Source organism: Stenotrophomonas sp. INTA L402-1, from assembly GCF_059295135.1.
Window position 1 is genome coordinate 1 of record NZ_JCAFWP010000012.1, and the last position, 56,476, is coordinate 56,476.

At 67.5% G+C, this 56,476-nt stretch carries 51 protein-coding genes and 1 pseudogene; 17 read left to right on the forward strand and 35 right to left on the reverse strand.

The features are described 5' to 3' along the window. Positions 1-172: 172 nt before the first annotated feature. The gene (locus tag AC5O77_RS08930) at positions 173-469 is read right to left on the reverse strand and encodes a hypothetical protein (protein ID WP_049399868.1); all 297 of its coding nucleotides are present in this window, start codon (positions 467-469) and stop codon (positions 173-175) included. A gap of 67 nt (positions 470-536) precedes the next feature. Further along, positions 537-1,871 carry an MFS transporter gene (locus tag AC5O77_RS08935; RefSeq protein ID WP_494506677.1) on the reverse strand — a complete coding sequence of 445 codons (1,335 nt, stop codon included), beginning with the start codon at positions 1,869-1,871 and terminating at the stop codon, positions 537-539. 312 nt (positions 1,872-2,183) lie between these two features. Here AC5O77_RS08935 and yedA point away from each other — a divergent pair, with 312 nt between their 5' ends. Both yedA and rarD read left to right on the forward strand, forming a co-directional pair. Continuing rightward, complete coding sequence (yedA, locus tag AC5O77_RS08940; RefSeq protein WP_317218209.1) at positions 2,184-3,089, forward strand: drug/metabolite exporter YedA; 906 nt, start codon at positions 2,184-2,186, stop codon at positions 3,087-3,089. Beyond that, complete coding sequence (rarD, locus tag AC5O77_RS08945) at positions 3,086-3,982, forward strand: EamA family transporter RarD (protein WP_032128173.1); 897 nt, start codon at positions 3,086-3,088, stop codon at positions 3,980-3,982. The genes yedA and rarD overlap by 4 nt, the downstream gene beginning before the upstream one ends. A gap of 118 nt (positions 3,983-4,100) precedes the next feature. Here the strand turns inward: rarD and AC5O77_RS08950 are convergent, their stop codons facing one another. The 5 genes from AC5O77_RS08950 to AC5O77_RS08970 all read right to left on the reverse strand — a co-directional run bounded on the left by AC5O77_RS08950 (position 4,101) and on the right by AC5O77_RS08970 (position 11,943). After that, entirely contained in the window at positions 4,101-6,959 is a 2,859-nt protein-coding gene (locus AC5O77_RS08950; protein WP_494506678.1) for a TonB-dependent receptor plug domain-containing protein, read from the reverse strand. Between the two features lie 428 nt (positions 6,960-7,387). Then, positions 7,388-8,710, reverse strand: coding sequence for an ABC transporter permease (locus tag AC5O77_RS08955; protein WP_494506679.1), 1,323 nt, complete (start codon positions 8,708-8,710; stop codon positions 7,388-7,390). A gap of 13 nt (positions 8,711-8,723) precedes the next feature. Next, the gene (locus AC5O77_RS08960) at positions 8,724-9,881 is read right to left on the reverse strand and encodes an ABC transporter permease (protein ID WP_121505141.1); all 1,158 of its coding nucleotides are present in this window, start codon (positions 9,879-9,881) and stop codon (positions 8,724-8,726) included. A 14-nt stretch (positions 9,882-9,895) separates the two neighbouring features. Further along, positions 9,896-10,585: an ABC transporter ATP-binding protein gene (locus AC5O77_RS08965; protein ID WP_049399872.1), complete on the reverse strand. Its 690-nt coding sequence runs from the start codon at positions 10,583-10,585 to the stop codon at positions 9,896-9,898. A 104-nt stretch (positions 10,586-10,689) separates the two neighbouring features. After that, the gene (locus AC5O77_RS08970; protein ID WP_494506680.1) at positions 10,690-11,943 is read right to left on the reverse strand and encodes an efflux RND transporter periplasmic adaptor subunit; all 1,254 of its coding nucleotides are present in this window, start codon (positions 11,941-11,943) and stop codon (positions 10,690-10,692) included. A 202-nt stretch (positions 11,944-12,145) separates the two neighbouring features. Between AC5O77_RS08970 and AC5O77_RS08975 the strand changes: the two genes are divergently transcribed. From AC5O77_RS08975 to AC5O77_RS08990, 4 genes are read left to right on the forward strand one after another with little or no spacing between them, the layout of a single operon-like run. Then, entirely contained in the window at positions 12,146-13,042 is an 897-nt protein-coding gene (locus AC5O77_RS08975) for an ABC transporter ATP-binding protein (protein WP_494506681.1), read from the forward strand. Continuing rightward, complete coding sequence (locus AC5O77_RS08980; RefSeq protein ID WP_494506682.1) at positions 13,039-13,815, forward strand: ABC transporter permease; 777 nt, start codon at positions 13,039-13,041, stop codon at positions 13,813-13,815. The genes AC5O77_RS08975 and AC5O77_RS08980 overlap by 4 nt, the downstream gene beginning before the upstream one ends. A gap of 6 nt (positions 13,816-13,821) precedes the next feature. Beyond that, positions 13,822-15,036 (forward strand): sensor histidine kinase, encoded by a 1,215-nt coding sequence (locus AC5O77_RS08985; protein ID WP_494506683.1) that lies wholly within the window; start codon positions 13,822-13,824, stop codon positions 15,034-15,036. Continuing rightward, positions 15,033-15,635, forward strand: a complete 603-nt coding sequence (locus tag AC5O77_RS08990; RefSeq protein WP_014645643.1) for a response regulator transcription factor — start codon at positions 15,033-15,035, stop codon at positions 15,633-15,635. Before AC5O77_RS08985 ends, AC5O77_RS08990 begins: the two co-directional genes overlap by 4 nt. Positions 15,636-16,208: 573 nt before the next feature. Here the strand turns inward: AC5O77_RS08990 and AC5O77_RS08995 are convergent. From AC5O77_RS08995 to AC5O77_RS09035, 9 genes are all read right to left on the reverse strand, one after another. Further along, the gene (locus tag AC5O77_RS08995; protein WP_049470007.1) at positions 16,209-16,745 is read right to left on the reverse strand and encodes a cytochrome b; all 537 of its coding nucleotides are present in this window, start codon (positions 16,743-16,745) and stop codon (positions 16,209-16,211) included. Continuing rightward, the gene (locus AC5O77_RS09000; protein WP_478058364.1) at positions 16,742-17,845 is read right to left on the reverse strand and encodes a catalase family peroxidase; all 1,104 of its coding nucleotides are present in this window, start codon (positions 17,843-17,845) and stop codon (positions 16,742-16,744) included. The genes AC5O77_RS08995 and AC5O77_RS09000 overlap by 4 nt, the downstream gene beginning before the upstream one ends. Positions 17,846-17,980: 135 nt before the next feature. Beyond that, complete coding sequence (locus AC5O77_RS09005; protein WP_134951737.1) at positions 17,981-19,348, reverse strand: leucyl aminopeptidase family protein; 1,368 nt, start codon at positions 19,346-19,348, stop codon at positions 17,981-17,983. A 3-nt stretch (positions 19,349-19,351) separates the two neighbouring features. Next, entirely contained in the window at positions 19,352-20,071 is a 720-nt protein-coding gene (locus AC5O77_RS09010) for an HAD family hydrolase (protein ID WP_494506684.1), read from the reverse strand. A 31-nt stretch (positions 20,072-20,102) separates the two neighbouring features. Continuing rightward, on the reverse strand, positions 20,103-21,212 hold the full coding sequence (locus AC5O77_RS09015; RefSeq protein WP_494506685.1) for an AI-2E family transporter: 1,110 nt from the start codon (positions 21,210-21,212) through the stop codon (positions 20,103-20,105). A gap of 67 nt (positions 21,213-21,279) precedes the next feature. After that, positions 21,280-21,741 carry a protein sip-5 gene (locus AC5O77_RS09020; RefSeq protein ID WP_329892502.1) on the reverse strand — a complete coding sequence of 154 codons (462 nt, stop codon included), beginning with the start codon at positions 21,739-21,741 and terminating at the stop codon, positions 21,280-21,282. Beyond that, positions 21,738-22,208 (reverse strand): phage holin family protein, encoded by a 471-nt coding sequence (locus tag AC5O77_RS09025; RefSeq protein ID WP_049398102.1) that lies wholly within the window; start codon positions 22,206-22,208, stop codon positions 21,738-21,740. Before AC5O77_RS09025 ends, AC5O77_RS09020 begins: the two co-directional genes overlap by 4 nt. Positions 22,209-22,216: 8 nt before the next feature. Then, positions 22,217-22,582, reverse strand: coding sequence for a hypothetical protein (locus tag AC5O77_RS09030; RefSeq protein WP_032128158.1), 366 nt, complete (start codon positions 22,580-22,582; stop codon positions 22,217-22,219). Between the two features lie 101 nt (positions 22,583-22,683). Further along, positions 22,684-24,117: a Do family serine endopeptidase gene (locus tag AC5O77_RS09035; protein WP_478058367.1), complete on the reverse strand. Its 1,434-nt coding sequence runs from the start codon at positions 24,115-24,117 to the stop codon at positions 22,684-22,686. A 491-nt stretch (positions 24,118-24,608) separates the two neighbouring features. Here AC5O77_RS09035 and AC5O77_RS09040 point away from each other — a divergent pair, with 491 nt between their 5' ends. Both AC5O77_RS09040 and AC5O77_RS09045 read left to right on the forward strand, forming a co-directional pair. After that, complete coding sequence (locus tag AC5O77_RS09040; RefSeq protein ID WP_494506686.1) at positions 24,609-25,517, forward strand: histone; 909 nt, start codon at positions 24,609-24,611, stop codon at positions 25,515-25,517. A 107-nt stretch (positions 25,518-25,624) separates the two neighbouring features. Further along, complete coding sequence (locus AC5O77_RS09045) at positions 25,625-26,317, forward strand: hypothetical protein (RefSeq protein WP_478058369.1); 693 nt, start codon at positions 25,625-25,627, stop codon at positions 26,315-26,317. 15 nt (positions 26,318-26,332) lie between these two features. On the opposite strand, the gene AC5O77_RS09050 is transcribed toward AC5O77_RS09045, so the two are convergent. Further along, on the reverse strand, positions 26,333-26,692 hold the full coding sequence (locus AC5O77_RS09050; RefSeq protein WP_182267092.1) for a DUF1428 domain-containing protein: 360 nt from the start codon (positions 26,690-26,692) through the stop codon (positions 26,333-26,335). A 91-nt stretch (positions 26,693-26,783) separates the two neighbouring features. Further along, positions 26,784-29,186, reverse strand: a pseudogene (locus AC5O77_RS09055) (S9 family peptidase). A gap of 210 nt (positions 29,187-29,396) precedes the next feature. Between AC5O77_RS09055 and AC5O77_RS09060 the strand changes: the two are divergent. Continuing rightward, positions 29,397-29,969 carry an OmpO family porin gene (locus AC5O77_RS09060; protein ID WP_032130335.1) on the forward strand — a complete coding sequence of 191 codons (573 nt, stop codon included), beginning with the start codon at positions 29,397-29,399 and terminating at the stop codon, positions 29,967-29,969. 190 nt (positions 29,970-30,159) lie between these two features. Next, a complete protein-coding gene (locus tag AC5O77_RS09065) occupies positions 30,160-30,831 on the forward strand; it encodes a response regulator (protein WP_494506687.1) in 672 nt (223 codons plus the stop codon). 7 nt (positions 30,832-30,838) lie between these two features. On the opposite strand, the gene AC5O77_RS09070 is transcribed toward AC5O77_RS09065, so the two are convergent. Next, the gene (locus tag AC5O77_RS09070) at positions 30,839-31,228 is read right to left on the reverse strand and encodes a DUF6165 family protein (RefSeq protein ID WP_032130333.1); all 390 of its coding nucleotides are present in this window, start codon (positions 31,226-31,228) and stop codon (positions 30,839-30,841) included. Positions 31,229-31,406: 178 nt separating this feature from the next. On the opposite strand from AC5O77_RS09070, the gene AC5O77_RS09075 reads away from it, so the two are divergent. After that, the gene (locus AC5O77_RS09075) at positions 31,407-32,099 is read left to right on the forward strand and encodes a TorF family putative porin (protein WP_494506730.1); all 693 of its coding nucleotides are present in this window, start codon (positions 31,407-31,409) and stop codon (positions 32,097-32,099) included. On the opposite strand, the gene AC5O77_RS09080 is transcribed toward AC5O77_RS09075, so the two are convergent. Next, complete coding sequence (locus tag AC5O77_RS09080; protein ID WP_494506731.1) at positions 32,096-33,244, reverse strand: MFS transporter; 1,149 nt, start codon at positions 33,242-33,244, stop codon at positions 32,096-32,098. The genes AC5O77_RS09075 and AC5O77_RS09080 overlap by 4 nt on opposite strands. Before the next feature lie 144 nt (positions 33,245-33,388). On the opposite strand from AC5O77_RS09080, the gene AC5O77_RS09085 reads away from it, so the two are divergent. Then, a complete protein-coding gene (locus AC5O77_RS09085; RefSeq protein WP_049398095.1) occupies positions 33,389-34,276 on the forward strand; it encodes a LysR family transcriptional regulator in 888 nt (295 codons plus the stop codon). On the opposite strand, the gene AC5O77_RS09090 is transcribed toward AC5O77_RS09085, so the two are convergent. Continuing rightward, complete coding sequence (locus tag AC5O77_RS09090; RefSeq protein ID WP_005411992.1) at positions 34,245-34,712, reverse strand: YehS family protein; 468 nt, start codon at positions 34,710-34,712, stop codon at positions 34,245-34,247. The genes AC5O77_RS09085 and AC5O77_RS09090 overlap by 32 nt on opposite strands. 116 nt (positions 34,713-34,828) lie before the next feature. Here AC5O77_RS09090 and AC5O77_RS09095 point away from each other — a divergent pair, with 116 nt between their 5' ends. Continuing rightward, entirely contained in the window at positions 34,829-35,581 is a 753-nt protein-coding gene (locus AC5O77_RS09095) for an SDR family NAD(P)-dependent oxidoreductase (RefSeq protein ID WP_032130330.1), read from the forward strand. Between the two features lie 157 nt (positions 35,582-35,738). Here AC5O77_RS09095 and AC5O77_RS09100 read toward each other — a convergent pair whose 3' ends face one another. From AC5O77_RS09100 to AC5O77_RS09115, 4 genes are all read right to left on the reverse strand, one after another. Continuing rightward, positions 35,739-36,644, reverse strand: a complete 906-nt coding sequence (locus AC5O77_RS09100) for an SPOR domain-containing protein (protein WP_478058370.1) — start codon at positions 36,642-36,644, stop codon at positions 35,739-35,741. Between the two features lie 21 nt (positions 36,645-36,665). Then, positions 36,666-38,354, reverse strand: coding sequence for an arginine--tRNA ligase (argS, locus tag AC5O77_RS09105; protein WP_012478915.1), 1,689 nt, complete (start codon positions 38,352-38,354; stop codon positions 36,666-36,668). Positions 38,355-38,468: 114 nt separating this feature from the next. Next, complete coding sequence (radC, locus tag AC5O77_RS09110; protein ID WP_049421495.1) at positions 38,469-39,173, reverse strand: RadC family protein; 705 nt, start codon at positions 39,171-39,173, stop codon at positions 38,469-38,471. Between the two features lie 70 nt (positions 39,174-39,243). After that, positions 39,244-39,870 carry a response regulator gene (locus AC5O77_RS09115; RefSeq protein ID WP_032130328.1) on the reverse strand — a complete coding sequence of 209 codons (627 nt, stop codon included), beginning with the start codon at positions 39,868-39,870 and terminating at the stop codon, positions 39,244-39,246. 228 nt (positions 39,871-40,098) lie between these two features. On the opposite strand from AC5O77_RS09115, the gene coaBC reads away from it, so the two are divergent. The 3 genes from coaBC to AC5O77_RS09130 are packed head-to-tail and all read left to right on the forward strand — an operon-like array spanning position 40,099 to position 44,189. After that, positions 40,099-41,361, forward strand: coding sequence for a bifunctional phosphopantothenoylcysteine decarboxylase/phosphopantothenate--cysteine ligase CoaBC (coaBC, locus tag AC5O77_RS09120; protein WP_346485864.1), 1,263 nt, complete (start codon positions 40,099-40,101; stop codon positions 41,359-41,361). Continuing rightward, entirely contained in the window at positions 41,358-41,831 is a 474-nt protein-coding gene (gene dut / locus AC5O77_RS09125; protein ID WP_180838585.1) for a dUTP diphosphatase, read from the forward strand. The genes coaBC and dut overlap by 4 nt, the downstream gene beginning before the upstream one ends. A gap of 12 nt (positions 41,832-41,843) precedes the next feature. Next, positions 41,844-44,189 (forward strand): phosphomannomutase/phosphoglucomutase, encoded by a 2,346-nt coding sequence (locus tag AC5O77_RS09130; RefSeq protein ID WP_478058371.1) that lies wholly within the window; start codon positions 41,844-41,846, stop codon positions 44,187-44,189. A 415-nt stretch (positions 44,190-44,604) separates the two neighbouring features. Here the strand turns inward: AC5O77_RS09130 and AC5O77_RS09135 are convergent, their stop codons facing one another. The 8 genes from AC5O77_RS09135 to pyrE form a co-directional block, all read right to left on the reverse strand. After that, entirely contained in the window at positions 44,605-45,318 is a 714-nt protein-coding gene (locus AC5O77_RS09135; protein WP_004153862.1) for a response regulator transcription factor, read from the reverse strand. Next, positions 45,299-47,959: an ATP-binding protein gene (locus AC5O77_RS09140; RefSeq protein ID WP_478058372.1), complete on the reverse strand. Its 2,661-nt coding sequence runs from the start codon at positions 47,957-47,959 to the stop codon at positions 45,299-45,301. Before AC5O77_RS09140 ends, AC5O77_RS09135 begins: the two co-directional genes overlap by 20 nt. 36 nt (positions 47,960-47,995) lie before the next feature. Beyond that, the gene (kdpC, locus tag AC5O77_RS09145; protein ID WP_478058373.1) at positions 47,996-48,646 is read right to left on the reverse strand and encodes a potassium-transporting ATPase subunit KdpC; all 651 of its coding nucleotides are present in this window, start codon (positions 48,644-48,646) and stop codon (positions 47,996-47,998) included. After that, positions 48,643-50,700 carry a potassium-transporting ATPase subunit KdpB gene (gene kdpB / locus AC5O77_RS09150; protein WP_478445330.1) on the reverse strand — a complete coding sequence of 686 codons (2,058 nt, stop codon included), beginning with the start codon at positions 50,698-50,700 and terminating at the stop codon, positions 48,643-48,645. Before kdpB ends, kdpC begins: the two co-directional genes overlap by 4 nt. A gap of 10 nt (positions 50,701-50,710) precedes the next feature. Next, positions 50,711-52,417 (reverse strand): potassium-transporting ATPase subunit KdpA, encoded by a 1,707-nt coding sequence (gene kdpA, locus AC5O77_RS09155; RefSeq protein ID WP_494506688.1) that lies wholly within the window; start codon positions 52,415-52,417, stop codon positions 50,711-50,713. Between the two features lie 12 nt (positions 52,418-52,429). Then, positions 52,430-52,522 carry a potassium-transporting ATPase subunit F gene (locus AC5O77_RS09160; protein ID WP_005407770.1) on the reverse strand — a complete coding sequence of 31 codons (93 nt, stop codon included), beginning with the start codon at positions 52,520-52,522 and terminating at the stop codon, positions 52,430-52,432. Between the two features lie 174 nt (positions 52,523-52,696). Beyond that, positions 52,697-53,365 carry a hypothetical protein gene (locus tag AC5O77_RS09165; protein WP_125894852.1) on the reverse strand — a complete coding sequence of 223 codons (669 nt, stop codon included), beginning with the start codon at positions 53,363-53,365 and terminating at the stop codon, positions 52,697-52,699. Between the two features lie 19 nt (positions 53,366-53,384). After that, positions 53,385-54,044: an orotate phosphoribosyltransferase gene (gene pyrE / locus AC5O77_RS09170; protein ID WP_010486876.1), complete on the reverse strand. Its 660-nt coding sequence runs from the start codon at positions 54,042-54,044 to the stop codon at positions 53,385-53,387. 369 nt (positions 54,045-54,413) lie between these two features. On the opposite strand from pyrE, the gene AC5O77_RS09175 reads away from it, so the two are divergent. After that, the gene (locus tag AC5O77_RS09175) at positions 54,414-55,613 is read left to right on the forward strand and encodes a tyrosine-type recombinase/integrase (RefSeq protein ID WP_494506689.1); all 1,200 of its coding nucleotides are present in this window, start codon (positions 54,414-54,416) and stop codon (positions 55,611-55,613) included. On the opposite strand, the gene AC5O77_RS09180 is transcribed toward AC5O77_RS09175, so the two are convergent. Both AC5O77_RS09180 and AC5O77_RS09185 read right to left on the reverse strand, forming a co-directional pair. After that, on the reverse strand, positions 55,540-55,770 hold the full coding sequence (locus tag AC5O77_RS09180) for a helix-turn-helix transcriptional regulator (protein WP_494506690.1): 231 nt from the start codon (positions 55,768-55,770) through the stop codon (positions 55,540-55,542). The genes AC5O77_RS09175 and AC5O77_RS09180 overlap by 74 nt on opposite strands. 146 nt (positions 55,771-55,916) lie before the next feature. Then, positions 55,917-56,471 (reverse strand): hypothetical protein, encoded by a 555-nt coding sequence (locus AC5O77_RS09185; protein ID WP_494506691.1) that lies wholly within the window; start codon positions 56,469-56,471, stop codon positions 55,917-55,919. Between the last annotated feature and the right edge of the window lie 5 nt (positions 56,472-56,476).

Sequence of the window (56,476 nt, forward strand, 5' to 3'; positions counted from 1 at the left end):
ACTTTTTTGTTGCTGTTCGGTTTTTTTTTTTATTATTCGACTTTTGTTGTTTATGTTGTGGCGCGGCCCCGGGGCCGCCAACCATCTATTTTTTGGGCGGGGGGGGGGGGGGGGGGGGGCGCCCGGGGGGGGGGGGGGGGCCCCCCCCCCCCCCCCCACGCCCGGGTATTCGTCAGCGCCGGCGCAGCAGCTTCCACGCGCCCCAGCCGCCGGCGGCGAGCGCTGCCAGATAGCACGCCACCATCGTGCGCAGTCCAACCGGCGACCCGGAATTGATGCCGCGGTGCAGGCGCAGCTGCAGCGAGCTGTGGCCGCTGCCCAGGTCCACCGCCAGCTGCAGCGCCAGCGCGGCGCAGAACACCAGCAGGGCAATCCCGAATCCGATGCGCGGCCACGCGGCCTGTGCGTTGGGGCGGCGCAGCAGCCAGGCCAATGCCGTGGCTGCGGCCAGCGTCGCCGCGATCCACATCAATGGCGTGGCGGGAGACGCAGCGGCCACCGGCAGTGCACCGGTGGCCGCGATCAGGGCAACGCGCTTACTTGCGGGTGCCGTCGAGCCAGTTCGGGCCCTTGTTGGTGAGGAAGAACACATAGACCACCAACGATACCGCGATCGTCGCGGTCACGTAGATGGCGAACCAGTCGACGTGGCCGGTCTTCAGCGCGCCCTGGTACAGCAGCGGGGCGGTGCCGCCGAACAGCGAGTTGGCCAGCGCGTAGCCCAGGCCCACGCCCAGTGCGCGCACATGGGTGGGGAACAGCTCGGCCTTCACCACCGCGTTGATGGAGGTGTAACCGGTGAGGATGACGAACGCCATGGCCAGGGTCAGGAAGGCCAGGGTGGCGTCATGCTGGTGCGGCAGCTGGGTGATCAGGTACCAGCTGTACAGCACGCCGCCGACGCCGAAGAACACCAGCAGGGTCTTGCGCCCGATGATGTCCGACAGCCAGCCACCGACCGGCTGCAGCACCATCAGGAACGCCAGCACGCCCAGGTTGATCAGGGTGCCGGTCATCGGATCGTTGCCGGCGAAGGCGCTCTGGATCATCTTCGGGCCGTTCACCGAGTAGGTGTAGAAGGCCACGGTGCCGCCGGCGGTGATCAGGAAGCACAGCAGCAGCGGCCGCCACTGGTGCACGAACAGCTCGTACATCGAGCCGGACTTCTGCGCCTTGCCCTCGCGTGCGGCCTCGATGGACGACTCCGACAGCGACTCGTCCATGCCACGGCGCAGCCAGAACACCACCACTGCGGCGATGCCACCGATGCCGAAGGCGATGCGCCAGCCCCATTCGGAGATTTCCGGCTTGCCCCAGAAGGTCAGCATCAGCAGCAGGGTCAGCTGGGCCAGCACGTGGCCACCGACCAGGGTGACGTAGTGGAAGGAGGACAGGAAGCCGCGCCGGCCGGGGATGGCGGCCTCGGACATGTAGGTGGCACTGGCACCGTACTCGCCGCCGGTGGCGAAGCCCTGCAGCAACCGCGCGAACAGCAGGATCACTGCCGCCCAGATACCGATGCTGGCGGCGGTGGGGGTGATGGCGATGAGGAACGAGCAGGCCGCCATCAGCGTGACCGACACGGTCAGGGCCTGGCGACGGCCATGGCGGTCGGCGAAGCGGCCGAAGAACCAGGCGCCGATCGGGCGCATCAGGAAGGTTGCCGCGAAGATCGCCCACACGTACATAGTGGAGTTCTTGTCATCCGGCGAGAAGAACTGCGATTCGAAGTACACGGCAAATACCGAGTACACGTAGACGTCATACCACTCCACCAGGTTGCCGGCGGAGCCTTTGAGGGTATTGGAGATGGAACGCCGCAGCGCGGCGCCGTCGGTGCTGGGGACAGCGGAATGGGACGTGGTGCTCATCCGGGTGGGAATCCTCGATGCGGCGCTTCCGTGCGGGAAAGATCGGTGCCAGCCGCGCGCGGGGCGCTTGCGGCCAGCCTCCTAGGTAATGCATCCCACGTCAACGCCGGGTGCCGAACGAGCGGGCGGGGAATGGGACCGGACAGGGTGACAGCGGGCGCCAGACGGGCCTATAGCTAAATCGTCGTACGCCGTTTCGCGTCCGGCACCCGGGAAGATCGCCCATCCGAGTTGCAGTGTGTTGAAAACCGGGGTTATTTCAGCCGGCCGAACGTCCTAGAATCCGCGTTCCCCCGGCCCCTCTGGTGCGTCATGTCGGCTCCCCCTGTTCCGTCTGCGGCTGCCCCCCGGGGTGGCCTTGTCGCGCTGGCACTGCTGCTGGTCTACGTGGTCTGGGGCTCGACCTACCTGGGCATCGCCAAGGCCCTGCACGGCGGCGCGCTGCCGCTGACGATGGTCTCCGGCAGCCGCTTCATCATTGCCGGTGGCCTGATGTTCCTGGCCCTGCGCCTGTTCTGGAAGATGCCGAACCCGACTCTGCGGCAGTGGCGCAACCTGGTCATCATGGGCGTGACCATGCTGGTGCTGGGCAACGGCATGGTGGTGCTGGCCGAGCGTGAGGTGTCCTCGGGCCTGGCCGCCACGGCGGTGGCCTCGGTGCCGCTGTGGATGGCGCTGTTCTCGGCGCTGCGTGGCCAGCACGCCAGCCGTGGCGAGTGGCTGGGCATCGCCATCGGTTTCCTGGGCGTGGTCTGGCTCAACGCCGGCAGCAGCCTGACGGCCTCGCCGACCGGGCTGGTGCTGCTGCTGATCGCGCCGATCGGCTGGGCCTTCGGTTCGGTGTGGGCGCGTGGGCTGGACCTGCCGGGCCCGTTCATGACCGCTGCCGGGCAGATGCTCTGCGGCGGCGTGCTGCTGGTGCTGATCGGCCTGGCGGTGGGCGAGCGCCCGACCACGCTGCCCGATACCGGTGGCCTGCTGGCGATGGCCTACCTGTGCGTGTTCGGCTCCATCGTCGCGTTCACCGCCTACGTGTGGCTGCTGCAGAACGTGCGCCCCGCGCTGGCGGGCAGCTACGCGTACGTCAATCCGGTGATCGCGGTGCTGCTGGGCGCACTGCTCAACGGTGAACGGTTCGGCTGGCGCGACCTGTTGGCGATGGTGGTGATTCTTCTGGGTGTGGTGGTGCTGACGATGGCAAGGACGAGAAAGAAATGAGCATGGATGAGAAAGAACAACGCCGGGGCCTGCTGGTCACCGCCTCCACCTTCGTGATCTGGGGCCTGGTGCCGGTGTACTGGCACCTGCTCAACGAGGTGCCCTCGTTCCAGATCATCGCCCACCGCATCATCTGGAGCACCGTGCTGGTGCTGGGCTGGCTGCTGATCAGCTCGCGCCTGGGCTGGTGGCAGAAGATCGCCGCGCAGCCGCGCGCGCTGCCGATCCTGCTGGTGTCGAGCCTGACCATCGCCTTCAACTGGGGCCTGTACATCTGGGCGGTCAACGCCGGCCATGTCATCGAGACCAGCCTGGGCTACTTCATCAACCCGCTGGTGAACGTGCTGCTGGGCGTGCTGGTGCTGAAGGAACGCCTGCGCCGCCTGCAGTGGGTGGCGGTGGCAATGGCGGCGGTGGGCGTGGCCTGGCTGACCATCGATGCCGGTACACCACCGTGGATCGCGCTGGGCCTGGCCTGTTCGTTCGGCCTGTATGGCCTGCTGCGCAAGCTGGTTTCGGTCGACCCGGTGGCCGGCCTGGGCGTGGAAAGCATGTACCTGTTCCTGCCGGCGCTGGCCTTCGCGATCTGGGCCGAGAACGGCCATGGCGGCGCGTTCTTCCATGGCTGGGGCTGGCGCAACGACCTGCTGCTGATCTTCGGCGGCGCAGTCACCGCCGTGCCGCTGATCGGCTTCGCCTACGGCGTGAAGCGCATTCCGCTGTCGCTGGTCGGCATCCTGCAGTACATCGCGCCGAGCCTGCAGCTGCTGCTGGGTGTGTTCTTCTTCCACGAAGCGTTCGACACCGCAAAGGCGATCGGCTTTGCCGCGATCTGGGCCGGCCTGGTGCTGTTTGTCGGCGACAACATCCGCACGATGCGCGCCAAGCGCTAGCGCCGCGTCCGCTCGGCTGACAGGTGTGCACAAAAAAGAGCGGCGCCCCGAGGGGCGCCGCTCTGCTTCCATCCACAGCCAGGAGAGAGTTGGCTGTGACGGGAACGCGGTTGCAGGCTTAGAAGCGCTGCTGGTACTTCATGTACATGAAGCGGCCGATGTCGAAGCCACCGTAGTAGGTGAAGCTGCTGTTCGGCTGGCTGTACATGATCGGACCCTGGTGGTCGAAGACGTTGTTCACGCCCAGCGACACGGTGCCGTCCCACGGCAGGCTGTAGCGCACCTGCAGGTCGTGGAAGGTGTTGGAGCCCACCTTGCGGCTCGGCTGCGCATCGGTGTACGGCGAGACGAAGCCGGCCATGTTGCAGTCCGGGCCACCGCCCAGGTCATACGAGCAGGCTTCCTTCATGCCCGAGTAGTAGCGGGCGGTCCAGCCAATGCCCAGGTCGCCGTACTGCCAATCCAGGTTGAAGGTCGAACGTACGCGGAAGTTGCCCTGCCAGCCGGTCTTCTGCTCTACCGGCGTGGTGGCGGCGCTGTCGTTGCGCTGCTCCAGGTAGTCGGTGTAGGTGGTGTTCCAGGTGGCGGCAAAGCGGCCGAACGAGGTTTCCGGCAGGCGGTAGCGCAGGCTGAAATCGTAGCCAGCGGTTTCGCGGTAGCCTGCATTGACCAGCGAGCGGTCCAGCGCCGTCACCTGGCCCAGCGTCTTGGCGCTGGTGGAACGGGTGAAGCGGCCGCAGGCCGAATCCACGCCCTGCACGTAGCACTGGTTGAGGATGTCGGTGGCCGACTCACCCACGATCGCGTTGTCGATGCGGATCTTCCACCAGTCCAGGCTGACGTCCAGGCCCGGCACGAACTCGGGGCTGTACACCAGGCCCACGGTCCAGGTCTTGGCGGTTTCCGGCTTCAGGTTCGCATTGGAACCGGAGTCGAAATCGGCGATGCCCTGCTGGCCCGGACGGTTGGCGACGTTGCCTTCCGACGCGGTCTGCTGGCGGAAGTTCGCCGGCACCTTCAGCGCCTGGCAGCGTGCGGCCACGGTCGCGCTGCTGGCAGCGATGCCGAACGAGGTATCGCACGGATCGGTGAACGAATCACGGCTCTTCGCGCCACCGCTGTACAGGTCGTCCACGGTCGGCGCACGGAAGCCGGTGCCATAGGTAGCGCGCACCAGCAGGCTGTCGATCGGCTTCCACTTCAGGCCGAACTTGCTGTTGGTGGTCGAACCGAAGGTGTTGTAGTCGGTGTAGCGGCCGGCCAGGTCCAGCGACAGCTCACGCGCGAACGGCATGTCGGCCAGCAGCGGTACCTGCAGTTCCAGGTAGACCTCGTTGAGCGAGTAGTCGCCACGGGTCGGCTGGCCGGTGGTGCCGGCGATCTGGCCCTTCTGCACCATCAGGTCTGGGGTGTAGCTGGCTTCTTCGCTGCGGTGCTCGAAGCCCATCGCGGCCATCACGTCGCCGGCCGGCAGGGAGAACACCGAACCGGAGATGTTGGCGCTGGCCACCTTGGTGGTGCTCTTCATCTTGTCGACGAAGCGGGTGAACAGGTAGTCCTGCACGTCCTGGTTGCTCAGCGAGCCCGGGCCCGCATAGCCCATCGGCGCGGCCGGGTTCCACGGCACGCAGCCGGCGATCACTGCACCCGGGCTGCCGCAGCGTGCCACGGTGCCATCCATGAAGGACGGGCCCACCGCCAGGTCGACATGCGGCTGGTACATGCTGCCGGTACCGATGCGCTCGCCTTCATTGCGGTTGTACATGTAGCTGACGTTCCAGTCCCAGTAACGCGAACCGGTTTCGAAGCTGCCTTCCAGGCCGATGCTGGCGCGCTTGGTGTCCAGGTTGTTCTCGGTCGCACGCGGCAGTTCTTCGGTGCGGTGCGAGAACAGCACGTCCTGGCCCCAGTGGTTGAACGCGCTGTCCTTGGACAGGGCGGCACGGGAACCGTTGCGCGCCTGTGCGGTGGACACCGAGTAGGGGTAGCCGGCCAGGTGCTTGGTCGACTCGCGCTTGCTGTACAGCGCGTCGGCCACGATGCGCAGGTCATCGGTGATCGAGAAGCCACCGTTGGCGAACACCGAAGTGCGCTCCATGCCGCTCAGCAGGCTCATGTTGGTCTTGGTGTTGGTGCCATCGGCCGGATTGGGCGTGTGGAAATTGCCCTTCTGGCTCGGGTCGCCGCCCGGGCCCACGGTCAGCGACTTGCCGTCGACGGTGACGCTGCCCCACTGCGTGGTCTGGTTCAGTGCCTTGACGTCGTCGGGATGGCGCGGGCCCCCCGGGTAACGGCTGAACTCGCGCTCGCTGCCGAGGATCTCGTCTTCCTTGGTGCGCTCGGCGCCCACGCTGAACCAGCCGCGGTCGAAGGTCTTGCCGAAGGTGGCGCTGTAGGAGCGCTTCTGGCCGTCGCCTTCACCGTACTGGCCGACGTAGACGCTGGCTTCGCCACCGTCGAAGTTCTTGCGGGTGATGATGTTGACCACACCGGCGATGGCGTCCGAGCCGTACAGCGCGGACGCGCCGTCGGTCAGCACTTCCACGCGCTCGACAATCGCCGAGGGAATCGAAGCCAGGTCGGAGTAGCCACCGGCGCTGACGCCCATGCGGCGGCCGTCGATCAGCACCAGGCTGCGTTCCGGGCCTAGGTTACGCAGGCTGACGTACGTGCCGCCGAAGTCGCGCGAAGAACTCAGCGACGACGAGCGGCTCAGGCTCGGTGCGCCGGCGGCGGTGACGTCCTGCAGGATGTCGGCGACGTTGATGTAACCCTTCTTCTCGATCTCGGCGCGGCTGAGCGCGACGACCGGCTGTGCGGTCTCGACACTGGCCTGGCGGATGCGCGAGCCGGTGATTTCGATGCGGTCGAGGTTGGTGGGGGTATCGCCGGCGCTCTGTGCGAAGGCGGGGGTGGTGCAGCTGGCGGCCAGCGCGATGACGATCGCGTTGCGCAGCGGAGTGGTCTTCAGGGACATCCGTGAAATCTCGTGTTTCAGGAAAAACATGCGCCCGTTCTATGGGCGCGTGGGGTGCTGCAAACCAACGTGGGGGCGCGATTCTAGAATGTTTCCATTCGTAACTGTTTGTCCCTGCGCGCTGGGATGTGCGCGAAAATGAATCGCAACCAACAATCCACAGATGTGATGTGCGCAACGTCACGTGCGTTGCGTTGGCGATGGGCAGAGGCATCGATAGCGGCGGATTTCCCGCAATCTGTAGCAGTGCGTGTGTGCAGGCATCCATCCACGCATGGCGTGGATCTACTGGACGTACTGGTTCATCACCCGGCCTGGATGCATCGCCCTCGGTAGATCCACGCCATTCGCGGATGACGCGCAAGAAAAAAGGGACGGAGCCTTCGCTCCGTCCCCTGCGCAATGCGCGTTGTATCGCTGCGTGATGCTCAGGTTTCGCGCAGCGCCGTGGTGATGGGTAAACGTGCCGCGCGCAGCGCCGGGAACAGGCCGCCGACCAGGCCGATGCCCAGCGCCCATTTCAGGCCGGTCCACAGCAGTTCCGGCGACACATGGAACTTGAACACCACTGCGCTGAAGTTGCTGCCGATGGTGGACACGCTGTAGCCATTGAACAGCAGCCATGCCACCGCACACCCCAGCAGGCCGCCGAGCAGTGCCAGCAGCATCGTCTCCAGCATCACCGCCGTCACCACCGGCAGGCCGCGGAAGCCGATCGCGCGCATGGTGGCGATCTCGCGCGCACGCGTGGCGACCGCCGCGTACATGGTGTTGAGCGCGCCGAACACCGCACCGACCGCCATGATGGTGCCGATCACCTTGCCGAGGATGTCGATCAGCTTGGTCAGCCCGCCGCCCTGCTTGCTGTAGTAGACGCGGGTGGTTTCCACGTCCAGTTTCAGGCGCGGGTCGGCGGCGACGGCGGCCTTGAACTGCTCGAAGCCGGCCTTGCCATCGGTGCGCACGCTGATCGACTGCCACGCACTGCGCTGGTAGGTGGTGGCCAGCGTATCGGCGTCGGTCCACAGTTCCGAATCATGCGCGTCGCCGGTGGCGAACACACCCACCACGGTCCAGGTCTGGTTGCCCAGCGTCAGCGTCTTGCCCACATCCAGATCGCGGAACTGGCCCTTGGCGCCCTGGCCGACCACGATCTCACGCAGCCCGGTGGCGAACTTGCGACCCTCAACGATCTTGACCTTGTCATGCACCGCCCACGCCTGCGGGCCGACGCCGCGGAACTGCGCGTTGACGTCGGTGCCATCGGACTTCGACACCAGGTTGACCACCTGCGACAGCTCCGGCGAGAGCAGCGGCCGGCCCTGCGCATCGCGGCTGATGCCGGGCAGGGTGGACAGCATCGGTACCTGCTCGCGGGTGATCACCGAGTTGGTCTCGGCCTGCGAGCCACCGCGCAGCACGATGGCGGTGGTGTCATCGCCGGTGTTGTTGAGCGTGGCCTGGAAGCCTTCGCCCATCGCCAGCATCGCCACCAGCACGCCGACCACGCCGGCGATGCCGACCACGATCACCGAGGACGCGCCCCAGCGCTGCGGCAGGCTGGCCACGCCGATGCGGGTGGCGGCCAGTGCCAGTCGCCCACCGCGGGTCAGCAGCAGCCACAGTGCCACCAGCACGGCCACGGCCAGCACGCCGATCCACGGCAGGCTGATCCACAGCACCAGGCCGATCACCAGCAGCAGCACCGTCACGCCGTTGCCCAGCCACTTCTTGAGTTTGCTCTTGAACATGTCTGCGTTCTCCTCAGCGGCCGGCCAGTGCGTCGACGATCTTCAGGCGCTTGGCACGCAGCGCGGGCAGCAGGCCGACAATGGTGCCGATCAGCAGCACCAGGGCGACGCCCAGCAGCCAAGTATTCCACGGCACATGCGCGGGCAGCACGCCGCCGAAGTTCGCGGCCACCACCGGCAGCACCAGCGAGGCCAGCACCATGCCGAGCAGGCCGCCAAGGCCCACCAGCAGCACCGACTCGATCATCACCAGCGACAGCACGGTGCCATCCTTGAAGCCCAGCGTCTTCAGCGTGGCCAGTTCGGGCACGCGCTCGCGCACCGCCTGCGCCATGGTGTTGCCGGTCAACAGCAGCAGGGTGAAGAACACCGCACCCATGATCGACGTAACGATCATGCCGATGTCCGCGAACTGCTTGACGAAGGCCTGCTGGAACGCCGATTCGGTCTGTGTCTTGGTCTCGTGGTCGGAGTTGGCAGAGATCGCATCGATGGCCTGCGCCACCCGCGAGGACTGGTCAGGGTTGTCCAGCGTCACCGTGTACCAGCTCACCTGGTTCTTGATGTAGTCGTTGGATTCGTCGAAGTACTTCCAGTTCATCATCAACTGGCGTTCTTCGTTGCCCGCCTGTGTGCGGTCCTTCGAGCGGAAGATGCCCTTCAGTTCCAACGGCCAGTCATTGCTGCCGCCACGCGGGAAGATGGTTGCCTGCAGCGGGATGGTGTCGCCGATCTTCCAGCCGAACTGCTTGGCCAGCGTTTCGCCGACGATGGCGCCGGTGCGGGTCTGCTTCCAGTCTTCCAGCTGCGCCGGATCGATCTGCAGTTCACGGTAGACGTCGAAGTAGTTGGGTGACACCGAGAAGTTGGGGAAGAAGTTCTTCGGGTCCTGGTAGATGCCGCCGAACCACATGCCGTAGGCCACGTCGCGCACGCCGGCCACCTGCCGCACCTGCGCTTCCAGGCGGATCGGCAGCGATTGGGTGATCGACAGTCGTGAGGCCACCACCAGCCGATTGGCGCCCTCCACGCTGCCGCCGGAATTGAACGCCACGCGTACCGAATCGAGCATGCCGAACAGCAGAAAGGCGACCACCACCGAAAGCAGGGTCAACAACGTGCGGGTACGGCTGCGGAACAGCTGCGCCCATACCAACGAGAAATATTTCATCGCCGTGGCCTCCGTCAGTGGGCCAGCGGCGCGTCGGCCAGCTCGCCCTTGTCCAGGTGCACCGTGTGCGTGGCGTACTCGGCGGCCTTCGGGTCATGGGTGACCATGATGATGGTCTTGCCGTGCTCGCGGTTGAGCTGCTGCAGCAGGCCGAGGATTTCCTCGGCAGACTGGCGGTCGAGGTCGCCGGTCGGTTCGTCGCAGATCAGGAAAGTCGGGTCGGAGACGATCGCCCGCGCGATCGCCACGCGCTGCTGCTGGCCGCCGGACAGTTCATTCGGGCGGTGGCTGCGGCGGTCGGCCAGGCCGACCAGGGTCAGCGCGATCTCGGCGTTGCGCTTGCGCTGCGCCGCATTGAGATGGGTCAGCAGCAGTGGCAGTTCCACGTTCTTCTGCGCGGTCAGCATCGGCATCAGGTTGTAGAACTGGAACACGAAGCCGACGTGGTGGCTGCGCCAGGTCGACAGCTGGCCGCCGCTCATCTGGTCGATGCGCTCGCCTTCGATGCTGATCTCGCCGCCGCTGGGGTTGTCCAGGCCACCGATCAGGTTGAGCAGGGTGGTCTTGCCCGAGCCAGACGGGCCCATCAGCGCGACGAAGTCGCCGCTGGCGATGTCCAGGTCGATGCCGTGCAGCACCTGCACCTTTTCGGGGCCGCGCTGGTAGGTCTTGGTGATGTTGCGCAATGAAACCAGGGTCGACATGGGTGGTTCTCCACGGAAGGCGGGAAACGGGAAGTCACACCGGCCGATGGCCGGCGGCGTGCGTCGAGCGGTACTGCCGGCGGCGCCGTGCAGGCGCCGGGCCGTTATTGCGCTTGTTTCTGTTGCACCTTGGCACCGTCGCGCAGGCTGTCCGGCGGATTGACCACCACCGACTCACCCGCGCTCACACCCTTGAGGATCTGGCGATCCTTGCCCATCGCCTGGCCGGCCTCGACCGTGCGCTGCTGCACGCGGTTTTCATCGCCCAGCACGAACGCCACCGCTGCCGCATCGCGCTGGACCACTGCGGCGGCCGGCACGCGCACGCCCTGCGGTTTGGCCGCCGCTTGCGGCTGCGCCTGCTCCAGGAAGCTGACGCGCACGCCCATCTCCGGCACGATGCGCGGGTCTTTCACCTTCAGCGCCACGCGCACTTTCACCGTGGCCTTGCCGCGGTCGGCGGTGGGGATGATGGCGATCACCTCACCCGGAATTTTCCATTCCGGATAGGCGTTGAGCGTGGCTTCCACCGGCATCTTCGGCTGCACGCGGCCGATGAAGGCCTCGCCGACCTCGACTTCGATCTCCAGCGAGTCCATGTCGACGATGGTGCCGATGCCGGTACGGGTGAAGCCACCGCCGGCCGACAGCGGCGAGACGATTTCACCCGGTTGCGCTGCCTTGGCGGTGACCACGCCGGAGAACGGTGCGCGCACGATGTTGTTGTCCACGCCCAGGTCGGCGATCGCCAGCTGGTCGTTGGCAACCTTGACGTTGCGCTGTGCGGTGTCCAGCTGCGCACGCAGGCTGTCGCGCTGGGCTACGGCCTGGTCGTACTGCGAGCGCGACACCAGCTGCTGGCCGACCAGCGCCTGCAGGCGGCTGGCTTCGGCGGCGGCCTGCTTCTGCTGTGCTTCCAGTCCGGCGACCTGGCTGCGCGCGGCCTGCAGCTGCGAGGCATACAGGCTGCGCTGGGCATCGGCATCGATCGGGTCCAGCGTGGCCATGATCTGGCCCCGCTCCACGCGCATGCCTTCCTCGATCATCACCTCGCGCACCTTGCCGGTGATCTTGGCCGAGACCGTGGCCATGCGCCGCGCAACTACATAGCCGCTGGCGTCGAGCACCGAACTGCTGGCGTTGCCCTGCTGGATGGCCACCGCAGGTGCGGTTTCCACGTCTACCGCCGGCGTACGCCCGAACAGGGCGAAGGCAGCAGCGGCCAGCAGCAACACGACCACGATGATCGCGATCCACAGCCAGCGGCGGCCACCACCACTGCCACTCCCTCCGGAGGCGGGCGGCGGGGACTTGCGGTCGATACGGAGTTCCTTCAACAGCTCGGCAGAAGCGTTCATTCGTTCCATCACAGGCGTTCGGGCGGGTGTGACCGGAAGGGCGGACGGCGGCGGTTCCGGCGGTGGAGCGTGCGGCACAGCATGAAGGCAGGCACAGCGATGACGGCAGTGACAGCTGTCACCCGATGACACTGACGGCGGCAACTGCGAAATGTGACCACGGCGGCACAGGATGGCAACGTCCCCGCTACCGGTACCGCCCATGGATCCGATCGCCCCGTCGCTGGCCCGCCTGCAGCAGGTGCAGGTGCGCTACCGCGACCATACCGCCCTGCATGGCATCGACCTGCAGGTCCGCGCTGGCCAGGTGCTGGCATTGCTGGGCCGCAACGGTGCCGGCAAGAGTACCGCGATCAGCGTGCTGTTGGGCCTGCGCCGTGCCGACGCCGGCCAGGTCGAGCTGCTTGGCGGTGACCCGCAGCAGCGCGCCAGCCGTATCGGCCTGGGCGTGATGCTGCAGAGCACCAGCCTGCCGCCGATGCTGCAGGTGGACGAACTGGTGGCGCAGGCCAGCGCCTGCTATCCCGACCCGATGCCGCTGCAGGAGGTACTGCAGCGCGCCGGCCTGCAGGCGCTCGCGCGCCGCCGCTATGGCCAGCTCTCCGGCGGCCAGCAGCGTGCCGTGCAGTTCGCCATCGCCCTGTGTGGCCGCCCACGCGTGCTGTTCCTGGACGAGCCCACCACCGGCCTGGACATCCAGGCGCGGCAGGCGATGTGGCAGGCGATCCGGCAGCTGGTGGCCGAAGGCTGCGGCGTGCTGCTGACCACCCACTACCTGGAGGAGGCCGAAGCGCTGGCGCAGCAGGTAGTGGTACTGGAGCAGGGCCGGGTATTGGCCGATGCACCGCTGAGCGAGCTGCGCCTGGCCGATCGGCCGCGCCGCATCCGCTGCCGCAGCGGGTTGCCCATTGCGGACGTGCAGCAGTGGCCGGGCGTGCAGGAGGTGCAGCGCGACGGCGAACATCTGCAGCTGCTGGCGAGCCCGCCCGAGCCGGTGGTAGCACGCCTGTTGGCCGCCGATGCGCAGCTGCGCGAACTGGAAGTACAGGGCGCGGCGCTGGCCGACGCCTTCCTCGACATGACCCGGGAGGCCGCATGAACACCCTTGTCCGTACCACCGGATTGCCGCTGCCTGCATGGCGACAGGCACTACGTCCGTACCGCGCCGAGCTGATGGCCGAACTGCGCCGCGCCTGGCGCACGCCGGCGTTCGCGGTGCCCTCGCTGCTGTTCCCGGTGCTGTTCTACCTGCTGTTCGGCGTGCTGCTGGGGCGCGGTCATGCGCCGTTGTACCTGTTGGCCACCTACTGCGTGTTCGGCGCGATGGCCCCGGCCCTGTTCGGCTTCGGCGTGCAGTTGGCGCTGGATCGTGAAGGCGGCCTGCTGACTCTCAAGCGCGCGCTGCCGATGCCGGCGGCGGCACCGCTGCTGGCACGGCTGGCGATGGCGGTGATGTTCGCGCTGCTGGTGGCGTTGCTGCTGATCGGCGTCGCGCGCGTGCTCGGTGGCGTGCAGCTGCAGGCGTTTCAGATGGTGCAGCTGCTGGCGGTGGCGGGCCTGGCGGCGCTGCCGCTGGGGGCGATTGGCCTGCTGATCGGCAGCCATGTCAGTGCCAGCGCGGCACCGGCGATGGTCAATCTGGTCTACCTGCCGCTGGCCCTGTTGTCGGGCCTGTGGCTGCCGTTGTCTGTGCTGCCCACGCTGTTCTCGACGATGGCCCCACTGTGGCCGACCTGGCATCTGGCGCAGCTGGCGCTGCCCGTGGTCGGGTTGCCGTCGGTGGGCAGCGTGGCCGGCCACCTGCTGGTGCTGCTGGCGGTCACGGTGGTCGCGCTGCTGCTGGCGCGCCGTCGCCTGCGCCGGATCGGCTGAACTGGCATGATCGGCAGCGATCGTCCCCGCCTGGATTCTCCCGTGTCGTCGAGCTGGCTTGCGTCCCTGCTGCGCCCCGCACCGGATTCGGCGGTGGCCGAGCTGCTGCGGCGTGGCAAATCGCCCTGGAGCGGTGCGATCCACCTGCTGTGGTCGGTATGGATTTTCCTCACCCCGGTGCTGGGGAACGGCTTCACCCTGCGCTGGCTGTTGCTGACCCTGGTCAGCTATCCGATGTTCCTGCTGTTCTACGCCAAGGTGATGCTGGCGCCACGGCACCATGCATGGCGCTACGCGCTGGGCATGATCGTGATGGCCCTGGTACTGCTTCCGTGGTACCCCTCGGGACTGAGCTATTTCGTGTTCGGCTGCGTGATGATCCGCATGAGCAGCCGCGGCGGCTGGTGGGTATACCTGCTGCAGTTGACCGGACTGAACCTTCTGTTCTGCAGCACCGCGCTGTACTTCGGTTATCCGTGGCAGGCCATGGTGTGGATGCCGGCAGTGTCGTTCATCGTCGGCCTGGTGGTGAACGTGGAGGCCTTGAGCCAGCAACGCGACGTGGCCCTGCAGCTGTCCCAGGACGAGGTGCGACGGCTTGCGACCACCGCCGAGCGCGAGCGTATCGGCCGCGACCTGCACGATCTGCTGGGGCACACGCTGTCGCTGATCACGCTGAAACTGGAGCTGGCGCGCAAGCTGTACGATCGCGATGACGAGCGTGCACGGCAGGAAATCGGTGAAGCCGAGGCCATCGCCCGCGAAGCACTGGCACAGGTGCGCAGTGCGGTGACCGGCATTCGCGCCAGTGATCTGGCGGGCGAACTGGCGTCGGCGCGTCTGCTGCTGGAATGCCAGCAGGTGCACCTGCAGTACACGGCGCCGCCAGCGATGCCGGTGGAGGTGGAACGCGGGCTGGCGCTGGTGTTGCGCGAGGCCGCCACCAACATCGTGCGCCATGCGCAGGCGACCCGGGTGCAGGTGGATTTCATGCTTGAGGACCGACAGTTGGTGATGCAGATACGCGATGACGGCCGTGGCGGCGTGCAGGCCGAGGGCAATGGATTGAGTGGCATGCGTGAGCGGGCCGCAGCACTGGGTGGCCAGTTGACGCTGCAGTCGCCGCGCGGGGCGGGCACCGTGCTGACGGTACGCGTGCCGTTGATGGCCGCGACCACGCCGCTGTCGCCCACGTCGTTGGCGCAGGACGGTGCCGCATGATCCGCATCCTGCTGGCCGAAGACCAGGCCATGGTGCGCGGCGCACTGTCGGCGCTGCTGGGCCTGGAGCCGGACATCGAAGTGCTGGGCAGTGCTGCCGATGGCGAAACCGCGTGGCGGATGCTGCAGCAGCTGCAACCGGACATCCTGGTCACCGACATCGAGATGCCGGGCCTGAGCGGGCTGGAGCTGGCGCAACGCATCGCCCGCCACGAACTGCCGATCAAGGTGGTGATCGTGACTACCTTCGCCCGCGCCGGTTTCCTGCGCCGCGCGCTGGAGGCCGGTGTGCTGGGTTACCTGTTGAAGGATGCGCCGGCCGAGAACCTGGCCGACGCCCTGCGCAAGGTGAAGCAGGGCATTCGTGCGATCGATCCGCAGTTGGCGCTGGATGCATGGTCGCAGGCCGATCCGCTCACCGACCGCGAGCGCCGCGTGCTGCGTCTGGCGGGCGAGGGCCGTACCGCCAGCGAGATCGCAGAGCAGCTGGGGTTGTCGCACGGCACGGTGCGCAATTACCTGTCCGAGTGCATCGGCAAGCTGGGCGTGGCCAACCGGATCGAAGCGTACCGGCTGGCGCGGCAGAAGGGGTGGTTGTAGCGGCGTGCGCCAACGCATCGGTAGCGCCGGGCCATGCCCGGCGGATCATTTCCGCGACCGCGGAGGGGTGTCACTTTCTTTGCGCGCAAAGAAAGTAACCAAAGAAACGCTCCGCCGGCCGCGAGCCGTCGCTGCGCGCCGGTTCCCTGCGCTTCTCGGTCCGTCGAGGGACGGTGCGGGAACTCGCTGCGCTCAGACACCCGCACCTCTTCGCCCTCGCCGGACCTGCGGTGCTCGGCTCGCTTGAAGGCGGACTGGAAGGTCAACGGCAACGGCAACGGCATCCACGCATGGCGTGGATCTACTGGGTGCAGCTGTGGCATTTGACCTTGGGTCCGCCTTGAGCGAGCCGAGCATCGCAGGGGAATCAGGGGCGAAGAGGCGCCGGTGTTTGAGCGCAGCGAGTTCGGCGCCGTCCCCTGATTCACCGAGAAGCACAGGGCACCGGTGCGCAGCACCGGCTCGCGCTCTGGCGGCGCGTTTCTTTTGGTTAATTTTCTTTTCGCGCGAAAAGAAAAGTGACACCCCCCGCGGTCGCGGAAACGATCCGCCGGGAACTCCCGGCGAACCCGCTCAATCCTTCCCGCGCGCCATCGCCTGGAACACCCCATCACGCCGCACCCACAGGTGGAACAGCGCCGCACCCACATGCATCAGTACCGTGGCGAACAACACATACGCCAGCAGGCTGTGCGCGTTACGCAACGCGGCGTACAGCGCCGGGGTATGCGGCACGATCGGCGGCAGGTGCAGGCCGCCCCACAGCACGATCGGATAACCGCCGGCCGACAGCATCGCCCAGCCGATCAGCGGCATTGCCAGCATCAGTGCGTACAGCATCCAGTGCGAGGCCTTGGCCGCCATCACCTGCCACACCGGAAGATCCGCCGGCAGTGGCGGCGGGCGATGGCGCAGCCGGTTGTACAGGCGCAACAGCACCAGTACGCCGAGGGCGATGCCCAGCGGACGGTGCAGGTCGATCAGCATCGGCCGCAGGTGCAGCGAGGCGACCATGGTCACGCCGATGAACAGCATGGCGATGATCATCAGCGCCATGGACCAGTGCAGCACGCGCGCGAGCAGGTTGAAGTGGCCGTTGCCGGTGCTCATCGTGCGGCCTCCTTCGGTTGCTCGACGTTGCCGGTGGCGCGCTCGCGTTCGCGGCGGTTGAAGGACTGCGAGTACACGGCGGAGCGGGCCGCCAGGATCGGATCGTCACTGCCACGCACGCCACTGGGCAGGATCAGCGGATCGAAGTTGATCTGGCCGCACGCGCCCTGTTCCTGCGACTGCATGCGGTCCAGGCTGAGTACGCCGGCCACCACCTGATCACGCGACTCGGGCCACGGCACCGACGGATCATCGATGGCATCGCCGGGCTCGGCGGTGGTCACGACCAGGTTCCAGCGCACCGGGCCGCTGGCCAGGCGCTGCTGCAGTTCCTGGCTGAGGAAATCGACGCTGGCGTTCTTGCGCGTTTCCGCATCCATCTCCACCACCGGCGCCTGCGGCTGCCAGCGCCAGCGCACCGCGCGTTTCTGGCCCTGCGCGTTGGTGAACCAGAAGCTGTTGACGCTGTTGAAGGTGGTGTCAGCCCAGCTGCTGGTCCACGGCGCGGTCTTGGCCCACTGCTGGAACGCTTGTGCACTGGGGTATTTCGCCAGCACCGCGGCCATATTCTGCGGGTCGGGCTTGCCGGTGGCCGGGTCCGGGATGGAGGCGCGCGTCTGCTCGTAGAATGCCTCGGCGTTGGGCACGGCGAAGAACGGGAAGCTGTTCATCGCCATGCGCCATTCCTGGCCATCATCGCTGACCATCTGCACCGCGAGGCTGCGTACGCGCGCGGTGTTGTCGGCGCCGTACGGGTCGCCGCCGCCGATCGACAGGCGACCCATCACCGGCACGCGGCGCTGCGAGAACACGCGGGCGCTGGACAGGGTGGGGGCCTGCGCACTGGGTTCGAACCAACCGCTTACACACACGCCCTTGCTGTGCGCACGGCGGAAGCCCGGATGGGCCGGGCCGGTGGCCTCGATGGTGTCGGTGAAGCGCTGCGCGGTCAGGCGGCCGCCAATCCAGCCGGCCAACCAGGCGAAGGCCAGCGCCACCGCACCCAGAATGAGTGCGATCAGTGCGATCCAGAGCAGGGGGGAATGCTTGCGCGGCGCGCCCGGTGTCTGGCCGGCGCGGGTGTAGCGGAAGAGCGACATGGTCGGAGTCCTGCCTTCACGGAGCGTGTGGGTGGTCGACCCACACATCCTCGCAGAACCCTTCCAGGCCCGGTATTCAATTTTTCGTCAAGTTTGCCGGGGACGGCGTGCCGACCAAGGTCGGCACCCACCCGATCAGCTGTAGCGCTGCTTCAGCATCGCCCACGCCGAACGCAGCGCCAGTGCTTCACCGCCAGCCGGCCGGCCCGGGCGTTCGCCGTCGTTCCAGGCATACACGTCCAGATGCGCCCAGCGCTGGCCGTCTTCCAGGAAGCGTTCCAGGTACAGCGCGGCGGTGACCGAGCCGGCCATGCGCGAACCGGCGTTGGCCAGGTCGGCGATGCCGCTGCTCAGGTAACGCAGGTAGGGGCGCCACAGCGGCATGCGCCAGACCGGGTCGCGGGTCGCGTCGCCGGCCTGCAGCCACTGCTGCGCCACGCTGTCGTCGTTGCTGAAGAGCGCCGGAAGGTCCGGGCCCAGCGCGATGCGCGCAGCGCCGGTAAGGGTGGCGAAGTCCAGTACCAGGTCCGGCTTCTGTTCGCTGGCGAAGGTCAGCGCATCGCACAGGATCACGCGGCCTTCGGCGTCGGTGTTGTCGATCTCCACGCTCAGGCCCTTGCGGGTGGCGATCACTTCGCCCGGGCGGAAGGCATCGGGGCCGATCGCGTTTTCCACCGCCGGCACCAGCAGGGTCAGGCGCACCGGCAGGCCGCGCGCCATCACCAGGCCTGCCAGGGCCAGTGCATGCGCGGCACCGCCCATGTCCTTCTTCATGTTGCGCATGCCGTCGGCCGGTTTGATGTCCAGGCCGCCGGTATCGAAGCACACGCCCTTGCCGACCAGCACCAGTGCCGGATCGGTGTCCTTGCCCCAGCGCAGCACGACCAGGCGCGGAGCGCGGTGCGAGGCGCGGCCGACGGCATGGATGGCCGGGAAGTTCTGCTTCAGCAGTTCATCGCCGGTGATCGCCTCGACCTGCGCACCGTGCGCATCGGCCAGCGCGCGCGCGGCGTCTTCCAGCTGCTGCGGACCCATGTCTTCGGTCGGGGTGTTGACCCAGTCGCGCACGCGCAGGCTGGCGGCGATCAGGTCGGCCACTTCGCCGGTCGGCTCAGCCACCAGGCGTGCCGGTGCACGGTGGCGCTTGCGGTAGCGATCGAAGCGGTAGCTGCCCAGGCCCCAGCCCAGCTGCAGCAGCGCCTGTTCGGCGGCCGGCAGTTCGCTGGCCAGCTGCCACACGCTGCCTTCGGGCAGCGCGTGCGGGGCATGCGAGTAGCTGTAGGCATCGGCGCGATCACCCACACCGATCACCGCACCGGCCAGGCCATCGGCGCCCGGCAGCAACGCCGTGGTGAAGGCACCGGCGGTGAAGCCCTGCGACGCCAGCCATGCCTGGGTGGCGGCCGGCTGGCCGTCCTTCCAGGACGCGAACTGCTCGCGGTCCAGCACGTACAGCGGCAGTGCTGCGGCGGTGTCGGCAGTGAAACCAGTGATCTCGCTCATGCGTCAGGTACTCCGGGGTGCGGCAGCGTCGAGGTTGGCATCCAACCAGTCGGCCAGGCCGGTGAGGGTGTCGAACTGCAGGTCCGGCTGCAGCTGCGGATGGGTCCAGGTGGCTGCTTCGCGGTTGATCCAGCAGCCGCGAAGGCCGGCGGCGATCGCCCCGGCCACGTCCATTTCGGCGTGGTCGCCGACGTGCAGTACCTGTGCCGGCGCAACACCCAGGCGGGCGCAGGCGGCGTGGAAGATGCTTGCCTCGGGCTTGGCCGCGCCGTGTTCGCGCGCGCCCAGCTGGAAGACGAAATGATGGGCCAGGCCGATCCGCTCCAGATCGGCATTGCCGTTGCTCAGCGCCGCCACCGGCACCCGCGCGGCAATCCGCGCCAGTGCGTCGATCGCATCGGGGTAGCACTCGACCTGGTTGCGCGCGGCGAAGAACACGTCATACGCCGGCTCCAGCAGATCCAGGCTGGCACCACTGGTGTGCAGCGCTTCGTGCAGGGTCAGCCGGCGCAGTGCGCTCAGGTCGTGATGGAGGTGCGGATGGGCGTGGTACAGGCGCTCGCGCAGTTCGCGCATCGCCGCCACCGGATACATCTCGGCCGTGGCGGGGCTGTGTTCACGCATCCACTCGTGCAGGACCAGGTCGATGCGGGCGCCGATCGGGGCGAACGGCCAGAGCGTGTCGTCGAGGTCGAGGGTGATGGCAAGGACAGGGAATTTCACCCCGCCATTCTACCCCTGCCCGCGCGGGCTTTCATTCCAGCAGACGCGCCCATCCCTGCATGCCGTCCAACCGCGCCAGCACCAGCTTGATGCAGACCAGCAGCGGCACCGCCAGCAGCAGCCCGATCATGCCCCAGGCCCAGCCGAACACCATCAGCGCAAGGATCAGCACCAGTGGCGACAGTTTCATGCGACGGCCCAGCACGATCGGGGTCACCATCTGCCCTTCCAGGGTGTGCAGGCCCAGGTAGGCGGCGGCTGGCAGCAGGGCCTGCAGCGGGTCGCGGAATTCCACGAAGCCCATCAGCAGCATCAGCGCCACGCCGATCAACGGACCCACATACGGAGCGAAATTCAGCAGTGCGGCCACCGTGCCCCACAGCAACGCTTCCTGCAGGCCGATGCCGAGCAGCATCAGTACGCCGGCGAACACCAGCCCGACCAGGGTGTTGATCACGCTGATGGTCAGCACATAGCGCGACACCTCGCGCTCGATCGAACGCAGGATGTCACTGGTGAAGCGCTGCTGCTGGCGGTTCGGGAACAAGGCGATCGCCGCGCGTTGCAGGCTCTGCCCGTAGATCATGAAGAACAGGGTCAGCAGCACCACCGCCAGCACCGAGGCGGCCAGCCGCGGCGCACGGGTCAACATGCGGTACGGGTCATCGAGCTGGGCGCGGATCACCTGCACCTTGCGGTTGCTGTCGCCACCGGCCACGCGGGCGAAGTTCTCCGCGGCCTGGTTGGCCTGCTGCACCGGCTTGGTCAGGTCCTGCACCTGGCGGGCGATCTTGCGCAGCTGCTGCGGTGCTTCCTGTGCCCAGTCCATTGCCGGGCCGATCAACTGCACCGCCAGCGAACCAGTCACGCCCAGGCCCGCGCCGAGGATCAGCAGAGCGCCCAGCGCACGCGGAATCCACAGCTTCTGCAGCAGGCGCAGGATCGGATTGCCGACCAGTGCGAAGAACATCGCCAGCAGCACCGGCAGGATGATGTCCTGTGCCGCCCACAGTGTGTAGCCCACCGCCAGGGTCGCCAGCACCACCAGCGACATCGGTCCGCGCGGACGCGACGGTGGCGGCAACGGGGCGTCGGGCTGTTCGGGGCCGGCCGGTGACGGGGGCAGGAGGGACTCGCTCATCGACGCACCAACCGGGAAGGGGAGCGCATTATCCGCCGGCCGCGATCGGCGCGGCGGATTCCATGGATCAACGTTCGGACAGCTCGGTAGCCGCTTCGGCCGGACGCGGTCCGCGCGGGTCCGGCTCTGGCTCCGGCACGGAGCGTGGAGCCGGTGCCGGCCGTGGCTCGGCAGCGGAGGCCGCCGCCTGTGCCTGTTCGCTGGCTTCGTCGGCTTCCTCAGCCGCGTCGTCGGCAGTGGCTGCGGCCTGCGCCGCCATCGCCGTGGCGAACGCCGCCTGTGCACTGGCGAACAGGTTCGAGACCGAACCCACCATCTGCAGCCAGCGGGCACCGTTGACCTTGCCCGGCACTTCCAGCTTGCCGGCGATGAAGCCACCGGCCAGGCCGACCACCACGATGCGCAGCGGCGACCAGCCCTTTCGCCAGACGTCGCTGAGCGTGGACCAGTGGTCCTGGGTTTCGCCCAGGCGCACGGTCACCACCTGTTCGCAGCGTTTCACCCGCCGTTGCAGCGCGCCGAACTTCATGGCTTGCCCTCGGGCAGCTGCACCTCGGCATCGGGATCGTCTTCGCTGGGTTCGTCGAACAGGCCCAGGCGTGACAGCTGGCGCCGGGTAGCGTGCATGCCGGTGTGGTGGAAGAAGTAGGACACCCGCCAGATCGCATAACCGGTGACGGCCAGGCTCAGCAGCGAGGTGATCAGCAGCGCCTGCAGCCAGCTCAGGCCCCAGCTCTGCAGCAGGGCGATGAGGGTGGCGGCCATCAGCAGCCAGGCCGAGGCTCCAAACACGATCGCCACGCCGGCCCAGGCCAGCGCGCGACCGAATGCACTACGCGCCAGCGCGAAGTCGGCCGAGGCCAACCGGCGCAGCGAGCGCAGCGTGTGCTTGGCAGAATCGGCAGCGGCACGACCGGCCGCGCCGACCTGGCGGATGCTCTCATCCAGCGGCGGGGTAGCCGCCGGATCAGGCGCTTGCGCGTTGTCTTCGCTCACGCCGCGGCTTACTTGTCGCTGCTGCCGCGGGCCAGCTTGGCGATGATCCAGCCGGCAGCGAAGGCGACACCGAACGAGGCCAGCGGACGTTCACGGATCAGCTCAGCGGCGCTGTCGATCAGGTCCTTGCCCTTGTCCATCAGTGCGTCGACCTGTTCCTTGGCGGCTGCACCACCAAACTCGGCGGCGGCCAGGCCGGACAGCGCGCTGTCGGACAGTTCAGCCTTGACGTTGGCCTTGCCGATGCGCAGTTCGTCGCCGGCTGCGCCGGTTGCACCCTTGATCGCACCGCCGGCGGCCGACGCGGCCTGCTTCAGGTGGGAACCGGCTTCACCCAGGTGTTCCTTCAGGTTCTCGGTATTGGTGGGGCTCATCGAATCACTCCTGTTGCGATGGGGGAACGGGAGTCGGCGGTGCCGACCTGGACTGACAGCAATAGCATTGCCGGGGTATAGGGGGTGTTACGGCAGGGCGATCAGCGCATCACGAGCTGGCCCTGCTGCTGGCCATTGTTGCGCAGCACGCGTATCACCAGGGTCGGCGGGCGCTGCTGGAAGTTGGCGCGCCAGCTGGCCAGGTCGGCGAATTCGCCCACGGTGGCATCGGTGATGATGTCGCCCTGCTGCAGGCCGTTGGTGGCCGCGCGGCTGCCGCGCTTGACCTCGCTGACCAGCACGCCACCGACACCGGACTGGCGCAGCGACTCGGGCAGGTCGACGAAGGTGGCCCCGGTCAGGCGCGGGTCCAGGCTCTCGCCGGTGACCGCGCGCGCCTGTTCCTTCAAGGATGCCTTGATCTGCAGCGGCTTGCCCTCGCGGCGCACGTCCAGCGTCAGTGTGCTGCCGACCGCCGCCAGGCCTTCCACGTTGTGCAGGGCTTCTGCGCTGTCCACGCGCTGGCCGTTGGCCGAAACCACCACGTCGCCCGGCTTCAGTCCGGCGGTCGCAGCGGCCGAACCGGCCAGCACGCGGGTGATCAGCGCACCACGGGTTTCACCCAGGCCCAGGCCCTGCGCGATCTGCGCGGTCAGGTTCTGGCTCTCCACGCCCAGCGTGCCGCGCACCACTACGCCGTGCTTGACCAGCTGGTCGACCACGCTGCGCGCCAGGTTGGAGGGGATCGCCAGGCCCAGGCCGATGTTGCCGGCCATGCTGCCCTGTGGGTTGAAGCTGGCGGTATTGATGCCGACCAGCTGGCCCTGCAGGTCGACCAGTGCGCCACCGGAGTTGCCCGGGTTGATCGACGCATCGGTCTGGATGAAGTTCTGGTAGCCCAGCCCGCGGATGCCGCTGCGGCCCACCGCCGAGACGATGCCGGAGGTGACCGTCTGGCTGAAACCGAACGGGTTGCCGATGGCCACCACGAAGTCACCGACCCGAAGCTGGTCGCTGTTGCCGAGCTTGATGTCGGTCAGGTTCTGCGCCGGGATGCGGATCAGCGCGATGTCGGTATCGCGGTCCGAACCGAGGAACTCGGCCTTGACCGTGCGCCCGTCGGCCAGTGTCACCTGCACGTCATCGGCGTTGTCGATGACGTGGTGGTTGGTCAGCACCAGGCCCTCCTTGGCGTCGATGATCACGCCCGAGCCCAGCGATTCGTTGATGCGTTCCTGCGGGATGTCCGGGAACAGGCGGCGGAAGAACGGGTCGTTGAAGAAGGGGTTGCGCACGCGCACCACCTGCTTGGTGTTGACGCTGACCACGGCCGGCATCGCCTTCTCCAGCATCGGTGCCAGCGACGGCACCGCCTGTCCGGCCACCGAGGCCGGCAATGCCGCTGTGGTCGGCAGTACCGCAGGCAGCGGCGCGGCGTCGGCACGGTTGTCCAGGTGGGCATTGATGCCGGTGGCAACGAAGCCACCGAAGGCGGCGGCGATTGCGAGCGTGAGCAGGGTGGGAAGCGGTCGCATGGGAGTCGGTTCGCTGGCGTGGGTGGGGGCGGTTCGGCTCTACGGTAAAACAAGCTGAATGAGTGTGTCGCGAACTGGATAAATGCGCCATGAAAACCGGGCGCCCGGAACGCGGGTCGGCATCGTCATCTGTGGGGCGGTAGCGACAACGTCGGGCGTGCTTCGCAGCGTGCCGACGTCTGCCGAAGCGCGTGTGGATACAGGCCGATACTTGCGCAGTTCTGCGCATCCTGGTGCCGCGATGCGCCATATCGCATGCCTTTCGCAGCACTCGGGCAGGTGCGCGCAGGCAGCACCTGCCGCTACCCGCACCATGCGGCGCAGCACTGAAAAAAAGGGGTTTCCTGTCAACCCACTGTGCTCGAGAGGGTGCTGGGCTACACCATTACCGTCGCAGCAGATGCGATTGCGGGTGCACGGCCCGTTCCACGATCGTCAATGTCGGTATAGCATCGCCCCGTTTTGATACTTAAGGCCCGCAGGAGGGCAACATGAGCAACGGTAATGGTGTGTCGGTCGTGACCGACGCCGTCGAGAACGTCAAAGAAACCGCCACCAACGTTGGCGAGACCATCGCCCACGCTGCCGAAGACGCAGTGAAGTCGGTCAAGAAGACCGTCAAGCGCGCCACCAAGGCTGCCGGCAACCGCGTTGCCAAGGCCAAGAAGGCCGTGGCCAAGGTCGAGAAGACCGTTGCCAAGAAGGCCGAGAAGGCTGCCAAGTCGGTCGGCAAGACTGTTGCCAACGCCAAGAAGAAGCTGGAAGCCGCCAAGAAGAACGCCAAGGCCGAAGCCGCTGCCCTGAAGAAGGAAGTGGCCAAGAAGAAGGCGGCTGCAGGCAAGGCTGTGACCAAGAAGGCCGCCGCTGCCAAGAAGACCACCAAGGCTGCCACCAAGGCTGCTGGCAAGAAGGTCGCTACCGTGAAGAAGGCTGCCACCAAGAAGGCCGCCGTCGCGAAGAAGACCGTTGCCAAGAAGACCGCGGCCGCCAAGAAGGTTGTCGGCAAGAAGGTCGCCACCGCCAAGAAGGCCGTGGCCAAGAAGACCGTCGCCGCCAAGAAGGTCGCTGGCAAGAAGGCCGTGGCTGCGAAGAAGGTTGTCGGCAAGAAGGTTGCCGCTACCAAGAAGGTCGCCACCAGGAAGACCGCGGCCGCCAAGAAGGTTGTCGGCAAGAAGGCTGCTGTCGCCAAGAAGGCCGTCGGCAAGAAGACCGCTGCTGCCAAGAAGGTTGTCGGCAAGAAGGTTGTCGGCAAGAAGACCGCCGTTGCCAAGAAGGCGGTGGGCAAGAAGGTTGCCGCCACCCGCAAGACGGTCGCCAAGAAGGCTGCGCCGCTGAAGAAGGTCGCCGCCAAGAAGGCTCCGGCCAAGAAGGCCGTGCGCAAGGTCGCCAAGCGCAAGTAATCGCGCCGTGACCGAAGGCCCTGCCACCCAACGGGTGGTGGGGCCTTTCGCGTTTCTGGGGCACGGTCTGGGGCAAGATGCAGGTTCTTCCTGCAGGAGCCCCGGGCATGCGTGGTATCGACTTCAGTTCCTGGCAGGGCGTGCTGTCCACATTGGCCGGCCTGGTCCTGATCACCCTGCTGGGCGTGGGCATCCGCCTGCTGGTGATGCAGACCCTGCAACAGCGCCGCGAGCGCGAGAACCGGCAGATCAACGAACGGCTGCGCACGCTGATGGCGGCCTACAAGACCCTGGGCGGGTCGTTCACTGGCGAACTGGGCGTGGATCCCAGCCATCGCCGCGACCTGCGCCAGCGCGAAGATGTCGAAGGCATCGCCGAACCCCGCTCGGATCGCGCGCGCCGCATCCGCGATGCCGTCGAGGCCGCGTTGTCGGACATCCTGTTGCTGGGCACCGACGAACAGGTGCGGCTGGCCGCGCGCGCGGCCAACGAACTGGCACAGGGGCGGCCGGTGCACACCCACGAACTGGTGGTCTCGCTGCGCGACTTCGTGCGCGAAGCGCTGGATCTGGCGCCGATTCCGACCGACCTGCAGATACCGCCGCAGGGGCCGACCCGGCCCGCTGCCAGTGGTGGCGGCAAGGGCCGCAACGATGGCGATGCCAAGGGCGGTCGCGCGGGTGGTGGCGGTGGCGGCGGTGGCGGAATGGGGGCCGGCATGGGCGGCATGGGCCTCGGCGCCGGCGCCGCACTGGGCGCCGGCCATGCCTCCGCCAGCGATGAGACGGACGCGCGCTGAGCACGTCCGCCCGGTTCAGCGCGTCAGCTCGTAGATCGGCACGAAGCCGCCGTAGATCATCCGCGCGCCGTCGAACGGCATCGGATTCTTCGCCGGATCAAACCGCGGGTCTTCCATCATCTTCTTCATGCCGGCGTCGCGGGTCGGCTTGTCCGGCCATTCGATCCACGAGAAGACCACCGTCTCGTCTGCCGTGGCTTTCACCGCGCCGAAGAAGTCGGTGGTCTTGCCGTGCGGTACGTCGTCACCCCAGCACTCGACCACGCGCAGCGCGCCGTATTCGATGAAAACGGGATCCCCTGTGCGTGCATGGGCGAGGAACTTCTCCTTGTTGGCGGTGGGCACCGCCAGTACGAAACCATCGATGTAGCTCATTGCCTGCCTCCGGATGGACCGTGCCGCATGCACGGCCTTCAAGGACCCGACGAACCAGGGCGCCGTGGATCGACATCCTGTGTGCGCCTGTTCAGCCCGGCCCACCGGGCAGCGGCGCCAGCACCGTCTCCGGTGGCTGCTGGCCGGCCAGGTGGCGCACGAAGTAGTCCCACATGCGGTGCGTGTAGGTGGCGTCGTTGCGGAACAGTTCGTGGTCCTGCCGGGCCAAGTACAGCAGGTCGTAGCTGCGCTGGGCCTTGTTCAGGGCGGCGGCCAGCTGCAGGGTCAGCGCCGGCGGCGCGTTCTCGTCCAGTTCGCCATACACCAGCAGCAGATGCCCGCGCAGGTTGCCAGCCAACGCTGCATTGTCGAGCCCGGCAAACGGCGCCGGAACGCCATCGGCCAGGGGTGTTGGCGGCAGCACGCCACCGAACAGCCGGTCCATGCCGTGCAATGCACCGCCGTACATGCCCTGGAAATTGTGGCTGCCGGCCGAGGCCACGCCCACCTTGTAGAACGCCGGATAGCGCAGCAGGGCGCGCGCTGCACTGTAACCACCGAACGAATGCCCGTAGATGCCGACCCGCTGCAGGTCGATGCCCCGGTAGCGTTCGCCCAGCTGGCGCAGCGCAGCCACATGGTCATCCAGTTGCACATCTGCCCCGTGCAGAAAGCTGCTGTCATGGAACGCCTTGTCGCGGCCACCGGTGCCGCGCGCGTCGATGCTGACCACCACGAAGCCCAGTTCGGCCAGGCTGGCGCGTGACACCGGATTCAAGGCGGACACCGCCTCGGCGTAGGTCACCGGCGCATTGCTGACGAAGGAGCCACCGTACATCGCGTCGATCACCGGAAAGCGGCCGTCATCGCGATAGTCGCGGGGCAGGTAGACGGTGGCGAAGATCGGCGTTCGCCCATCGGCGGCCAGCAGCCGTTCGCGCCGTGGGGGGCGCCAGCCGGCAGCAATGATCGCGCTGTCATCGGCTGTTCCCAGCACCATCACTTCACGGCCGTCATCGCTGGCCCGCAGCACGGTGCGTGGTGGCTGGTCGAGACGGGAAACGGTATCCACCAGATAGCCACCGCCAGGCGACAGCGCCTGGGGGGCGCGCCCGCCGAACAACGCGCCGGTGCCGGCATCGGCCAGATGGTCGTTGCCATCGGCGGCCAGGCGCTGGACCGGTCCACCCTGCAGCGATACACGGTACAGGCCGCGTACGTAGGGGTCGCCACCGTCGACGCCGCCGGCGCTGAAGTACGCCCAGCCACCCGCAGCGTCCACGCCCAGCAGGTCGCGCACCGCCCATTGGCCGCGGGTGAGCTGGCGCAGCACCTTGCCGTCGGACAGGCGGACCCGGTACAGATGGCCCCAGCCATCGCGCTGCGAGAACCACACCGCCGTGTCCTGGCCGGGCAGGATGGCCACCGCTGGCCGGTTGTAGGAATACACGTTGAGCTGCAGGCGGGTGTCGCTGGCCTCTTCCAGAACCGTGCGCAACGCGCCGCTGTTGGCATCGATCTCCAGCAGGCGCAGCCTGCGCGATGCGCCGAAGTGCGCGATCACGGCATACAACCGGTCGCCGTCCCAGCCGAGTACGCCGGCTTCGCTGAGGGTGTTCCAGCCTTCCGGCAAGGCGATGTCATGCTGCTGGCCATTGCGGATGTCGACCACATACAGGCTGTCGCGCACCTGCCGGGTGTCACCCAGCAGCCCCAGCTTCACCGTATGCACGCGCGGCCGCGCGCTGTTGGCGGGGCTGCTTTCCAGATAGGGGTAGTCCTGCAGCGCGCGTTCGTCGTAGCGGATGCCGGCCACGTAGCGGCCATCCGGTGACCAGCCGACCGCGAACGGCCGCGTCGGCATCCGGCCCTGGCGGCGTGGAATGCCGCGCAGGGTGAAGTCCGGCAGCACGCCATAGCCATGATTGGGTTCACCGCCGCTGGTCAGCGCTCGTGCTGCCATTCCGGGCGAGTGCAGCCACAGGTTGTGATCGCGTACCTGCAGCCAGGCATCACCGCCGGGCGATGGCAGTGCATCGGCCGCTGGCACTGCATCCTGCGAAGGCACGCACTGCAGGCGTGGTCATTGACAGCTGATCGCCGCCTCGCCGTTGAACTGCAGGCGCAGGCCTCCATCCAGTACCTGCACGTTGTTCAAGCGCAGGCGTGGTCCGCTGGCGCCGAGAGGTGCAACCGCAGCGTCCAGCGCATCGGGTTCGAACAGGATCTGGCGTGTGGCCTGGACTGGATCGACCAGTACCGCTTGGCGCCGGCCCTGCGTGGTTTCGCGTTCGTACCAGAAGCGCCCATCGGCCAGCCAGTGGGGCAGCACCGAAGCATTGCGCAGCGCACCGCGAAGGTGACTGTCATGCACGCGTTCGGCGCGCTGGTAGTCAGCGGCCTGCAGTGCGTGCGCAGCGTGGATCGGAAACAGGGCAGCGCATGCCAGGAGCGCGGCGCGAACAGGCACCAGCGGCGGATCGGAAACGTACAAGGCAACCTCCTGTTGCAATCGACGACGAATCACAAATGCACGCGCGCCTCGCGCGTATGCCAGAGACAGCCTGAATCAAGGCAAAAAATTCAGCAATGCGAAGACCGCTGTTTTCAGGGAGCGTTGTGGCGAATAACGGAGAATTTACATTCCCGATGCGATGGCGCCCTGGCGCTGCTGCACACCATAAGAAAGTAAAGGTGTACCCCCATGAAGAATTCGCTGATTGCTCTGGCCCTGGCCGCTGCCCTGCCGTTCACCGCCTCGGCTGCTGAGAACCTGTCGTACAACTACGCCGAAGCCGACTACGCCAAGACCGACATCGACGCGTTCAAGGCCGACGGCTGGGGCGTGAAGGGTTCGTACGGCTTCCTGCCGAACTTCCACGCTTTCGGTGAGTACAGCCGCCAGGAAATCGACCACACCAACATCAAGCTGGACCAGTGGAAGATCGGCGCCGGCTACAACGTTGAAATCGCTCCGACCACCGACTTCGTTGCCCGCGTTGCCTACCAGAAGCGCGACCAGAAGCACGGCCTGGACTTCAACGGTTACAGCGCTGAAGCCGGTATCCGTACCGCCTTCGGTGCCCACGCCGAAGTCTACGGCATGGTCGGCTACGAAGATTTCTCGAAGAAGCACGGCATCAATCCGGAAGGCCAGTGGTACGGTCGCCTGGGTGGTCAGGTCAAGCTGAACCAGAACTGGGGCCTGAACGGCGAGCTGAAGATGAACCGCGACGGCGACAAGGAATACACCGTCGGCCCGCGCTTCAGCTGGTAATTGCTTCCTCGGCGCGCCTGCGCGCCGAAGATGCCTCGACAGGCCCGGCCCATGCCGGGCCTGTTGCGTTTCCGGCTGGGCAAACGCTACCTGACCGTGTCGCGGCGGAAGGGCGGCATTGCAACGAATTGGATTCCGCAGGCGTCGGCTGCGCCCTAGGGTGAGTGGCCTGTTCTGCAGGAATGCAACCATGCCCACGTTTCCGTCGCCCCGCGATTCTCCCTGCCGCCTGTTGCTGCTGGATCCGCACCCGCTGTTGCGGCATGGCGTGCAGGAAGTCCTGGCCCGGCAGGCGGACCTGCAGGTCGATGGAAGCTACGGTCGCAGCGGTGATCTGCTGCAGCGCCTGCAGCAGCAGGCGGCCGCGATCGATCTGCTGCTGGTCGACGCCTTGCCGATCGGTGACAGCGGCGAAGGCCTGGAACTGCTGCGGCACCTATCACGCCACTGGCCGGCAGTGCCGATCCTGGTGCTGACCGCACACTGCAACGCGGGTGTCGTGTCCTTGGCCTTGCAGGCCGGTGCGCGCGGATTCCTGTCCAAGGCCTGCGCGCCGCAGATGCTGCTGCGGGCAGTGAGCGTGGTTGCCCGTGGCGGGCGCTTCGTGCCGCCGGATCTGCGTGCACAGTTGAACCAGTCCCGTCGGCAGCGCCAGCAGTCCATGCGTTCACCACGGTTGAGTACCCGCGAGCGCACCGTCCTGCAGTGGGTGCTGCGTGGTTGCAGCACCGGCGAGATGGCACGCCGCAGTGGGCGTGCAGCCAGCACCATCAGCACGCAGAAGCGAGCGGCGTACCGCAAGCTGGGCATCCGCAACGATGGCGAGCTGTTCCGCTTCCGCCATCTGATCGACGCTGATTGAGGTGGCGTTACTCGCCCTGGTACTGCTTTTCTTCCACCAGGGCCGAACCGGCCACGCGGTTGATCTCGTTCTTCACCTGCACGCGCTCGCCATTGGTGCCATAGACACCACGCGCCAACTGGATGAAGGCATCGTCGAACACCTGGGCCGCTTCCTTGTCGCGCAGTTGGTCCTGGATGTCCCACATGCGCTCGTTGATCGCCTTCAGCTGCTGCTTCAGCACGGCCAGCGCCGGCTGAGCCTGCAGCTGCAGCTGCAGCAACGGCAGCAGGCCGTCCAGCTCGGTGCGCACGTTGCTCAGCTTGGCGGCATCGTCGATGCGCTCGGCCTTGATCTCGAGAATGGTGATCTTGTCGATCAGCTCGCCGATCGATACCGGAGTCAGGATGGCGTCCACGCGGTTGGTTCCTGGAAACAGGGCGCCATGATACCGCGCTGCTGGCATGTGGCCCCGGTCCGCGGGATTTACGCCGAATTTGCGCCACGGGCCCGGCAGCACCCTCGATCCGTTACGGCCACCGCCTCGACACTGCGGTCCCGGCGGCGTGACCGCCTTCGACGAGGAACACAGTGCAGTGAACAGCAAGGGGATGATGGCGGCAGTGGTGGCCGCCCTGGCAGGGCTGCTCGGCATCGGCACCGCCCAGGCGCAGGTGAGTGGCAGTGCCGCATTGACCAGCGATTACGTGTGGCGCGGCAGCTCGCAGAGCGATGGCGACCCGGCGGTGCAGGCGGGCGCGAAGATCTCGGTCGCATCGGGCTGGTATGCCAGCGTGTGGGGCTCCAACGTTTCGTTCAAACCGGACAATGGCGCGCGCAGCGAGTTCGACCTGGTGGCCGGTTGGAGTGGTGCACTGGCACCGGACTGGGCACTGGATGCCAACCTGACCCGCTACGTGTACCCGGGCACCGGCCGCGCGCTGGACTGGACCGAGCTCAATACCACCGTGACCTGGAAGCAGCGCGCTTGGCTGCAGCTGGCGCATTCCAACGACGCGCTGGCGGGCGGCCATCGCGGCACCTACGCCCAGCTGGGTGTGCGGGTGCCGTTGCACGAGCGGTTCCGCCTCGAAGCGGCGGTGGGCCAGTATTGGCTGGCCACCGCACAGGGGCCTGATTACCTGCATGGCCAGCTCAGTGCCATCGCCTCGCTGACCCCGGCATGGGAACTGCGCGCCACCGTGCATGACACCGACAACGCAGCGAAGCGGCTGTTTCCGGGCAATGCCGGCGGACGCTGGGAGCTGGCGCTGCAGGGCAGCTTCTAGTCAGTCACCGAAGCCTGGCGCGCGCGCAGCGCGCCGGGCAGCCACAGCAGCAGGGCCAGCATGGCCACCGCAGCACCGGCCACGCAGACGCCGGTCCAGCCGAAGCGCTGGTAGACCTGCGCCGACAGCAGCGAACCCAGCGAACCGCCGATGAAGTAGCCGGTCATGTAGCCGGCATTGAGGCGGTTGCGCGCTGCCGGTTGCAGTGCATAGATCAGGTTCTGGTTACTCACGTGCAGCAGCTGCGCGGCCAGGTCCAGCACCACCACGCCGACCAGCAGCGCCAGCAGCGAGTGTGCCGACAGCCCCAACGGCAGCCACGAGAGCAGCAACAGCATCAGTGCGATGGCAGTGGCATGCCCGGTCAGGCCACGATCGGACATGCGCCCGGCCAGGCCGGCCGCCAGCGTACCGGCGGCGCCGACCAGCCCGAACAGGCCGATGGTGGCATCGCTGTAGGCGTAGGGCGGTTGTGCCAGCAGGAACGCCAGCGGCGTCCAGAAGATCGCGAACATGGCGAAGCTGCAGGCGCCCAGCAGGGTGCGCTGGCGCAGCACCGGCTCCTGCACGAACAGCACGCCGATCGAGCGCAGCAATGCGAAATAGCCGAGGCCGGCGCTGTGGTGGAATCGCGGCAGGCCGCGCTGCAGCGCCAGCGCGGTCAGCACCAGGGTGCCGGCGGCGATCGCATACACCAGGCGCCAGTCGCCCAGGCTGGAAAGCAGGCCGGCCACGGTGCGCGCCAGCAGGATGCCCAGCAGCAGGCCACTCATCAATGTGCCGACCACGCGGCCACGATGTTCCGGCGCGGCCAGCGTGGCCGCAAACGGCACCAGTACCTGCGCCACCACCGAGAACAGGCCGGTGATCGCGGTGCCGACCAGCAACCAGGTCAGCGACGGTGCACAGGCACTGATCACCAGCCCGCCTGCCGACAGCAGGCTCATCACCACGATCAGGCGGCGGCGTTCGAACAGGTCTCCCAGCGGCACCAGCAGGATCAGTCCAGCGGCATAGCTCAGCTGTGCGGCAGTGACCACCATGCCGACCTGGCCGAACGGCACGCCGAAGGCATCGGCGATGGTGTGCAGCAGTGGCTGCGCATAGTAGTTGCTGGCCACGGCCACGCCGGTAGCCACCGACATCAGCAGCACCTGCCAGCGGTGCAGAGGGGGGAGGGACGGACTCACGCGGTATTCCAGGAAGCGGGGGAGCACAGTGTCCGCCTGCTGCAGTCATGACGGAAATGAATCATCATCATCCCTGTCATCTGGAAATGAGATGGTTGCGTGAATCTCAAGCAGCTCGAGTTCGCCGTCGCCCTGGCCGAGGAGGGCAACTTCACCCGCGCCGCCGAGCGCTGCCACGTGGTGCAGTCCGCGCTCAGTCACCAGATCGCCCATCTTGAGCAGGAACTGGGCACAACGCTGTTCGAGCGCCTGCCGCGCCAGGTGCGGGCCACCGCCGCCGGCGAGGCGCTGCTGGTGCATGCACGCCAGGTGCTGGCCAGCCTGCGCCACCTGCGCGCCGACGTGGCCGCCGTCACTGGCGAGGTGCGTGGCCTGCTGGCGATCGGGCAGATCTCCTCGCTGACCGACATCGATGTGGTGGCGATGCTGGCGGCCTTCCAGCAGGCGCACCCGCAGGTGGAGTTCCAGCTGCGGGTCGACAAGAGCGAGGACCTGATCGCGCAGGTGCAGTCGCGAGAGCTGGACGTGGCACTGGTCGGGTTGGCGCCGTCGGCGGGGCTGGACGGGGTCTGCCACCAGATGCTGCAGGAAGAAGACCTGGTGGCGGTGCTGGCGCCATCGCACCGCTTGGCCCGGCGCAAGCGGCTGCCATTGACCGAACTGCAGGACGAGGCGCTGGTCGACTTTCCGCGCGGCACCGGTGCGCGGCGGCAGACCGACGATGCCTTCGCTGCCGCTGGCCTGCCGCACACGGTGCGCTTCGAGGTCAATCTGATGGAACTGATCGAGCGCTTCGTCCGCCATGGGCTGGCGGTTGGCATCGTGCCAGCGTTGATCGCCGACGGGTTCCAGGGGGTGGTACAGATTCCGCTGCAGCCGACCCCGACCCGCCGCGTGCACCTGGTCTGGCAGCGACTGCCGACACCGGCGGCGCGGGCGTTCGTCGAGGCCGTGCTCAGCCGCGCAGGCGCAGGCTCAGGCCCTTGAGGAAATTGCGCAGCATCTGGTCCAGGCAGCGCCGGTAGTTGGTGTGCCCGGGCTGGCGGAACAAGGCGCCCACTTCCGACTTGGAGACGTTGAAGCCGGCGCTGGCGAAGATCTCCATCAGATCGACGTCGCGCAGCTGGAAGGCGACGCGCAGCTTCTTCAGCACCAGGTTGTTGTCGATGCGGGTTTCCACCGCACGCTGAGGCTGGCTCTCATCGCGACCGCGCAGGTGCACGATCAGGCCGTCGAGGAAGTGCGCCAGCGCGCTGTCGCTCATCGCCTCGAAACCGGCTTCGTCCTCGCGGCGCAGCCAGGCCTTCACCTGTTCCGGATCTACGGCGAAGGCCGGGTCGGCCATCTGGCACAGGGTCACCACGTGGTGGTCGCCCAGGTCCAGGGAGTAGCGCACGCTGCGCAGGACATCGTTGTTGATCATGGCCCCAATTGTACCGGTCACCCCGACAGGTGGGGCCGGATCTGGCCGATCAGGCAACGCAACCCCCGGCCGACGGTGCCAGAATGGGGGTCTGGTTTTCCCCCTGGAGTTGCCTGATGACCCGCACTGTCCTGATTACCGGCGCCACGTCCGGCTTCGGCGCCGCCGCCGTCCACCGCTTCGCCCAGGCGGGCTGGAAGGTGATCGCCACCGGCCGCCGCGCTGAACGCCTGCAGCCGCTGGTCGAGCGCTACGGCAAGGACGTGGTGCATGCCGCCGCCTTCGACATCCGCGATCCGGTGGCGATGGAAGCGGCGCTGCTGGCACTGCCGCCGGCCTTCGGCGAGATCGATCTGCTGGTCAACAACGCCGGCCTGGCGCAGGGCACCGCGCCGGCACAGAGCGCCAAGCTGTCGGACTGGACCACGATGATCGACACCAACATCACCGCGCTGGTGACGCTGACCCACCGCCTGCTGCCGCAGCTGGTGGAGCGCAAGGGCGCAATCATCAACATTTCGTCGGTGGCCGGCGTCTACCCGTACCCGGGCGGCAATGCCTACGGTGGCACCAAGGCTTTCGTCAGCCAGTTCTCGCTCGGCCTGCGTTCGGACCTGCACGGCACCGGCGTGCGCGTGACCACGATCGAGCCGGGCATGGCCGAAACCGAGTTCACCGTGGTGCGTACCCATGGCGACCAGGCGGCGTCGGACAAGCTCTACACCGGCGCCAACCCGATGACCGCCGAAGACATCGCCGAACAGATCTTCTGGGTGGCCAGCCTGCCGCCGCACCTGAACATCAATCGCCTGGAACTGATGCCGGTCAGCCAGTCCTTCGCCGGTTTCCAGGTCGCCCGCGAAGGCTGACCGCCGTCTGTAGAGTCGAGCTTGCTCGACTGCTCTTCGCCCTTTGTAGAGTCGAGCCATGCTCGACCGCTTTCAACAGAAGCCGAGCATAGGCTCGACTCTACACAGACAAAAAAAAGCCGGGCTGTGCCCGGCTTTTTCATTCACTTCGGCAGACTCACTGTGCCTTGATCGCCATCGCCTGCAGGCCGGTGCCATCCAGCTTCTGCTTGGCTTCAGACAGTTCACCTGCACTGCCATACGGCCCCATGCGCACGCGGTACACGGTCTTGCCGTTGATCTGCGCCGATTCGACGCGTGCCGCCAGGCCCATCATCGCCAGCTTGGCCTTGGTCGCTTCGGCATCGCCGGAGGCACCGAACGCACCCGCCTGCAGGATGTAGCGGGCATTGTCGGCGGCAGCCGGCGCCGCAGCGGCGGGGGTAGTGGCCGCGGTCGGCGCGGTTTCCGCACGCGCTGCCGGAGTGGCGGCGGCGGTGCTGGTCGACGCCGTCGGCGTGCTGGCCGCCGGCGTTGCCGCCGCCGGACGCTCACTCAGCGGCGCCGGCAACGGACGGCTGGTGGCGGTGACCGGTGCAGTGCTGGCCACGCTGGCGGTTGCCGTCGGTGCCGGTGCAGTGGCCGTGGCCGGCGGAACCGGCTTGCCTTCCAAAGCGGCCTGCGCGCGCTGCGCTTCGGCCTTGGCCCGGCGCTGGTCTTCAGCACGCGCGCTGGCAGCCAGCTCGGCGTCGGACATCTCGACTTCCTTGCCCGGCAGCAGGGTGTAGAAGTCGTACTGGGTAGCGGCCGGCTTTTCCGCTTCGGCCGGCTTCGGCGTGGCCGGCTGTGCGGCCGGCTGGGTGCCGACATCGCTGTCGGCATCAGCGACCGGGGCTGGCTGTGCGTTCGGGTTCGGCTGCGGACCGGCGCGCAGGAAGCCATCGCCTTCGCCCTTGAACAGGTTCGGCGCCGCCAGGAACACCACGGCCGCAATCGCCACGCCAGCGACCAGCCACACCCATCCGGGTGTGCCCTGGCTGCTGCTGTTGCGTCGTGCCTGGTTTTTGCCGCGTCGTGCTGCCATGTGTACTGCGTCTCCTGATGCTTACATTTTTTCCGGGGCGCTGACGCCCAGGAGTTCGAGGCCGTTGGCCAGCACCTGGCGCGCGGCGCAGGCCAGGGTCAGCTTGGCGTTGCGATCCGCAGCGTCTTCCACCAGCACCGGCGTCCCGTGATACCACGTGTGGAACGCGTGCGCCAATTCACGCAGGTACTGCGCCACCAGATGCGGTTCCAGCGCCACGCCGGCCGCCTCCACCACTTCCGGGTACCGCGAGATCTCGTTCATCAGCAGCAGCGAGGCGTCGTCGGCCAGGCGGCCGAGGTTGGCCAGGCCATTGCCCTGTTCGTACACCAGGCCCTTCTCCTGTGCCTGGCGCAGCAGGCTGCAGACGCGGGCGTGCGCGTACTGCACGTAAAACACCGGGTTGTCGTTGCTCTGCTGGCGGGCCAGGTCGATGTCGAAGGTCAGCTGCGAATCGGGCTTGCGCGCGATCAGGAACCAGCGGGTGGCATCGCGGCCGGCTTCCTCGATCAGGTCGCGCAGGGTGAAGTAGCTGCCGGCACGCTTGGACAGCTTCACTTCCTCGCCGCCACGCATGACGGTGACCATCTGGTGCAGCACGTACTCCGGCCAGCCCTGCGGGATGCCCACTTCCATCGCCTGCAGGCCGGCGCGCACGCGTGCCAGCGAACCATGGTGATCGGCGCCGAGCTCGGTGATCGCGCGCTCGTAGCCGCGCTGCCACTTGGACAGGTGGTAGGCCACGTCCGGCACGAAGTAGGTGAAGGTGCCGTCGGACTTGCGCATCACGCGGTCCTTGTCGTCACCGAAGTCGGTGCTGCGCAGCCACAGCGCGCCACCTTCTTCATAGGTATGACCCGAGGCCTGCAGCTTGGCGACCGCTTCGGCGACTTTGCCGTCGGCGTACAGCGAGCTTTCCAGGAAATAGATGTCGAAGTCGACGCCGAACGCGGCCAGGTCCAGATTCTGCTCGTTGCGCAGGTAGGCCACAGCGAAGCGGCGGATCGCCTGCATGTCGTCCGGGTCCTTGGCACCGACCACGGTGCTGCCTTCCAGATCGACGCTGGCGCCGGCCATGTAGGCGCGGGCGACGTCGGCGATGTATTCACCGCGGTAGCCACCTTCCGGCCAGCCATCCTGGTCCGGCGCGATGCCCTTGATCCGCGCCTGGGTGGACAGCGCCAGGTTCTCGATCTGCACGCCGGCGTCGTTGTAGTAGAACTCACGCTTGGCGTTCCAGCCGTTGGCGTCGAGCACGCGCGCCACGCAGTCGCCGATCGCCGCCGCGCGGCCATGGCCGACATGCAGCGGGCCGGTCGGGTTGGCCGACACGTACTCCACGCCCACCGTGCGGCCATTGCCGGACAGGTTGCGGCCGTAGTCGTGGGCTTCCTTGATGACCGACGCGGCTTCACGCTGGTACGCGGCCGGCGCCAGGTGGAAATTGATGAAGCCGGGGCCGGCGATCTCGACCTTGCTGACGTCCTCGCTGCGCGGCAGTGCCTCGACCAGCGCCTGTGCCAGTGCGCGCGGATTGCTGCGCGCGGCCTTGGCCAGCAGCATCGCGGCATTGGTGGCGAAGTCGCCGTGGTCACGGGTCTTCGGGCGCTCGACCACGAAGTCCGGCGGCAGGGAGTCGGCGGGCAGGGTGCCATTGGCGCGCAAGGCTTCGATGCCTTGGCTGATCAGGGCGCGGAGGAGATTTTTCACGAGGCCTGCTGTGAGAATGAGCGGCGGAATCGCCCATTTTAGCGCAGATACCAGCGGCCACGCTGACCGAAACCTGCCTGTGGGGGCGACCGATGGCGCCCGGAGGGCGGGCGCTCAGCCGAACAGGCGGGGCTGGGGCGGCGACAGCAGGCCTCGTTCAGCAAACGAAACGGGGCGGCCCTCACCGACCACGAAGTGGTCCAGCAGGCGCACGTCCACCATCGCCAGTGCCTGCTGCAGTTCGTCGGTGATGCGGGTATCGGCGCTGGAGGGTTCCGGGTCGCCGGAAGGGTGGTTGTGGCTGAGGATCACCGCCGCCGCGTTGTGCAGCAGGGCGCGCCGCACCACTTCGCGGGGGTAGACCGGTGCGGCGTTGATGGTGCCGTGGAACAGTTCCTCGCAGGCGATCAGGCGGTGCCGGTTGTCCAGGAACAGGGCCATGAAGATCTCCCGGGCCTGCCCCCGCAGGCGGTGCTGCAGATAGCGGCCGACCGCGGCCGGGTTGTTGCCGACCGCTTCGCCGTGTTCCAGCTCGGCAGCCAGGTAGCGGTGGGCCAGTTCCAGCCCGGCAGCCAGCGTACAGCTGCGCGCCGGGCCGAGCCCGGGCAGGCGGGCCAGTTCACGCGCGGGGCGGTCCAGCAGCACCCGCAACGGGCCGTGCGCCTGCAGCAGGTCGCGCGCGGTCTGCACGGCATCGCGGCCACCGAACCCGGAGCCGAGAAACAGGGCCAGCAGTTCGGCGTCGGAAAGTGCCGTGGGCCCGCGCGCGATCAGCTTCTCACGGGGGCGTTCCTGTTCGGGCCAGTCATGGATGGGCATGCCTGCATCATCGCCAGCCTGCGTGGCGGCTCCCATCGGTGCATACCGCAGCACCGGGTCGGAGGATGCCTCACCCGCGCCGGGTCTGCAGATAGTCGAACAGTTCCTGGTTGTTCTGCAGGCCCAGCTTGCGCTTGGCTTCGGCCTTCTGCCGGCTGATGGTCTTCGGGCTGCGCCCGCAGCGTTCGGCGACGGCATTCACGCTGAGCCCGGTCGCCAGCAGATCCAGCACTTCCTGTTCCCGCGCCGACAGCGGCGACGGTTCGCGTGGAAACAGCAGGTCGCGCGCCTGCAGGTGGTGGCGCAGCTGCTGGGAGACGAAGACCTGCCCGGCCAGTGCGGCGTTCAGTGCCTGCGGCAGTTCGGCGAAATCGGCGCATTTGTCGACCAGCCCACTGATGCCCTCGCGCAGCAGTCCGTCCAGCAGCCCGGGATGGCGGGCGCCGGTGAGCACCACCACCGGCAGCCCGGGGTGACGCACGCGCAGCGCGTCGATCAGCTCTGGACCGTCCGGGCCGTCACCCGGCATCGACAGGTCGGTCAGCACCGCATCGCAGTCGTGGTGGTCCACCAGCTCCAGCAGCTGGGCGCCGTCACGTGCACTGCCGACGATGTCCATCAGGTGGGTCTGCAGCACGATACGGATGCCATGCAGGACCACAGGATGGTCGTCGGCAATGATGATGCGTGGATGCACGAGGCTCCTCGAAGGTCGAACAGGCCACGGCAGACGGCAGCCAATGCCTGATTCTGCAAAAGCGCAGACCCGCAGAGGTATAGGAAAGGTCCGAAACCGATGCCCGGCAAACCCCGGGTCAAGCGCAACGTGCTCCATCTGCTGATAGCTGTCCGCTATGTGCACCCTGCACCGGGACATTACCGACCATCGGGTAAGCTAGCGCCCTCGTTTGCACAGGAATTCCAGGTGGCTGACTCCCCCAACGCTTCCCCCGCGCCGGCCCGCGCGCTGGAAGGTCAGAAACTGCTGTTGTGCGTCGGAGGCGGGATCGCGGCCTACAAGGCCCTGGAACTGGTGCGGCGCCTGCGCGACGCCGGTGCCCAGGTGCAGGTGGCGATGACCGCCGGTGCCCAGCAGTTCGTCACTCCGCTCAGCTTCCAGGCCCTGTCCGGGCAGCCCACCCGCACCACGCTGTGGGACAGCGCCGCCGAACAGGCCATGGGCCACATCGAGCTGGCGCGCTGGGCCGACCGCATCGTGGTTGCCCCGGGAACCGCCGATCTGCTGGCCCGGCTGGCCCAGGGCCATGCGGATGACCTGGTCAGCACGCTGTGCCTGGCCAGTACCGCGCCGTTGACGATCTGCCCGGCGATGAACCATCGCATGTGGCTGCACCCGGCCACCCAGGCCAACATCGCCCTGCTGCGCCAGCGCGGCGCGCAGGTGATCGGCCCGGTTGACGGCCCGCTGGCCGAAGGTGAATCCGGTCCCGGCCGGCTGGCCGAACCGGCCGACATCGTGGCCGCGCTGGCCGCCAACGGCGGTGCCGCCGCTGCGGTTGCCGCGCCGGAAACCCGCGCGCTGCAGGGCCTGCGCCTGCTGATCAGCGCCGGCCCGACCTATGAAGACATTGATCCGGTGCGCTATGTCGGCAACCGCAGCAGCGGCAAGATGGGCTTTGCCCTGGCCGCGGCCGCCGCCGCGATGGGTGCTCAGGTGGTGCTGGTCAGCGGCCCGGTACAGCTGCCGACGCCGCCCGGCGTGCAGCGTGTGGACGTGCGCTCGGCTGCGCAGATGCGCGATGCCGTGCTGAAGTCGCTGCCGGCCGACATCTATATCGGTGCCGCTGCAGTGTCCGACTACACGCCGCGCCAGGTCGCGCCGCAGAAGCTGAAGAAGACCGCCGACAGCCAGTCGCTGGTGATCGAGCTGGTGCGCACGCCGGACATCCTTGCCGAGGTGGCTGCGCAGACGCAGTCGCTGAAGCTGGTGGTCGGCTTTGCCGCCGAAACCCACGACGTGGAGAAATACGCGCGTGGCAAGCTGGTCGACAAGCGCCTGGACCTGGTGATCGCCAATCAGGTCGGCATCAGCGGCGGCGGTTTCGAGAGCGACAACAATGCGGCCACTGCCTTCTGGCAGGACGGTGAACAGGTATTCCCGGCCACCTCCAAGCGCGAGCTGGCCGAACAACTGCTGGCGCTGATCGCGCGGAGACTCCAGGCATGACCCAGGCATCCACTTCCCAACCGCTGCAGGTCAAGCTGCTCGATCCGCGCTTCGGCGACAGCTGGCCGCTGCCGGCCTACGCCACCGAGGCCAGCGCCGGCATGGACCTGCGCGCGGCGCTGGATACCGCGCTGACCCTGCAGCCGGGCGACACCGCGCTGGTGCCCAGCGGCCTGGCCATCCACATTGCCGATCCGAACCTGTGCGCGGTGATCCTGCCGCGCTCGGGGCTGGGCCACCGCCACGGCATCGTGCTCGGCAATGGCACCGGCCTGATCGACGCCGATTACCAGGGACCGCTGCTGATCAGCGTCTGGAACCGTGGCCGCGAGGCCTTCACCATCGAGCCAGGCGATCGCATCGCGCAGCTGGTGATCGTGCCGATTGCCCGCGTCAGCCTGCAGGTGGTGGATACTTTCACCGACAGCGTGCGGGGAACGGGTGGATTCGGCCATACCGGGGTGCGTTGACAGGGGACATCGATGAGCGGCATCGGGGAAGGACAGCGGGGACGGTCGTTGGGACGCAGTGCGCCACTACTGGGGGTGCTGCTGATCCTGCTGGCCGGCTGGTTCGGATGGAGCGCAGTGCAGCAATGGCGCCAGGAGGCCAACGGCCAGGCGCTGGAAGCTGCACGTGACCAGGCCGTGCAGGGCTTGCAGGAGGCCGCTGCCGGCCAGCTGAAGCAGCTGCAGCAGCAGCTGAAGAACGAGCGCGTGCAGCAGGCGCTGCAGGCCGGTGATGCCGCTGCGGCGGCACTCGCGGTCCGCGAGAGCTGGACCGGCGTCGAGCACGCCGAGGTACTGACCGCCGATCTGGCCAACGCCTACGCCGCCCCGGCCGCCTTTGGCTATGCCCGATTGGCGCTGCTGGAAGCGGCATTGGCCGAAGGCAAGCCCAGCCTGCGCGTGGTCCGCGATGGCGGTGGCAATCGCCTGGGCCTGGCAGCGCCGGTTCAACTGGGCAGTCTCGGCCCGGCGGTGCTCTACGTGCGCCAGCCATTGCTGCGACTGACCTCGCCGCTGGACCAGGTGAGTGCGCCATCGGCCGGTTTCCTTGGCCTGCGCCAGGGCGCGCATGACCTCGTCGCCCAGGGCGATGCCGGCCTGGCCGAAAGCGCCGAAGCATTGGCCCGGCCGATTCCGGGGACGCCGTTGCGGCTGGTGGCCGCGGTACCCAATGTCGAACCTGGTCCGCTGGGCCTGGGTTCGCTGGCCAGCGCCATCGTTGCGCTGCTGCTGGCGTTCATCGCCGTGCTGCTGGTGGTGGGGCGCGGCCGCCTGCCGAAGTCGCTGCCGCTGCCGCGCCGGGCGACCGTGGCGGAAGCCGATCATGGCCCGACCCTGAGCGAGAGCCTGCAGATGGCGCCGCCGCCGGTGGCCGAGGCCAGCACAACTGAAAGTGCACCGCCGCCCCCGCCACCGGTTCCGGCCGAGGAACTGGCGGCCGGTATCTTCCGCGCCTACGACATCCGCGGCGTGGTTGGCAGTGAACTGACGCCGAAAACGGCGACGCTGATCGGCCAGGCCATCGGCACCGTGGCCCTTGAGCAGGGCCTGCGCGAGGTGGTGATCGGCCGCGACGGCCGCCTGTCCGGCCCGGAACTGGCCGCAGGGTTGGCCGAGGGCCTGAGGCGCGCCGGTTGCGCGGTGATCGACATCGGCCTGGCACCGACCCCGGTCGTGTACTACGCCGCCTTCCATCTGCGTACCGGCACCTGCGTGGCGGTCACCGGCAGCCATAACCCGCCCGAGTACAACGGTTTCAAGGTGGTCATCGGCGGCGAGACGTTGTCCGGTGATGCCATCACCGATCTGTACCAGCGCATCGTCGAAGGCCGCCTGGTACAGGCCGCCGAGCCGGGCGATTACCAGCAGCGCGATGTCAGCGCCGACTACATCCAGCGCATTGCCGATGATGTGCAGCTGGACCGCCCATTGAAGGTCGTGGCCGATGCCGGCAACGGCGTGGCCGGCGCGCTCGCGCCGCAGCTGCTGGAAGCGATCGGTGCGGAAGTCATCCCGCTGTACTGCGATGTCGACGGCAGCTTCCCCAACCATCACCCCGACCCCAGCGAGCCGGCGAACCTGGAAGACCTGGTGCAGACAGTAAAGCGCTTCGGTGCCGATCTCGGCGTCGCCTTCGATGGCGACGGTGACCGCCTGGGCGTGGTCACCGGCGAAGGAAAGATCATCTATGCCGACCGCCTGCTGATGCTGTTCGCCGCCGACGTGCTGATGCGCAATCCGGGCGCGATGGTGATCTACGACGTGAAGTGCACCGGCAAGCTGTCCGACCACGTGCTGCGCAATGGTGGCAGCCCGCTGATGTGGAAGACCGGGCATTCGCTGATGAAGGCGAAGATGCGCGAGACCGATGCCGAGCTGGCTGGCGAGATGAGCGGCCACTTCTTCTTCAAGGAGCGCTGGTTCGGTTTCGATGACGGCCTGTATGCGGCCGCGCGCCTGCTGGAGATCCTGGCCCAGCGCGAGGAGACTCCGGACGAGGTACTGGCAGAGCTGCCGGAGATGGTGGCCACGCCGGAGCTGAAGGTACCGGTGGCCGAAGGCACGCCGCATGCGCTGGTGGCGATGCTGGTGGCGGCGGCGCAGTCGCCGGACAACCCGTATGTGGGCGGTCGGTTGTCGACCATCGATGGCCTGCGCGTGGACTTCCCCGATGGCTGGGGCCTGGTGCGCGCCTCCAACACCACGCCGGTGCTGGTGCTGCGTTTCGAAGGCAATGACGAGGCGGCGCTGGAACGCATCCAGGCGCTGTTCCGCAGCCAGCTGCAACCGGTGCTGGGCGACACCCCGCTGGGGTTCTGAGGTGGGGCCGGGCTGCGCCCGGCACCCGCCGAAGCAACGGCAGCAGCAACATCAACATCAACATCAATAGCGAGCTATCCGCGAGATGGCGGGGCGGTGTCGGAGTGCGGGGACGCCGCAAGTCCCCCTCACCCATGTAAGCTCGGTCGCCGCTTGCTCGTGTGCGCTGTCCTGCGCACACGGCAAGACCGGGGTTGGGCGTCCTGCCCAACCCGCCCGAGGCATGCCTCGGGCCCATGCGGCTGACACCCCGCACTCCGACACCGCCCCACCCCTGACAATTTCCGCGATCTGTCGGAACGGCATGGACCGCTGTTGGTAGGTGTCGACCTTGGTCGACACAGTAGATCCACGCCATGCGTGGATGCTCTTCCGGATTCGCTTTGGTGGGTGCCGACCGTTGGTCGGCACGCCTTCACCCCTTGAACCGCAGCCCGACGCCCGGTTCGGTGAACAGGTAGCGCGAATCCAGCGCTGAATCGCCCAGCTTGTGCCGCAACTTGCCGACCAGGATGCGCAGGTAATGGGTGTCGTGCTGGTGGGTCGGGCCCCAGATCTCCTGCAGGATCTGGGGCTGGGTCACCACCCGCCCGGCGTTGCGCAGCAGCAGCGACAGCAGCGCGTACTCCTTGCGGGTCAACGCTACCGGCTCGCCATCCAGCGCCACTTCACGGCGCACCAGGTCCACATGCAGGTGGCCATCGTCGAATACCGGCGGCGTGCCATCACTGGGCACGCTGCGCGTGCGCAGCAGCGCCCGCACCCGCGCCATCAGCTCCTGCGTGCCGAACGGCTTGGTCACGTAGTCATTCGCGCCGGTATCCAGCGCACGCACCTTCTCCGCCTCGCCGGCGCGCACGGTCAGCATGATCACCGGCACCTGGCTCCACTGCCGCAGCTGTTCCAGCACCTCGTGGCCTTCCATGTCCGGCAGGCCGATATCCAGGATCACCAGATCCATGTCCTCGCTGGCGGCCAGTTGCAGGCCTTCCTGGCCGGTGGCGGCCTGCCGTACCTGGTAGCCCTGCGCGCGCAGGCTGATGTCCAGGAACCGGCGGATCTGGGTTTCATCATCGATCACCAGCACGCGCGCGGCCGGCACGCTGGCATCAATCGGGGTCGGGCTCATCGTGGGAGGCTGGCTTGAGCAGGGGCAGGGTGATGCGGATCAGGGTACCGCGACCGTCGCGTCCGGGCAGCGCCTGCACGCTGCCGCCATGTGCGCCGATCATGCCCTGGCAGATGGTCAGGCCCAGGCCGGTGCCATGGCGGCCACGGTCGCCACGTTCGACGCTGTAGAACATGTCGAAGATGCGCGCACGCTCGTCGTCGGGAATGCCGGGGCCGGCATCGATCACGTCGATGCGCAGCTGGCCGTCCAGTTCACGCGCCTGCACCTGCACGGCAGCATCCGGCGGTGAGAACTTGGCCGCGTTTTCCATCACGTTGAACACCGCCTGTTCGACCAGCGCCGGGTGTACCCAGATCGGCGCCAGCGTGGCCGGAATGTCCAGCTCCAGCCGCACCTTCGGCTGGTATCGCTGCAGGCGCCGTGCGGCCGAACCGATCAGTTCGTCCACGCCAATCCAGTCGCGGTTGATCTTCAATCCCTCGTGGCCGAGGCGGGTCATGTCCAGCAGGTTCTGGATGTAGCGGTCCAGCCGTTCGCCCTCGACCAGGATGGTGTCGAGCAGGGCACGGCGATCGGCCGTATCCATTGCCGCACCATAGCTGGCCAGGCTGTCGGCCGAGCCGATCATCGCCGCCAGTGGCGAGCGCAGGTCGTGCGACACCGAAGAGAGCAGCGCCGAGCGCAGTCGCTCGGTCTCGTTGCTGACGTGCGCCTGCTCCAGTTCGGCCACCAGCCGCGTGCGCAGCGCGGCCTGCGCGATGTCATCGACCATTGCTTCGGCCAGCTGCCGTTGCTCGGGCAGCAGGCGCGCCTGTGCGCCGGGCAGGTACAGGCCGGCCACGCCGATCGCGCGGTCCTCACCATCCAGCAACGGCAGGAACCACCACTGCGCACCGGCCAGGGTGTCGGTGAAGCGTCCACTGGGCTGGCCATGACGCAGCGCCCAGTCGGCGGCGGCCAGGTCGGTGTCGCCGGGTTGGCTGCGGCCACCGGTTGCGGTGTCGGCGCCGATCCGCAGCCACGCCGGCACGTCCATGGCCTGTTCCAGTGCATGCCGACCCGCCTGCGCCACCTCGCCGTTGCCGGCGGCACTGGCCAGTTGGCGGCCCAGCTGCTGGCGCGCACGCGCATGGCGATTGGCTGCACGCAGCGCGATCACCTGCATGCGCAGGCGCGAGGCCAGGCGTCCGGCCACCAGCGCGGCGGCCAGGAACAGGAACACAGTGATCACGCCCTGGCGCGCGCCGATGGCGAAGGTGAAGCGGGGTGCGATGAACAGGAAGTTGTAGGCGAGGAAACACAGGATCGCCGCCATCACCGCCACGCTGGCGCGCGTGCGCGCGGCCACCACTACCACCGCCACGATGAACACCATCGACAGGTCGGCCATGCCCACCCAGCGCTCGGCCAGCCACGCTACTGCGCAGGCAAGTGCGGTGGCGATCAGCGCCTGCGCCGGTTCGTAGCTGATGCCGCGCACCGGCGGCAGCAGGCCCTCGCGGCGCGAGCGCGCACGTGCCTGCGGGGTGCTGATGATGGTGATCTCGTAATGTGCGCCGCGCTGGATCAGCTGCTGGGTCAGGGTGCGGTTGAACATCCGCGCCAGCGGACGTTCTCGGGTCCGGCCCAGTACCAGGGTCGACACGCCGTTGTGCGCGGCATGGTCGAGCAGGGCATCGGCGATGCTCGATCCGTGCAGCAGTTCCGCGTCGCCACCCAGGCGCCGTGCCAGTGCGAAGGCAGCATCGATTTCGCGTCGGGTCGCGTCATCCTGGCGACGGCCCTGAACGGTCACCACCGTCCACGGCGCGTCGCGGCGTTCGGCGATGCGACGCGCCACCCGCACCAGGTACTCGCTCTGGCCGCCGCCATCAACGGCCACCAGCACGCCGCGACGCAGCGGCAGGTTGCTCTCGCCACGTGCAGCGCGTGCTTCGCGCAGGCTGCTGTCGACGCGGTCGGCCGCTTCCTGCATCGCCAGTTCGCGCAATGCGGTCAGGTTGGCCGGCGAGAAGAATGCCTGCAGCGCCTGCGTGGCCTGTTCGGGCACATAGACCTTGCCCTGCTGCAGGCGCGCGATCAGTTCGCGTGGCGGCAGGTCGACCAGCACGATGTCATGCAGGCGGTCGAGCACGCCGTCCGGCACGGTCTCGCTCACGCGCACGCCGGTGATGCGCATGACCACATCGTTGAGGCTTTCCAGATGCTGGATGTTGACCGTGGTCCAGACGTCGATGCCGGCATCCAGCAGCTCCATCACGTCCTGCCAGCGCCGCTCATGGCGGCTGCCCGGCGCATTGCGGTGGGCCAGTTCATCCACCAGCACCAGCGCAGGATGCCGTGTGAGCACGGCATCCAGATCCATCTCCTGCAGGATGTGGCCGTGATAGGCCACTGCCTTCAGCGGCAGCTGTGGCAGGCCCTCCAGCAGCGCCTGGGTATCGGCGCGGCCGTGGGTTTCCACCAGGCCCACCACCAGGTCGACACCGCGGCGCAGCTGTTCCTGTGCGCGGGTCAGCATGGTGTAGGTCTTGCCCACGCCCGGCGCCGCACCGAGGAACACGGTCAGCTTGCCGCCGGCTTCGCGTTGCAGGCCTTCGACCAGGGCATCGGCCTGGCGGGTACGCGCATCAGTCATGGGGGCCATTGTGCGCGCAGCCGGTGCAGGCCGGCATCACGGTGCCTTGGCCGCGTGGTCCAGCGCGAAGTTCAGCGTCACCACGTTCACCCGCGGCTGGCCGAACAGGCCCCACTGGCGACCTTCGGTATGCGCCTGCACCAGTGCCTGCACGCGTTCCACCGGCAGGCCACGGGCGCGCGCCACGCGTGCCACCTGCAGCTGCGCCGCGGCCGGCGACAGCTGCGGATCCAGGCCACCTGCGGACTGCGTGACCAGGTCTGCCGGTACCTGCTCCGGGGTGACGCCTTCGCGCGCGGCCACCGCAGCGGTGCTGGCGGCAACACGCTCGGCCAGGGCCGGATTGCTGCGCGCCATGTTGGAACCGGCCGCGGCCATCGGGTCGTAGTTGGCTGCCGACGGACGTGCCTGGAAGTAGCCGTCACCGGTGAACGGCTGCGACAACCATGCCGAGCCGCGTACCTGGCCGTTGCCATCGCGCAGCAGGCTGCCCTCGGCCTGGGTCGGGTAGGCCAGGCCGGCAAAACCGGTGGCGATACCGGCGTAGACCGCACCGGCCAGCAGCAGGGTGGCCAGGCCCAGGCCGATCGCCGGGCGCCAGCTGGCGCCGTCCTGCAGGCTGGCCACGCGGGCCTCGGCCTTCTGTTCGCGCGGAAGGGAAGATGAAGTGGAAGCAGTACGGTTCATGCGCCGAATACCAGGACAAGAAGAAGGTCGATCGCCTTGATCGCTGCGAACGGCAGCAGCACGCCGCCGAGGCCGTACACCAGCATGTTCCGGCGCAGCAGCGCCGTTGCAGTGGCCGGGCGGAAGCGCACGCCACGCAGGGCGAGCGGGATCAGGGCGGGAATCACCAGGGCGTTGAAGATCAGCGCTGCCAGCACCGCATTGCGCGGGCTCGACAGCTGCATCACGTTCAAGGCGGCCATGGTCGGCACGGCCGCGGCGAACAGCGCCGGCAGGATCGCGAAGTACTTGGAGACGTCGTTGGCCAGCGAGAATGTGGTCAGCGCGCCCCGGGTGATCAGCTGCTGCTTGCCTACTTCCACCACCGCCAGCAGCTTGGCCGGGTCCGAATCGAGGTCGACCATGTTGCCGGCCTCCTTCGCCGCCTGCGTACCGGAGTTCATCGCCAGACCGATGTCGGCCTGGGCCAGCGCCGGCGCGTCATTGGTGCCATCGCCGACCATCGCCACCAGGCGGCCACCGGCCTGCTCCTGGCGGATGCGTGCCAGCTTGTCTTCCGGGCGGGCCTCGGCGATGTAGTCGTCGACACCGGCTTCGGCAGCGATCGCGGCGGCGGTCAGCGGGTTGTCGCCGGTGATCATCACCGTGCGGATACCCATCGCCCGCAGCTGCGCGAACTTCTCGCGCATGCCGTGCTTGACCACGTCCGACAGCTCGATCACGCCCAGCACGTGGCGGCCCTCGGCCACCACCAGCGGGGTGGCACCGTTGCGTGCGACCTGCTCGACGCGCCCGGCCAGTTCCGCCGGCACGTTGCCGCCCAGCGCCTGCACGTGGGCACGGATCGCATCGGCGGCACCCTTGCGGATCTGCCGCCCATGTTCCAGGTCCACGCCGGACATGCGGGTCTGCGCACTGAACGCCAGGTACTCGGCGTGGTGCGGTTCGGCGGTAGCGCAGCCCTGTTCGCGCGCCAGGCGCACGATCGACTTGCCTTCCGGGGTCGGGTCGGCCAGCGAGGACAGCAGTGCGGCCTCGCGCAGCTGGCTGGCATCGATGCCGGCCAGCGGATGGAAGTGGCTGGCCTGACGGTCGCCGTAGGTGATGGTGCCGGTCTTGTCCAGCAGCAGCACGTCGACGTCGCCGGCCACCTCCACTGCCTTGCCCGACTTGGCCAGCACGTTGGCGGCCAGCGCACGGTTCATGCCGGCGATGCCGATGGCCGGCAGCAGGCCGCCGATGGTGGTCGGGATCAGGCACACCAGCAGCGCGATCAGCAGCAGCGGATCGACCTGCACGCCTACGGCCGCGCCGATCGCCGGCAGCGTCGCCACCACCACCAGGAAGGTCAGTGTCATCGCCGCCAGCAGCAGGGTCAGCGCGATCTCGTTGGGGGTCTTCTGGCGGTTGGCACCTTCCACCAGCGCGATCATCCGGTCCAGGAAGCTGTGGCCCGGCTCGGCGGTCACCCGCACGATGATCTGGTCGGACAGCACCTTGGTGCCGCCGATCACGCCGGAACGGTCGGTACCGGCCTCGCGCAGCACCGGTGCCGATTCGCCGGTCACCGCCGCTTCGTTGATGGTGGCCAGGCCCTGCACGATCTCGCCATCGGCCGGCACCAGCTCACCGGCACTGACGATCACGTGGTCGCCCGGGCGCAGCTCGGCGGCCGGCACCTGGGTTTCGGCGGCGCCTGGCTGCGGCGCCGCCAGCCGGCGTGCCACCAGGTCCTGGCGGGCACGCCGCAGCGAGGCGGCCTGGCCACGGCCACGCGCTTCCGCTACGGCTTCGGCGAAGTTGCCGAACAGCACGGTCACCAGCAGGATCGCGGTCACCGCCAGGCCGAAGCCCAGCGGCGCGTTGCCGGTCAGGGTGACGATCGCGGCGACGATCGTGCCGGCCATCACCACCGCCATCACGGGGCTGCGCACCAGATGCATCGGCGACAGCTTGAGAACCGCTTCGACCAGCGCACGGCGCAGGCCGGCGCCATCCAGCAGGGCAGGGCGCGCTGCATGGGTACTACGGGTTGAACTTGCTTGGGTACTCATCAGGGTGTCCTTAGTGCAGTCCCAGGCTCAGGTGGTCGGCGATCGGGCCGAGTACCAGCGCCGGCATGAACTGCAGCACGGTCAGGATGACGATCACCGAGACCAGGGTCAGGGCGAAGGTCGGGGTTTCGATCTGCAGGCTGCCGGCAGACTCCGGGGCCTGGCGCTTGGCAGCCAGCTGTGCGGCCACCACCAGCGGAATGATCAGCAGCGGGAAGCGGCCCAGCAGCAGTACCAGCGAGCAGCTCAGGTTCCACCACAGCGTGGCGTCGCCCAGCCCTTCGAAGCCCGAGCCGTTGTTGGCGTAGGCCGAGACGTACTCGTAGAAGACCTGGCTGATGCCATGGAAGCCGGGGTTGGAGGTGCCGGCCAGGCCGGGCACGGCCAGGGTGATCGCCGTGAACACCAGCAGGGTGATCGGCTGCAGCAGCACCAGCAGGGCCAGCAGGCGCACCTGTGGCGTCTCCAGCTTGCGGCCGAACAGTTCCGGCGTGCGCCCGGTCATCAACCCGGCCAGGAACACACCCAGCAGCAGATAGACGATGAACTGCTGCAGGCCACAGCCGATGCCGCCCCAGATCGCGCTGACCAGCATGTTGACCATCGCGATGCCACCGCTCAGCGGCGCCAGCGAATCGTGCATGCCGTTCACCGAGCCATTGGAGACCTGGGTAGTCACCGCCGCCCACAGCGCAGTGCCGTCGGCGCCGAAACGCACTTCCTTGCCTTCCATCAGCAGCGGGGTGGCGGCGCTGGCGCTATGGCCCTCGCTCCACATCATCGCGCCGGTGGACAGCAGCGACATGCCCAGCATGCAGCTGAACACCAGGGCGCCTAAGCGACGCCGGCCGGTGAACGCACCGATCATGAAGATCACCGCCATCGGCACCAGCAGGATGCCGACGATTTCCAGCGCGTTCGACAGCGGGGTCGGGTTCTCCAGCGGGAAGCTGCTGTTCGGGCCGTACCAGCCGCCGCCGTTGGCGCCCAGCTGCTTGGCTGCGACCATCGCCGCCACCGGGCCCAGCGGCAGCTTCTGTTCGGCCATGCCGGCGCTGGCGTCGATCGGCGTGGCCTGCGGCCCACCGGTCATCGTCGACGGCACGCCCTGGCTGGTCAGCAGCAGGGTCCACACCAGGCATAGCGGCAGCAGGAAGCGCACGCACAGGCGCACCACGTCCACGTAGTAGTTGCCCACCGCCACCTGGCGGTCATCGCCGGTACCCGTCGTCGCCGCCTGCGGCGCACGCGAGAACAACGCGCGCAGCGTCGCCACTGCCAGCGCCAGGCCCATCATCGGCGTCACCACCTGCAGGCCGGTGATGCCGGTCATCTGCGAGAGGTAGGACAGCTGCGCCTGGCCCGAATAGTGCTGCTGGTTGGTGTTGGTCAGGAACGAGATCATCGTGTGCAGCGCGGTGTCCCAGCGCATGTTCGGGATCTGGTCCGGATTCAGTGGCAGCCAGGCCTGGGTCATGAACACCGCCTGGGTCAGTACCGCGACCACCACGTTGCTCAGGACGAAGGCCAGCACGTAGCCGCGCCAGGACATCGAGCGCGACGGATCGACCCCGAACACCCTGTACAGCGGCTTCTCGATCCAGTGGAACAGCACGTCGACCTTCATCGGCGTGCCACGCATCACGCGGGCCAGGTACAGGCCCAGCGGCCACGCCAGCAGCAGGCTGGCGGCAATAATCACAAGCATCTCAGTCATGGCCGGCTCTGCTCAGAACGACTCGGGCCGCAGCACGACATAAAGAAGATAGGCGGCGGCGACCAGCACCAGCACGCCACACAACAACGACAGCCAGGGGGACATTGCAATAGCGTCCTGGTGGAACCCCTCCACCTCAGGCCGTCATCGTCGTCCTGCCCCCCATAAACGCACTACGCGCCGGACCGGGCCGACGCGTAAAGAGTGCATAAATTCCGTGGTCCAATCCGTAACCAGGCCCTGGGTAGCGCCGGGCCATGCCCGGCGACGGGAGCGTGGTCAGCCCGCCGGAGCCTGGCTCGCCGGCACCAGCCCCTTCAGCTCGCGATAGCGCTGCAGGGTGCTGTCGATCTCGGCCTTCAACGCCTGCTGCTGCTGCAGGAACCCGGCCTGCAGGCGTTGCTGCGACTGCAGCTGCACGTGCCGCTGGCGGATCGCCTCGGCCTGCTTGTCGGCCACCTTGCCACCGGCCAGTTCGCGGTCACCTGCGGCCGCCAGCAGCGCCACCAGCGACTCACGCAGGCTGGTGACGTTGTACTCGGCGGTCTTCAGGTTGTTGTCCAGCACTTCCTGGCGCTCGGCGAACACCCGGCGCAGGTCGTCCTCGCTGCCATAGGTGGTCAGCATCGCCTGCTCGGTGCGCTGGCGGGTCTGCGCGGCCATCAGGTCCAGCTGCTGCTGCGCCGCCTCCGTGCTGGCGGCGGCGCGCTCTTCGTCGGTCAACGCGCGCTGGACCTGCGCATTGCGCAGGCCGCTCTTCGCGTTGAACTCCTCGCGGGCATGGTTGACCGCGTCGGCCGGCAGCGAATCACTGCAGATCCGCTCCTTGCCCTCGTTCCAGCAGTACAGCTTCTTTTCCGTCTTGCCGCTGTCGCGCGACTGCGCCAGTACGGTGAACGGCACGGCCAGCAGCAGGCCGGCAAAGAGCACAGCAGGAACTCGGGACATGACCTTTCCCCTGGGTCGGTCAGCGGATCGAACGGACGCCGTACTGGGCCCGGTAGGCTTCCAGCGGCTGCCGGTAACCCACAAGTTCCGGGTTGCCGGAGGCGAAATCAAGCAGATCGGCCAGCGATGCCACGGCGATCACCGGAATGCCGGCTTCCTCGGCCACCGACTGCGCCGCCGAACGGCGATCGGTTTCCGAAGCGATCTCCTGGCGGTCCAGCGCCACCACGATGCCGGCCGGGGTGCCACCGGCGGCGCGGATGATGCCCAGCGCTTCACGGATCGCGGTGCCAGCGGTGATCACGTCGTCGACGATCAGCACGCGCTTGCCATTCATGTCGGCGCCGATCAGCTGGCCGCCTTCGCCATGGTCCTTGGCTTCCTTGCGGTTGAACGACAGCGGCAGGTCACGACCACGCTGGGCCAGTTCGCAGGCCATCGCGGTGGCCAGCGGAATGCCCTTGTAGGCCGGGCCGAACACCACGTCGTACTTGATCCCGGTGGCATCGATGGCATCGGCGTAGCAGGCGCCGAGCTGCGACAGCAGCGAACCGGAGTCGAAACGACCGGCGTTGAAGAAATAGGGGCTCAGCCGGCCGGACTTGAGGGTGAACTGGCCGAAGCGCAGGGCGTCGGCGGTCAGGGCCAGCTGCAGGAAACGGTGGCGGTGGTCGCTCATCAAAACTCGATTCATCTTCATTTGGAGCACAAATCCTAATCCAGCTGGGCGTTTCGCGCTCGTCCGGGGCCCTGTGAAGGGTGTCGCGGCCCGGCCTGGCGGACTGCGCAGCCCCGCGGGCAACCGGTATGCTTGCCCGGTTTCCCGCCGCAGGTCCCCCGCATGCGCATCATCAGTTTGAATGTGGTCGTGGCAATCACTAGAAATCACGAGCTGTCAAAAACTTGCTGAAAGTGGCTTGTTTTAGGGCATTCAGGTCGATTTCTGTATTCAGCAAGAATCACGAGCCGTCATAAGAGCGCACGAAATTGTTGGTACGGATGTTGGTATCATCTGCCCCACAATGCGTACAGGGACGGACGACGTTCGATGCCTCTTACAGACTTCAAAGTTCGCGGCGCCAAGCCCGCAGAGAAGCCCTATCGATTGAGCGATGGTGGTGGGCTCTTTCTCGAGATCAGGCCCAACGGATCGAAGCTTTGGCGCTATGCCTATCGCTTGGATTCCAAGCAGAAGTTGCTGGCCATTGGAAGCCTGCAGGATGTGAGCTTGGCAGATGCGCGCGCTGCCATGCGCCTGGCCAAGTCCCAGGTAAAGCTTGGGCAGGATCCGGTGCTGCAGCGGAAGATTGCCAAGGCGAGGAGCGAGGAAAGCGCTCTCAACACGGTGGCTGAAAATGCGGAGGACTGGTTCACCAGTGCAGAGAAGGGCTGGTCGGCCTCACACCGCGACCGGGCAAGGCGCTACCTAGACCAGCGGATCCTGCCAGACATTGGGAAGTGGCCGATCCGCGAGGTGACGCCTGCTGATGTGCTGAAGCTGCTGCGCAAAGCCGAGAAGGCCGGTCCCCACGTGGCCATCGTCACCCGACAGACGCTGTCGTCCGTGTTCGAGCATGCGATCGTCAACCTGCGCGCCGACGCAGATCCGACACACCCCGTACGCCGCGCGATCAAGAAGCCACCCGTGATGCACGCTGTGGCGCACTCCGCCGCGACAATGGGCAAGCTGCTGGCTGGCCTGGACACATACCCCGGGAACCGCGTGACGGCCATTGCGATCGAGTTGCTGGCGCTCACGTTCGTGCGCACCAAGGAGCTGCGGACCGCCAAGTGGGCGAACATTGACTGGGAAGCTGAGTCGCCGCTGTTGAAGATCGATGCCGGCGAGATGAAGAAGCGCCGCAAGCATTGGGTCCCTCTGGCCCCGCGCGCTGTCGCGCTCCTCCGTGAACTGCAAGAGATCACCGGCGCCGGCACCTATCTGTTCCCCAATCAGCGGGATCCGAAGAAGCCCATGTCACGCGAGGCGGTGAACATGGGCCTGAAGTACCTCGGTATGGATGAGATCTCTGGCCACGACTTCCGCGCGACCGCGTCGACCTGGTTGCACGAGGCCGGCTACCCGTCGGCCGTGGTGGACATGCAGCTTGCACATGCCAAGACCAACAAGACCGGCGCGGCCTACAACCACGCCGAGTTCCTGCCCGATCGGATCAAGATGATGGACCGATGGGCTGATCACCTGACGAAGCTGAAGCAGCGCCAGTCCCGGCTATCCAAGCCCTGATCACCGACTCCGGCCAACCTATGGCACGCGGCCCGAGTCGTTTGCAGGCGGGGAAGGTGCCATTGCGCATGCCGCGGCGGATCGAGGATTCGGACAGAGCAGTGATCTTTACCACTGCGGGCATTTTGAGGATGGGGTCGATCGTATCAGCGGCCATGTGGGCCTCCTTCCTTCGGTAGCCGGCCGTTGTTCCAACGGCCGTTTTCGTTATAGCGAATGTGCTGGTAGCGGCCGGTTAGCCGGTGGCGGCGCTCTGTCGGCCAGCTGAGCCAGTTGCGCGCCGTGATGCGCCAGATAAGGCGGTCAATCCAAGCCATTGGTCCAGCCCTCCACCTTCTTCCAGCGCGGATTGGTCAGGCCGTCGTGGTAGTCCCGTAGGTCGAGCATTCCCATCCCGGTGTCCACCGCGCGGAGCTGACCGGTGAGGCGGTCGGCCACCACCAGCACGCGCTCGATGGCGCCGTCCGTTTCCTCGCAGGTGAGCCTGTACCAGCCCGGTTCCGTCGGTGCCTGCTGCCTCCACGGCTGCGGAGACGAGAGGGCAAGCGGCGGTGCTGAAGCCGGTTGGGCGCCGGGCAGGGCCGGCAGCAGACCGTGGCGCGTGCCGACGATCTCGAACCCGGCATCGAAGCCGGGGCCAGCTTCAACGTCCACGATGGCGCCCTCCTGCTTGAGCAGCAGCTTCTCCAGCGCCTTGACTGCGGCTCGCACGTACTTGGGCACCGCTTCGGCCCGCTTGTAGCTGTCCACCAAGCGCGCCTTTGCCTCGGCGCTGGGCTCCGGCATCGGCCCGAGACTTCTGAGCGTTTCCACCATCTCCTGCGGCGTCTGGCCGACTTCGCCACGAACCCACGCCAACAGTC

Excerpts from the sequence above, each read along its gene's own strand:
- AC5O77_RS08930 (WP_049399868.1), bottom strand. The coding sequence starts at position 469 with ATGTGGATCGCGGCGACGCTGGCCGCAGCCACGGCATTGGCCTGGCTG.
- AC5O77_RS08935 (WP_494506677.1), bottom strand. The coding sequence starts at position 1,871 with ATGAGCACCACGTCCCATTCCGCTGTCCCCAGCACCGACGGCGCCGCG.
- yedA (WP_317218209.1), top strand. The coding sequence starts at position 2,184 with ATGTCGGCTCCCCCTGTTCCGTCTGCGGCTGCCCCCCGGGGTGGCCTT.
- rarD (WP_032128173.1), top strand. The coding sequence starts at position 3,086 with ATGAGCATGGATGAGAAAGAACAACGCCGGGGCCTGCTGGTCACCGCC.
- AC5O77_RS08950 (WP_494506678.1), bottom strand. The coding sequence starts at position 6,959 with ATGTCCCTGAAGACCACTCCGCTGCGCAACGCGATCGTCATCGCGCTG.
- AC5O77_RS08955 (WP_494506679.1), bottom strand. The coding sequence starts at position 8,710 with ATGTTCAAGAGCAAACTCAAGAAGTGGCTGGGCAACGGCGTGACGGTG.
- AC5O77_RS08960 (WP_121505141.1), bottom strand. The coding sequence starts at position 9,881 with ATGAAATATTTCTCGTTGGTATGGGCGCAGCTGTTCCGCAGCCGTACC.
- AC5O77_RS08965 (WP_049399872.1), bottom strand. The coding sequence starts at position 10,585 with ATGTCGACCCTGGTTTCATTGCGCAACATCACCAAGACCTACCAGCGC.
- AC5O77_RS08970 (WP_494506680.1), bottom strand. The coding sequence starts at position 11,943 with ATGAACGCTTCTGCCGAGCTGTTGAAGGAACTCCGTATCGACCGCAAG.
- AC5O77_RS08975 (WP_494506681.1), top strand. The coding sequence starts at position 12,146 with ATGGATCCGATCGCCCCGTCGCTGGCCCGCCTGCAGCAGGTGCAGGTG.
- AC5O77_RS08980 (WP_494506682.1), top strand. The coding sequence starts at position 13,039 with ATGAACACCCTTGTCCGTACCACCGGATTGCCGCTGCCTGCATGGCGA.
- AC5O77_RS08985 (WP_494506683.1), top strand. The coding sequence starts at position 13,822 with ATGATCGGCAGCGATCGTCCCCGCCTGGATTCTCCCGTGTCGTCGAGC.
- AC5O77_RS08990 (WP_014645643.1), top strand. The coding sequence starts at position 15,033 with ATGATCCGCATCCTGCTGGCCGAAGACCAGGCCATGGTGCGCGGCGCA.
- AC5O77_RS08995 (WP_049470007.1), bottom strand. The coding sequence starts at position 16,745 with ATGAGCACCGGCAACGGCCACTTCAACCTGCTCGCGCGCGTGCTGCAC.
- AC5O77_RS09000 (WP_478058364.1), bottom strand. The coding sequence starts at position 17,845 with ATGTCGCTCTTCCGCTACACCCGCGCCGGCCAGACACCGGGCGCGCCG.
- AC5O77_RS09005 (WP_134951737.1), bottom strand. The coding sequence starts at position 19,348 with ATGAGCGAGATCACTGGTTTCACTGCCGACACCGCCGCAGCACTGCCG.
- AC5O77_RS09015 (WP_494506685.1), bottom strand. The coding sequence starts at position 21,212 with ATGAGCGAGTCCCTCCTGCCCCCGTCACCGGCCGGCCCCGAACAGCCC.
- AC5O77_RS09020 (WP_329892502.1), bottom strand. The coding sequence starts at position 21,741 with ATGAAGTTCGGCGCGCTGCAACGGCGGGTGAAACGCTGCGAACAGGTG.
- AC5O77_RS09030 (WP_032128158.1), bottom strand. The coding sequence starts at position 22,582 with ATGAGCCCCACCAATACCGAGAACCTGAAGGAACACCTGGGTGAAGCC.
- AC5O77_RS09035 (WP_478058367.1), bottom strand. The coding sequence starts at position 24,117 with ATGCGACCGCTTCCCACCCTGCTCACGCTCGCAATCGCCGCCGCCTTC.
- AC5O77_RS09040 (WP_494506686.1), top strand. The coding sequence starts at position 24,609 with ATGAGCAACGGTAATGGTGTGTCGGTCGTGACCGACGCCGTCGAGAAC.
- AC5O77_RS09045 (WP_478058369.1), top strand. The coding sequence starts at position 25,625 with ATGCGTGGTATCGACTTCAGTTCCTGGCAGGGCGTGCTGTCCACATTG.
- AC5O77_RS09050 (WP_182267092.1), bottom strand. The coding sequence starts at position 26,692 with ATGAGCTACATCGATGGTTTCGTACTGGCGGTGCCCACCGCCAACAAG.
- AC5O77_RS09060 (WP_032130335.1), top strand. The coding sequence starts at position 29,397 with ATGAAGAATTCGCTGATTGCTCTGGCCCTGGCCGCTGCCCTGCCGTTC.
- AC5O77_RS09065 (WP_494506687.1), top strand. The coding sequence starts at position 30,160 with ATGCCCACGTTTCCGTCGCCCCGCGATTCTCCCTGCCGCCTGTTGCTG.
- AC5O77_RS09080 (WP_494506731.1), bottom strand. The coding sequence starts at position 33,244 with ATGTCGGTGGCTACCGGCGTGGCCGTGGCCAGCAACTACTATGCGCAG.
- AC5O77_RS09090 (WP_005411992.1), bottom strand. The coding sequence starts at position 34,712 with ATGATCAACAACGATGTCCTGCGCAGCGTGCGCTACTCCCTGGACCTG.
- AC5O77_RS09095 (WP_032130330.1), top strand. The coding sequence starts at position 34,829 with ATGACCCGCACTGTCCTGATTACCGGCGCCACGTCCGGCTTCGGCGCC.
- AC5O77_RS09100 (WP_478058370.1), bottom strand. The coding sequence starts at position 36,644 with ATGGCAGCACGACGCGGCAAAAACCAGGCACGACGCAACAGCAGCAGC.
- radC (WP_049421495.1), bottom strand. The coding sequence starts at position 39,173 with ATGCCCATCCATGACTGGCCCGAACAGGAACGCCCCCGTGAGAAGCTG.
- dut (WP_180838585.1), top strand. The coding sequence starts at position 41,358 with ATGACCCAGGCATCCACTTCCCAACCGCTGCAGGTCAAGCTGCTCGAT.
- AC5O77_RS09130 (WP_478058371.1), top strand. The coding sequence starts at position 41,844 with ATGAGCGGCATCGGGGAAGGACAGCGGGGACGGTCGTTGGGACGCAGT.
- AC5O77_RS09135 (WP_004153862.1), bottom strand. The coding sequence starts at position 45,318 with ATGAGCCCGACCCCGATTGATGCCAGCGTGCCGGCCGCGCGCGTGCTG.
- AC5O77_RS09140 (WP_478058372.1), bottom strand. The coding sequence starts at position 47,959 with ATGACTGATGCGCGTACCCGCCAGGCCGATGCCCTGGTCGAAGGCCTG.
- kdpC (WP_478058373.1), bottom strand. The coding sequence starts at position 48,646 with ATGAACCGTACTGCTTCCACTTCATCTTCCCTTCCGCGCGAACAGAAG.
- kdpB (WP_478445330.1), bottom strand. The coding sequence starts at position 50,700 with ATGAGTACCCAAGCAAGTTCAACCCGTAGTACCCATGCAGCGCGCCCT.
- kdpA (WP_494506688.1), bottom strand. The coding sequence starts at position 52,417 with ATGACTGAGATGCTTGTGATTATTGCCGCCAGCCTGCTGCTGGCGTGG.
- AC5O77_RS09160 (WP_005407770.1), bottom strand. The coding sequence starts at position 52,522 with ATGTCCCCCTGGCTGTCGTTGTTGTGTGGCGTGCTGGTGCTGGTCGCC.
- AC5O77_RS09165 (WP_125894852.1), bottom strand. The coding sequence starts at position 53,365 with ATGTCCCGAGTTCCTGCTGTGCTCTTTGCCGGCCTGCTGCTGGCCGTG.
- pyrE (WP_010486876.1), bottom strand. The coding sequence starts at position 54,044 with ATGAGCGACCACCGCCACCGTTTCCTGCAGCTGGCCCTGACCGCCGAC.
- AC5O77_RS09175 (WP_494506689.1), top strand. The coding sequence starts at position 54,414 with ATGCCTCTTACAGACTTCAAAGTTCGCGGCGCCAAGCCCGCAGAGAAG.
- AC5O77_RS09180 (WP_494506690.1), bottom strand. The coding sequence starts at position 55,770 with ATGGCCGCTGATACGATCGACCCCATCCTCAAAATGCCCGCAGTGGTA.